Annotated in this window: 55 protein-coding genes and 2 tRNA genes (2 of these 57 cut by a window edge); 30 read left to right on the forward strand and 27 right to left on the reverse strand. The window is 49.5% G+C overall.

The annotated features are described in order from the left end of the window. The 7 genes from LPA26_RS02005 to LPA26_RS02035 all read left to right on the forward strand — a co-directional run. Positions 1-41, forward strand: a tRNA-Gly gene (locus LPA26_RS02005) (it extends 35 nt beyond the left edge of the window). A 79-nt stretch (positions 42-120) separates the two neighbouring features. Further along, a tRNA-Leu gene (locus tag LPA26_RS02010) sits at positions 121-207 on the forward strand. Positions 208-445: 238 nt separating this feature from the next. Then, on the forward strand, positions 446-832 hold the full coding sequence (locus LPA26_RS02015; protein ID WP_229007133.1) for a hypothetical protein: 387 nt from the start codon (positions 446-448) through the stop codon (positions 830-832). A 182-nt stretch (positions 833-1,014) separates the two neighbouring features. Further along, complete coding sequence (locus LPA26_RS02020) at positions 1,015-1,386, forward strand: hypothetical protein (protein ID WP_229007134.1); 372 nt, start codon at positions 1,015-1,017, stop codon at positions 1,384-1,386. Positions 1,387-1,689: 303 nt separating this feature from the next. Continuing rightward, positions 1,690-2,649 (forward strand): YihY/virulence factor BrkB family protein, encoded by a 960-nt coding sequence (locus LPA26_RS02025; protein WP_229007135.1) that lies wholly within the window; start codon positions 1,690-1,692, stop codon positions 2,647-2,649. A gap of 196 nt (positions 2,650-2,845) precedes the next feature. Further along, complete coding sequence (locus LPA26_RS02030) at positions 2,846-3,094, forward strand: helix-turn-helix transcriptional regulator (protein WP_055871406.1); 249 nt, start codon at positions 2,846-2,848, stop codon at positions 3,092-3,094. Positions 3,095-3,456: 362 nt separating this feature from the next. Continuing rightward, on the forward strand, positions 3,457-10,959 hold the full coding sequence (locus LPA26_RS02035) for a tetratricopeptide repeat protein (protein ID WP_229007136.1): 7,503 nt from the start codon (positions 3,457-3,459) through the stop codon (positions 10,957-10,959). Positions 10,960-11,368: 409 nt separating this feature from the next. Here LPA26_RS02035 and LPA26_RS02040 read toward each other — a convergent pair whose 3' ends face one another. From LPA26_RS02040 to aepX, 6 genes are read right to left on the reverse strand one after another with little or no spacing between them, the layout of a single operon-like run. Continuing rightward, a complete protein-coding gene (locus tag LPA26_RS02040) occupies positions 11,369-12,760 on the reverse strand; it encodes a tetratricopeptide repeat protein (RefSeq protein WP_229007137.1) in 1,392 nt (463 codons plus the stop codon). Between the two features lie 9 nt (positions 12,761-12,769). Beyond that, a complete protein-coding gene (locus tag LPA26_RS02045) occupies positions 12,770-13,468 on the reverse strand; it encodes a bifunctional 2-polyprenyl-6-hydroxyphenol methylase/3-demethylubiquinol 3-O-methyltransferase UbiG (RefSeq protein WP_229007138.1) in 699 nt (232 codons plus the stop codon). Next, on the reverse strand, positions 13,465-13,875 hold the full coding sequence (locus tag LPA26_RS02050) for an adenylyltransferase/cytidyltransferase family protein (RefSeq protein WP_229007139.1): 411 nt from the start codon (positions 13,873-13,875) through the stop codon (positions 13,465-13,467). The genes LPA26_RS02045 and LPA26_RS02050 overlap by 4 nt, the downstream gene beginning before the upstream one ends. Then, on the reverse strand, positions 13,872-14,864 hold the full coding sequence (locus LPA26_RS02055) for a hypothetical protein (protein WP_229007140.1): 993 nt from the start codon (positions 14,862-14,864) through the stop codon (positions 13,872-13,874). Before LPA26_RS02055 ends, LPA26_RS02050 begins: the two co-directional genes overlap by 4 nt. Beyond that, complete coding sequence (gene aepY / locus LPA26_RS02060) at positions 14,857-16,017, reverse strand: phosphonopyruvate decarboxylase (protein WP_229007141.1); 1,161 nt, start codon at positions 16,015-16,017, stop codon at positions 14,857-14,859. The genes LPA26_RS02055 and aepY overlap by 8 nt, the downstream gene beginning before the upstream one ends. Before the next feature lie 17 nt (positions 16,018-16,034). After that, positions 16,035-17,333: a phosphoenolpyruvate mutase gene (gene aepX, locus LPA26_RS02065; protein ID WP_229007142.1), complete on the reverse strand. Its 1,299-nt coding sequence runs from the start codon at positions 17,331-17,333 to the stop codon at positions 16,035-16,037. Between the two features lie 510 nt (positions 17,334-17,843). Here aepX and LPA26_RS02070 point away from each other — a divergent pair. The 7 genes from LPA26_RS02070 to LPA26_RS02100 all read left to right on the forward strand — a co-directional run bounded on the left by LPA26_RS02070 (position 17,844) and on the right by LPA26_RS02100 (position 23,072). Beyond that, on the forward strand, positions 17,844-18,641 hold the full coding sequence (locus LPA26_RS02070) for a flagellin (protein WP_055830996.1): 798 nt from the start codon (positions 17,844-17,846) through the stop codon (positions 18,639-18,641). A gap of 70 nt (positions 18,642-18,711) precedes the next feature. Continuing rightward, complete coding sequence (locus tag LPA26_RS02075) at positions 18,712-19,053, forward strand: flagellar protein FlaG (protein WP_088178548.1); 342 nt, start codon at positions 18,712-18,714, stop codon at positions 19,051-19,053. Between the two features lie 34 nt (positions 19,054-19,087). Beyond that, positions 19,088-20,782 carry a flagellar filament capping protein FliD gene (fliD, locus tag LPA26_RS02080; RefSeq protein ID WP_229007143.1) on the forward strand — a complete coding sequence of 565 codons (1,695 nt, stop codon included), beginning with the start codon at positions 19,088-19,090 and terminating at the stop codon, positions 20,780-20,782. Between the two features lie 32 nt (positions 20,783-20,814). After that, positions 20,815-21,315, forward strand: coding sequence for a flagellar export chaperone FliS (gene fliS, locus LPA26_RS02085; protein WP_229007144.1), 501 nt, complete (start codon positions 20,815-20,817; stop codon positions 21,313-21,315). 4 nt (positions 21,316-21,319) lie between these two features. Beyond that, positions 21,320-21,652 (forward strand): flagellar protein FliT, encoded by a 333-nt coding sequence (locus tag LPA26_RS02090; RefSeq protein ID WP_055831004.1) that lies wholly within the window; start codon positions 21,320-21,322, stop codon positions 21,650-21,652. Then, the gene (locus tag LPA26_RS02095) at positions 21,653-22,780 is read left to right on the forward strand and encodes a flagellar hook-length control protein FliK (RefSeq protein WP_229007145.1); all 1,128 of its coding nucleotides are present in this window, start codon (positions 21,653-21,655) and stop codon (positions 22,778-22,780) included. It begins immediately after the preceding gene. Position 22,781: 1 nt separating this feature from the next. Further along, complete coding sequence (locus LPA26_RS02100) at positions 22,782-23,072, forward strand: EscU/YscU/HrcU family type III secretion system export apparatus switch protein (RefSeq protein ID WP_055831444.1); 291 nt, start codon at positions 22,782-22,784, stop codon at positions 23,070-23,072. A gap of 63 nt (positions 23,073-23,135) precedes the next feature. On the opposite strand, the gene fliE is transcribed toward LPA26_RS02100, so the two are convergent. Then, positions 23,136-23,507: a flagellar hook-basal body complex protein FliE gene (fliE, locus tag LPA26_RS02105; protein ID WP_055831008.1), complete on the reverse strand. Its 372-nt coding sequence runs from the start codon at positions 23,505-23,507 to the stop codon at positions 23,136-23,138. Between the two features lie 247 nt (positions 23,508-23,754). Here fliE and fliF point away from each other — a divergent pair, with 247 nt between their 5' ends. From fliF to fliR, 13 genes are all read left to right on the forward strand, one after another. Next, on the forward strand, positions 23,755-25,461 hold the full coding sequence (gene fliF, locus LPA26_RS02110) for a flagellar basal-body MS-ring/collar protein FliF (protein WP_055831010.1): 1,707 nt from the start codon (positions 23,755-23,757) through the stop codon (positions 25,459-25,461). Positions 25,462-25,464: 3 nt separating this feature from the next. Next, positions 25,465-26,463, forward strand: coding sequence for a flagellar motor switch protein FliG (fliG, locus tag LPA26_RS02115; protein ID WP_055831012.1), 999 nt, complete (start codon positions 25,465-25,467; stop codon positions 26,461-26,463). Positions 26,464-26,485: 22 nt separating this feature from the next. Then, the gene (locus LPA26_RS02120) at positions 26,486-27,154 is read left to right on the forward strand and encodes a flagellar assembly protein FliH (protein WP_229007146.1); all 669 of its coding nucleotides are present in this window, start codon (positions 26,486-26,488) and stop codon (positions 27,152-27,154) included. A gap of 195 nt (positions 27,155-27,349) precedes the next feature. Beyond that, positions 27,350-28,750 carry a flagellar protein export ATPase FliI gene (fliI, locus tag LPA26_RS02125; protein WP_055831016.1) on the forward strand — a complete coding sequence of 467 codons (1,401 nt, stop codon included), beginning with the start codon at positions 27,350-27,352 and terminating at the stop codon, positions 28,748-28,750. Between the two features lie 17 nt (positions 28,751-28,767). Further along, on the forward strand, positions 28,768-29,217 hold the full coding sequence (gene fliJ, locus LPA26_RS02130) for a flagellar export protein FliJ (RefSeq protein WP_229007147.1): 450 nt from the start codon (positions 28,768-28,770) through the stop codon (positions 29,215-29,217). An 83-nt stretch (positions 29,218-29,300) separates the two neighbouring features. Further along, positions 29,301-30,689: a flagellar hook-length control protein FliK gene (locus LPA26_RS02135; protein WP_229007148.1), complete on the forward strand. Its 1,389-nt coding sequence runs from the start codon at positions 29,301-29,303 to the stop codon at positions 30,687-30,689. A gap of 177 nt (positions 30,690-30,866) precedes the next feature. Next, a complete protein-coding gene (locus LPA26_RS02140) occupies positions 30,867-31,433 on the forward strand; it encodes a flagellar basal body-associated FliL family protein (protein ID WP_055831021.1) in 567 nt (188 codons plus the stop codon). 50 nt (positions 31,434-31,483) lie between these two features. Then, positions 31,484-32,485, forward strand: a complete 1,002-nt coding sequence (fliM, locus tag LPA26_RS02145) for a flagellar motor switch protein FliM (protein ID WP_055831023.1) — start codon at positions 31,484-31,486, stop codon at positions 32,483-32,485. Continuing rightward, positions 32,485-32,973 (forward strand): flagellar motor switch protein FliN, encoded by a 489-nt coding sequence (gene fliN, locus LPA26_RS02150; protein WP_055831024.1) that lies wholly within the window; start codon positions 32,485-32,487, stop codon positions 32,971-32,973. The genes fliM and fliN overlap by 1 nt, the downstream gene beginning before the upstream one ends. A 42-nt stretch (positions 32,974-33,015) precedes the next feature. After that, on the forward strand, positions 33,016-33,489 hold the full coding sequence (gene fliO, locus LPA26_RS02155; RefSeq protein ID WP_229007149.1) for a flagellar biosynthetic protein FliO: 474 nt from the start codon (positions 33,016-33,018) through the stop codon (positions 33,487-33,489). Positions 33,490-33,597: 108 nt separating this feature from the next. Beyond that, on the forward strand, positions 33,598-34,362 hold the full coding sequence (gene fliP, locus LPA26_RS02160; protein WP_055831026.1) for a flagellar type III secretion system pore protein FliP: 765 nt from the start codon (positions 33,598-33,600) through the stop codon (positions 34,360-34,362). A gap of 36 nt (positions 34,363-34,398) precedes the next feature. After that, a complete protein-coding gene (fliQ, locus tag LPA26_RS02165) occupies positions 34,399-34,668 on the forward strand; it encodes a flagellar biosynthesis protein FliQ (RefSeq protein ID WP_055831028.1) in 270 nt (89 codons plus the stop codon). Positions 34,669-34,707: 39 nt separating this feature from the next. Continuing rightward, complete coding sequence (gene fliR, locus LPA26_RS02170) at positions 34,708-35,475, forward strand: flagellar biosynthetic protein FliR (RefSeq protein WP_229007150.1); 768 nt, start codon at positions 34,708-34,710, stop codon at positions 35,473-35,475. Between the two features lie 87 nt (positions 35,476-35,562). Here fliR and flgL read toward each other — a convergent pair whose 3' ends face one another. The 11 genes from flgL to flgB all read right to left on the reverse strand — a co-directional run bounded on the left by flgL (position 35,563) and on the right by flgB (position 45,818). Beyond that, positions 35,563-36,483 carry a flagellar hook-associated protein FlgL gene (gene flgL, locus LPA26_RS02175; RefSeq protein ID WP_055831031.1) on the reverse strand — a complete coding sequence of 307 codons (921 nt, stop codon included), beginning with the start codon at positions 36,481-36,483 and terminating at the stop codon, positions 35,563-35,565. A 19-nt stretch (positions 36,484-36,502) separates the two neighbouring features. Further along, a complete protein-coding gene (flgK, locus tag LPA26_RS02180) occupies positions 36,503-38,182 on the reverse strand; it encodes a flagellar hook-associated protein FlgK (RefSeq protein WP_055831033.1) in 1,680 nt (559 codons plus the stop codon). A 245-nt stretch (positions 38,183-38,427) separates the two neighbouring features. Next, positions 38,428-39,522 carry a flagellar assembly peptidoglycan hydrolase FlgJ gene (gene flgJ, locus LPA26_RS02185; RefSeq protein ID WP_229007151.1) on the reverse strand — a complete coding sequence of 365 codons (1,095 nt, stop codon included), beginning with the start codon at positions 39,520-39,522 and terminating at the stop codon, positions 38,428-38,430. Positions 39,523-39,533: 11 nt separating this feature from the next. Continuing rightward, positions 39,534-40,667: a flagellar basal body P-ring protein FlgI gene (locus LPA26_RS02190; protein WP_055831037.1), complete on the reverse strand. Its 1,134-nt coding sequence runs from the start codon at positions 40,665-40,667 to the stop codon at positions 39,534-39,536. An 11-nt stretch (positions 40,668-40,678) separates the two neighbouring features. Further along, positions 40,679-41,344 carry a flagellar basal body L-ring protein FlgH gene (locus LPA26_RS02195; RefSeq protein WP_200934481.1) on the reverse strand — a complete coding sequence of 222 codons (666 nt, stop codon included), beginning with the start codon at positions 41,342-41,344 and terminating at the stop codon, positions 40,679-40,681. Positions 41,345-41,366: 22 nt separating this feature from the next. Further along, positions 41,367-42,149 (reverse strand): flagellar basal-body rod protein FlgG, encoded by a 783-nt coding sequence (gene flgG / locus LPA26_RS02200; RefSeq protein ID WP_055871455.1) that lies wholly within the window; start codon positions 42,147-42,149, stop codon positions 41,367-41,369. A 55-nt stretch (positions 42,150-42,204) separates the two neighbouring features. After that, positions 42,205-42,948: a flagellar basal-body rod protein FlgF gene (gene flgF, locus LPA26_RS02205; protein ID WP_055831041.1), complete on the reverse strand. Its 744-nt coding sequence runs from the start codon at positions 42,946-42,948 to the stop codon at positions 42,205-42,207. A gap of 54 nt (positions 42,949-43,002) precedes the next feature. Beyond that, positions 43,003-44,217 carry a flagellar hook protein FlgE gene (flgE, locus tag LPA26_RS02210; RefSeq protein WP_229007152.1) on the reverse strand — a complete coding sequence of 405 codons (1,215 nt, stop codon included), beginning with the start codon at positions 44,215-44,217 and terminating at the stop codon, positions 43,003-43,005. 53 nt (positions 44,218-44,270) lie between these two features. Then, complete coding sequence (locus LPA26_RS02215; RefSeq protein ID WP_229007153.1) at positions 44,271-44,942, reverse strand: flagellar hook assembly protein FlgD; 672 nt, start codon at positions 44,940-44,942, stop codon at positions 44,271-44,273. Between the two features lie 21 nt (positions 44,943-44,963). Beyond that, positions 44,964-45,368 carry a flagellar basal body rod protein FlgC gene (flgC, locus tag LPA26_RS02220; protein WP_055831046.1) on the reverse strand — a complete coding sequence of 135 codons (405 nt, stop codon included), beginning with the start codon at positions 45,366-45,368 and terminating at the stop codon, positions 44,964-44,966. Between the two features lie 18 nt (positions 45,369-45,386). Further along, entirely contained in the window at positions 45,387-45,818 is a 432-nt protein-coding gene (gene flgB / locus LPA26_RS02225; RefSeq protein ID WP_229007154.1) for a flagellar basal body rod protein FlgB, read from the reverse strand. Positions 45,819-46,046: 228 nt separating this feature from the next. Between flgB and flgA the strand changes: the two genes are divergently transcribed. The 3 genes from flgA to LPA26_RS02240 all read left to right on the forward strand — a co-directional run bounded on the left by flgA (position 46,047) and on the right by LPA26_RS02240 (position 47,781). Next, entirely contained in the window at positions 46,047-46,814 is a 768-nt protein-coding gene (gene flgA / locus LPA26_RS02230) for a flagellar basal body P-ring formation chaperone FlgA (RefSeq protein WP_229007155.1), read from the forward strand. 162 nt (positions 46,815-46,976) lie between these two features. Continuing rightward, positions 46,977-47,294, forward strand: coding sequence for a flagellar biosynthesis anti-sigma factor FlgM (flgM, locus tag LPA26_RS02235; protein WP_055831052.1), 318 nt, complete (start codon positions 46,977-46,979; stop codon positions 47,292-47,294). Between the two features lie 4 nt (positions 47,295-47,298). Then, positions 47,299-47,781 (forward strand): flagella synthesis protein FlgN, encoded by a 483-nt coding sequence (locus tag LPA26_RS02240; protein ID WP_229007156.1) that lies wholly within the window; start codon positions 47,299-47,301, stop codon positions 47,779-47,781. A gap of 98 nt (positions 47,782-47,879) precedes the next feature. On the opposite strand, the gene LPA26_RS02245 is transcribed toward LPA26_RS02240, so the two are convergent. The 9 genes from LPA26_RS02245 to LPA26_RS02285 form a co-directional block, all read right to left on the reverse strand. Next, positions 47,880-49,781 (reverse strand): ATP-binding cassette domain-containing protein, encoded by a 1,902-nt coding sequence (locus tag LPA26_RS02245; RefSeq protein ID WP_229008314.1) that lies wholly within the window; start codon positions 49,779-49,781, stop codon positions 47,880-47,882. Positions 49,782-49,907: 126 nt separating this feature from the next. Then, positions 49,908-51,827, reverse strand: coding sequence for a nucleoside-diphosphate sugar epimerase/dehydratase (locus LPA26_RS02250; protein ID WP_229007157.1), 1,920 nt, complete (start codon positions 51,825-51,827; stop codon positions 49,908-49,910). A gap of 21 nt (positions 51,828-51,848) precedes the next feature. Further along, on the reverse strand, positions 51,849-52,424 hold the full coding sequence (locus LPA26_RS02255) for a sugar transferase (RefSeq protein WP_305080452.1): 576 nt from the start codon (positions 52,422-52,424) through the stop codon (positions 51,849-51,851). Then, the gene (locus LPA26_RS02260; protein ID WP_229007158.1) at positions 52,424-53,317 is read right to left on the reverse strand and encodes an NAD-dependent epimerase/dehydratase family protein; all 894 of its coding nucleotides are present in this window, start codon (positions 53,315-53,317) and stop codon (positions 52,424-52,426) included. The genes LPA26_RS02255 and LPA26_RS02260 overlap by 1 nt, the downstream gene beginning before the upstream one ends. A gap of 3 nt (positions 53,318-53,320) precedes the next feature. Beyond that, the gene (wecB, locus tag LPA26_RS02265; protein WP_229007159.1) at positions 53,321-54,454 is read right to left on the reverse strand and encodes a non-hydrolyzing UDP-N-acetylglucosamine 2-epimerase; all 1,134 of its coding nucleotides are present in this window, start codon (positions 54,452-54,454) and stop codon (positions 53,321-53,323) included. Continuing rightward, positions 54,447-55,457: a polysaccharide biosynthesis protein gene (locus LPA26_RS02270; RefSeq protein WP_229007160.1), complete on the reverse strand. Its 1,011-nt coding sequence runs from the start codon at positions 55,455-55,457 to the stop codon at positions 54,447-54,449. Before LPA26_RS02270 ends, wecB begins: the two co-directional genes overlap by 8 nt. Continuing rightward, complete coding sequence (locus LPA26_RS02275; RefSeq protein ID WP_229007161.1) at positions 55,450-56,328, reverse strand: SDR family oxidoreductase; 879 nt, start codon at positions 56,326-56,328, stop codon at positions 55,450-55,452. The genes LPA26_RS02270 and LPA26_RS02275 overlap by 8 nt, the downstream gene beginning before the upstream one ends. 1 nt (position 56,329) lies before the next feature. Then, positions 56,330-57,562: a glycosyltransferase family 4 protein gene (locus LPA26_RS02280; RefSeq protein WP_229007162.1), complete on the reverse strand. Its 1,233-nt coding sequence runs from the start codon at positions 57,560-57,562 to the stop codon at positions 56,330-56,332. Beyond that, positions 57,559-57,671: the final stretch of a hypothetical protein gene (locus LPA26_RS02285; protein ID WP_229007163.1), read on the reverse strand. Its footprint extends 1,321 nt past the window's final position; the window shows 113 of its 1,434 coding nt (coding positions 1,322-1,434); the start codon falls outside the window, past its right edge — the gene reads right to left on this strand; its stop codon occupies positions 57,559-57,561. The genes LPA26_RS02280 and LPA26_RS02285 overlap by 4 nt, the downstream gene beginning before the upstream one ends.

A 57,671-nucleotide genomic window follows, 5' to 3' on the forward strand; every position in this document is an offset into this window, starting at 1 on the left:
CAAGGTTGAGGTCGCGAGTTCGAGACTCGTTTCCCGCTCCAAATTTCTCTCAAGCACGTCACCTAAGAGGGTATGCAAAACCCTTCAAAGTGTTAAAATACGCAGCTTGACAGACCTACCGCCCGGATGGTGAAACTGGTAGACACAAGGGACTTAAAATCCCTCGGCTTAACGGCTGTGCCGGTTCGATTCCGGCTCCGGGCACCACTACACAAAATCAATACCTGTTTATTCGGCTAAGCCAATAAACAGGTCCAGCCTAAACATCCCGCAGCCCTTTTTCCCTGCCCAGGCGTATACTGAGATATGTTGTAGAGAATACATTTCTTGTCAGCCGGATAGACTCAAAGGAACTGCCAGGTCTATCTTGTATCTATTCATATAAATAATAATCTTTGCCATGGTTACGCAGGTTTTTTTTGCAGTAAATCAACTTGGAGTGTTTATGAAACACATACTCATCCTGCTCATGGCCATTCATTTGTCGGCATGCATAACCACGCCTCAGGTGAAGAGTAGCGAAGTGGCACCGGCGCAAAATTACAAGTTCGCAGGCGATAATGAATCCACCAAAATTACCGGTTTGCTGGAAAAGTACGGCAATGACTGGGCCTATCACGGTGCGTTTCTGACGGTTAAAATTGGTAACGAGGAAGTGATCGTGAGAAAGCCTGTCGATAGATATAATTTTTCAGGTGAAGTTGGCGGCAATACTTATCGTGACAAAAAGGTAAGCGCTTCATGCATAGGTTATGCGGTGACGGATAGATGGACGGATGTGCATTGTACTGTCTTCGTCGGCAATGAGCAGACAGTGACGCTGACATTCTAGTGGGTTGTAGTGGTTCCACTTATCTAGTGCCGCTGTAATATCCTTTATCAACCTAAAGTGCGCGTTGTTAATTCAATGTCCACTTTGCATTTAATAGCATGTAAATAGTTTTTCCCTTTTTAATCAAAGAATTAATTTCAATCAAATATGGTTACCTTATAAAAACACATAAGGAGGCAATCATGAATTTCAATACTATTGATGCTGTCAGCAAAATCGGGCATACGACTACAGCGCTTAAATTTAATAAGAAAGATAGTGAAGACTCTGTAGAACAAAACGCTACTGCTAGCAAAACTTTCCTAAGTGAATCTTCCTCTCAAAAAGTGGGTGTGAAAGATCCGTACCAGGAATTAAGCGACTTTATGAAAATGACGGATGCGCAAAAGATGCAATATCTCTGGCTCAAGAAACATGGCATTTCACAAGAGGAGTTTGATGCCATGAGCGGTGAAGATAAACAGAAGCTGGTTGAAAAAATGCAGGAAGAACTGAAAGCTCAGATGAAAAACGCAATTGAGTCACCAGAGAAAACATCGTTATCCTTAGCCTAATCTGCGACTAATCCTGCGCACAAAGTTTGTTCGCTTTCCTAACGTAAAAACAATACGTAAGCCCTTTCTGACAGCAGAATACGTTTTATCTTATGCCTTCGCCACAATGAAATAGTTATCCTGAGTTTGCTGATTTCAATGAGATTGTCTCATTTAGAACGCGGCATCGAACGGTGCCTTCAGGTACCGTTTTCTTTTTGATGAGAGCAATTTCTTATGCTTCCATGAGATCGCTGCATTAGGCTAATTGCTTGTCACACCTTAAAAAAACTAAAAATGAAGAGTGAATAGACTGAGATGACAATGAAAGAAACCTGGGTATTGATTAAAAGCGCTTTTACTTCGTGGAGCGATGACTACGCACAAAGTATGGGTGCTGCTCTGGCGTATTACACCATGTTTTCGATTGCACCTCTATTGCTGATCGTGATTTCTATTTCGGGCTTGATTTTCGGGCAAGAAGCGGCACGTGGCGAAATCATTGGCCAATTGAATAATCTGATGGGCGAGCAGGGTGCAGAAGCGGTGCAGACGCTGCTGCAAAGCACCAGTCAGCCACTTGAAGGCGTCACCGCAACCACTATTGGCATCATATTATTGCTGGTCGGCGCCACCAGTGTCTTTGGTGAGTTGCAAGATTCCCTGGACCGTATTTGGAAAGCACCGGCAAGAGCCAAGAGTGGTGTGTGGAAACTGATTCGCGCCCGATTATTGTCTTTTGGCATGATCATGGGTATTGGCTTTTTACTGATGGTTTCCCTGGTATTCAGTGCAGGCTTATCAGCCATGAGTAAATGGTGGTCACCGGTATTTTCCAGTTGGGTGATGGTGGCTAGCATCTTCAATTTCATATTCAGTTTTTTACTGACCACAGGCATGTTTGCCATGATCTACAAAATCATGCCGCGGGCCAGGATCCGTTGGAACGAAGTGTGGATAGGGGCACTACTAACTGCGGTTTTGTTTACCATAGGTAAATGGTTAATTGGCATTTATATCGGCAGAAGTGCGATATCAAGCGGTTACGGTGCTGCCGGTTCTATTCTGGCATTACTGATCTGGATTTATTACTCTGCACAGATATTCCTGATAGGCGCCGAGTTTACATGGGCTTATTCGCATATTTTTGGTTCACGAAAAGGCAGGGATACACCAGAAGACCTGGCGAGTGCTTTGGTGGAGAATGGCGCTAAAACGCTGGAGTCTGACAGCAAAATTGCGCAAACCGTGCGTACCCAAAAACGTAAGCCCCGGCTTAAATAGGCTTCGCTATATCATTTAACCTTGCATACATATTTAATTTCTACATTATCAATTCTAATATTATATAAAATTGTATAATGATTCCGGTTTCAGCCTCAGTATTGATCCCGATCAATACAATTGCCTGACAGCAACGATAGGCTGAGAAGACTCCAGGTCTTCAAACCGAACTAGAGTTTAAAATGTGGGAAGTAGTGTGATTTACGTTGAATTAAAATCTGTCATTCTAAAAAAACAATTGGTATGGGGTAGAACCATCACCATTACCGAAATTGCCGATGCAAGCGGGATCAGTCGCATGACCCTGCATCGTATGCTCAAAGACCAGACCTACAATGCCAGCACTGATCACCTCAATAAGCTGTGTGCTTACCTGGAATGTACATTATATGACCTGGTTCGCTGGGAGCCGGATAGCCCTAATTTGCAGGAATATGTCGCCTAGCCTTCACTCGTTTCTGTTTCCAAGCAGCCTCTCGAATACAGCTCCTTCGCAAAAGCCTTGTCAAAAACTGCATTGTTTACGGCTTTTTCTCCCAAAGCTTTAATTAAAAGCGCTGATTTATAAAAACCTGCAGAGCCATGGTTTTACCTGAGTTTGAGGCTAGGCAAAGGCTGGTAGGGTGTTTCGGGTAATGTTACCCGTTTGAAACAGTTAAGTTGACTGGTTTTTCCAGCGTTTTTTCTGCAATCCAAATCTACGCAAACTCACAATAATAAGAGAAATTTTTTGGAATTTCTTTTATGCGTTTGTCGTCCGATGTCTCGTCGTCTGCTCACTCCCTGCAAAGGGATTGCAGCTATTGGATGCAACAGCTTGTTGAAGCCTGGAAACAGGGCGACTGGCCTGTGTGCCTGACATTGGCGCAGAAAATCACGACTGACTTCCCCGATGAGGGCCTGGCCTGGAAGTTACTGGGCAGCCTGTATCAGCAGCAAGATCAATTAAGCGCTGCCGTAGAAGCCTTTTCACAGGCAGGAAAATTGCTGAAGAAAGATGCCGAAGTATTCTATAACCTTGCGAATGTACATGCGCAGTTGCAGGAGCATCCACAAGCAATCAAACATTACCGCCAGACGCTCAAACTAAGCCCGGCCTTTAGCCGTGCCTATGCAAACTGGGCGAGCGTACTTAAAAAAACCGGTCAATTGAAAGAGGCCGAAAAACTATTGCGCCGTGGCCTGAATATTCACCAGCAGGATGGCCGTGTCAACTTTGAACTGGCAACCTTGCTGCATGAAGCAGACAAGCCATTGGAAGCGATCCAGTATTACCGCGAAGCGGCCGCTATCGAGCCAGGCAATGCCATCATCTTTTTTAACATGGCGGTCGCGCTGGAGCTATTGGGTAACGAAAGTGAAGCCATTCAGGCCTATGAAACAGCTATTGCACATCAGCCAGACTATGTGGAAGCTTATAGCCATCTGGGCGCGCTATATCTTAAAAAAGCCAATTTTGATGAAGCGGAGCAATGGCTGCTTGCGGGCTACGCTGTCAACTCGCAAGAATTATCCATATTAAAAAATCTGGCCAAGTTGTACCGGGTCACGCAACGCACACGCGAGTATCAGCATTACGTTGACCAGGTCATGCGCATGCAAGACTTTAATGCGGAGCAATTGAATAATGTAGCCGCTGAATTACTTGATCAGTGCCTGTACGCAGAGGCTGAGCGCTATTGCAATAAAGCTTTGGAGCAGGACCCGGGTAACCCTTATATTTATGGCAACCTGGGGTTGATCGAGAATGCACGTTCAGCGTTTGACAAGGCATGCCTCAACTTTGAAAAAGCCCTGGCGTTGTTGCCTGATTCTGAAGTGATACTGAGCAATTACAGTATCAGCCTGCGCCTGTTGGGCCGCTATCCTGAAGCGATTGCCAGCCTGGAAAAAGCCATCGCGCTCAAGCCTGACCATCTGTCAGCTTATATCAACCTGAGCAGTATTTACCTGGATCTGGGCAAAGCTGAACTGGCGATTGAGATACTGGAAAAAGTACTGGTACAGGACCCTGACCATGTTATGGCGCTGAGAAACCTGTTGTTTTCAGATAGCTATGTGAATTACCTGACTGAAGAAAAACATACTGCCTATGTTGCCAGACTTGGGCAGTTAATGATGCAGGAAAAAACGCCGTTCCAGGCATGGAACATCCACAAAAATGACCAGCGCTTACGCGTAGGTATTGTGTCTGCAGATCTGAGACGCCACCCGGTTGGTTATTTCATTGAAAACTGGGTAAAGCATTTTAATCCTGGCCAGCTGGAAGTCTATGGCTACTCTACCGATGGTCGTGAAGATGTACTCACGTACGAATTAAAAGGCTATTGCAACGAATGGCGCTCGCTGGCTGGTTTGACCGATGAACAGGCTGCACGCCTGATTCATAGCGATGGCATTCATGTTTTACTGGATTTGTCCGGCCTGACCGGAGGCACACGCTTACCTGTATTTGCCTGGAAACCGGCGCCGGTACAAGCTGCCTGGCTAGGTTACTGGGGTACCACTGGCTTGCCGGTGATGGATTATGTGATTGCTGACCCTGTCAGTGTCAATGCACAGGTGGCACAACGCTTTACCGAGCAAATTGCCTATCTGCCGCATACCAGATTGTGTTTTACGGCACCGCCATTCGATATTGCCGTCAATGCCTTACCTGCTGAACAATCGGGAGTTGTCACTTTCGGTTGCTATCAAAACTACACCAAGGTCACCGATGCGGTATTAACGCTTTGGGGACGCATTTTTGCGGCGAAGCCAGCAGCCAGGTTACGCTGGCAGTGCAAGACCTTCAACGATGCCGCCGCCAGGGCGGAAACCCTCGAAAGATTAGCGAACGTTGGTATCAATGCCGAACGTTGTGAATTGCTGGGAATGGTGACGCGGGAGGCTTACCTGAAGAGCCATCACGCAGTGGATATGATCCTGGATACTTTCCCCTTCAGTGGCGGTACTACGACTTGTGAAGCCCTGTGGATGGGTGTACCTACACTGACATTGTTGAGCGATACGCTGATCGGTCGCCAGGGTGCCAGCATGCTAACCTGCGCAGGCTTGAGCGACTGGGTGGCGGAAACTTCTGACGAATATGTAGAAAAAGCGGTGACATTCGCCAATGATTTGCCGGCTTTGGCCACCACGCGACTAGGTTTGCGGGCAAAAGTGTTGCAGTCACCATTGATGGATGCTGCACTATTTGCGCAAGATTTTGAAAGGCTGTTATTCAGCTTTTGGCAGCAGGCCACATCCGGTCTGAAGGAAAGTCAGCTACTTGCTCGCGCGCCAGTTCAGGCCGTGTTTAGCGGTGAGCAACCGGTATGGGTGGTCAGTGCCACACGCATGAGCGAAGAAGCCTTCTGGCGCGATGCGGCGCTGGGTAAATCTTTAAAACGCCATATGCGCCAGGATGCGCGACTGGTTGCCAGGATCGCTTGTGAAAACACGCGCGGCCTGTCCGAGATTTTTAATGACGCCATTGCTGCTGCGCCCGATGATGCCTTGCTGGTATTTATCCATGACGATGTCTGGATTGATGAAAATACTTTTGTACAAACAATCTCTGACGGCTTGCAGCAATACGACGTGATTGGGGTGGCCGGTAATGCCCGTATTCAGCCCGGCCAAACCGGCTGGTGCTTTGTCGATACCAAATTTACCTGGGATGACACCGCTTATCTGCGTGGTGCAGTCAGTCATGGCCAGCACGCCTTCGGTCCGGCATCCGCTTATGGCGAGCCTGCCGGTGCTGCGCAATTAATGGATGGCGTTTTCCTGGCCGCTTATAAAAAGCGACTGGTTGAATCACAGGTGAGCTTTGATCCGCAGTTTGACTTTCACTTTTATGACCTGGATTTTTGCCGTACCGCCACCCGTGCCGGATTGCAACTGGGTGTGTGGCCTTTGCGCATGACCCATCAAAGTGGCGGTGCATTTGGTACCCAGCGCTGGCGGGATAAATACCTGCAATATGCGCAAAAATGGGAACCAGCATTGCAAACACCATCCGCAGCGCTGGAAGCCTCCATTGCTGAAGTGTTTGACCAGGCAGCTGCGGAGCAGCAACTGGGCCGGTATGCTGCAGCACGCGCGCTGTACCAGGAAATCCTGCAGATTCATCCCCGGCATGCATTGTCATTACATAACCTGGGCCTGATTGCCTGGGATGAGCAACAGCACACGCAAGCGATTGCTTTATTTGAGCAGGCTCACAGATTGGAGCCCGAGCAATGGCAATTATTGAGTAATTACCTGAATGCGTTACACGGTTCAAATGACCCTCAATTCCAGGAATTACTGGGACAGGCATTGCAACGCGGCCAGCATACGCAAGCACTGAACGCTTTGCTAGCCTCATGGGGATTGGCAGAGCAGGCGACCAGTGTTCAAGCCCTGGAAGCTGAGGAGGCGGATTTACTTGGTCTGTTTGAGCTTGCCAAATACACCGAGATGCAACAGCGTTTGGACAGTGTGTTGCAACAGCACCCGGACTGGCTGAACGGCTGGAAAATGCTGAGCGACGTACGCATGTTGCTGAAGGAAGATGCACGCGAGCCGGCCAAGCGCGCCCTGGCACTCAATGCTAATGACCCGATAGAGCATTGCTATTACGGCCTGGTGCTGAAAGCACAGGGTGATTTGACCGCTGCCGTCCAGGCATTTGAACAAGCCATCGCACTGAAACCGGATTACGCAGCTGCCTACAATAACCTGGGTATTGTGCTGAAAGACCTGGGTGCCGTGGATAAAGCGATCGCCCACTTTAAACAGGCACTGACATTACAACCTGGCGATGCCGGTTGTTTCAGCAACCTGCTGTTTTGCATGAGCCATGCGCAAGGCATTCCCGCAGCAGAATTATTGCAGGCCCACCAGGCCTATGCAGAATTATATGAAGCACCGTTAAAAGCTCACTGGCAGCCACATGACAATGACCGAGACCTGGATAGGACACTGAAGGTAGGCTTTGTGTCTGCGGATTTCAGGGCGCATTCCATTCCCCATTTCCTCAAGCCATTGTTGCTTGGCTTGGCAAGTAACCAGCAACTGGAGTTGCATGCTTATTACAACCATCCAATAAGCGATCAAGTCACCGCAAAAATGCGTGAATATTTTGCCAGCTGGAAAGACGTCACTGAGCAGTCTGATGAGGCTCTGGCAAATACAATCCGCCAGGATGGCATTGATATCCTTATTGATTTATCCGGCCATACCTCAGGTAACCGCCTGCTGACATTTGCCAGGAAACCTGCGCCTATCCAGCTTAGCTGGCTGGGCTATATGAACACCACAGGCCTGGCTGCCATGGATTACTACCTGACTGATGAGGCATTGACGCCGGTTGGTGAGTTTGATGCTCAGTTCACTGAAAAACTGGTGCAGTTACCGGTAAATGCGCCATTTATGCCAGATACAAGCATGTCTGAGGTTAAGCCATTGCCTGCGTTAAGCAATGGTTATATCACCTTTGGCTGCTTTAACCGCCCGAACAAAATCACGCAGGCCACCGTACAGTTATGGGCACAGCTAATGCAAGTTGTGCCAGATAGCCGCATGATCCTGGGGGGGATATCCTCTTCAGAGAATGGCAGTCATCTGGTGAGCTGGTTTCGGCAGGCAGGTATTGCGGGTGACCGCCTGCAACTGGTTGCGCGCAGTCACATGGCTGACTATTTACAGCAATACCATCGTGTAGATATTTGCCTGGATACCTTTCCGTCGAATGGGCTCACCACTACCGCCCATGCCTTATGGATGGGTGTACCTACGCTTTGCCAGGTAGGTGATCGCCTCAACAGCCGCGGTGCAATGGCATTGATGCAGCATGCGGGCTTAAACAACTGGATTGCTACAGATGCACAGGCCTGGATAGCTCAAGGGGCCACTTTATGTGCTGATCTTGCAGCGCTGGCAGAAGTACGTAACGGCATGCGTGAGCGCTTGCAACAGTCATTGTTGTCACAGCCTGCCAAATTGTCAGCCACCCTGGCTGATGCATTACGCATTATGTGGCAACGCTGGTGCCAATGCCAGCCTGCACAATCTTTTAACATGCACTTGCTTGCAGAAGAGAGCGACGCCCTGGCGTCACCTGCAACCCAACTGACCGCAACCAAACAAATGACCTTAAAAGGACCCACCATGGAAACTTTAGCGATGCAATCTGCCCCTGCGGAAACAGCTTTAGACTCACAAAACGCTCACCAACAGACACTGGAACAAACCGTTGAAGAAGTCTTGCAACTGGCGATACAGCACCAGGAAAAAGGGGAGTTGACTGAGGCAGCAGCGCTGTATCAGGAGATTCTGGGGATTGCCCCGAAACATGATGTGGCTTATTACGGGCTGGGGCTTATTGCTTTGCAGGAATCCGCCAAAGCAGCGTTGCCGTTACTCGAGCAGGCTGTGATCCTGGCACCACAAACGCAGGATTACTGGACTGCCTATGTGCACGCCTTAATGCAAACCACAAATCAGAAAGAAGTGACTGAGGTCATCGCTTTCGCCAGACAGCATGGTTTGTCCGAAGCAGCAATCCAGCAACTGAACCAGGCCTGCCAGGAATTTTATGCGCAGGCTGCGCCGGTGACTGTTGCACCTGTTGCCACAGGCAACCAGAAACCAGCAACTGTCGGTGGTTATATTTACCGCGCGCAAGACAACTTTTACCAGCGTGCGCAGGCGGAAGCCTTTGGCTACGAGGATGCCGGTAATGCCGAGCAACGGTTGTATGACATCATCCGCCAGGCCCGCGACAAAAGTGTATTTTCGGATGAATTGGCTTCCAAAGCCACTGACTGGCCCAGCTATTACCACCTGACTTCACAACGCGCCAACCTGTTGCGTCCTTTTGCAGAGAAAATAGCTAACGGCAAGGTACTTGAGCTGGGTGCCGGTTGTGGTGCGATCACACGTTTCCTGGGTGAGCTGGGCGGGGAAGTGGTCGTGGTGGAGGGCAGTCCTAACCGCGCCCGTATCATCGGCCAACGCTGCGCTGAGTTAAAGAACGTCAATGTATTCTGCGATTTGATCCAGTCTTATGAGACGGATGAAAAATTTGATGTCGTCACTTTGATTGGCGTGCTGGAATACGCACAAGTGTATGTCAAGGAACCTAATCCGCTGCTGACTTTACTGCAAAAAGCCAAGTCTTTCCTGAAAAAAGACGGCATGCTGATTGTGGCGATTGAGAACCAGCTGGGCCTGAAGTATTTCAACGGCGCGCCTGAAGACCATATGGGTCAGGCGATGTATGGAATTAATGATTCCTACAGTACTACCAGCCCGATCACCTTCGGCCGCGTCGAGCTCGATGCATTGATCCGCAGCGCCGGTTTTGAAACGACAGAACTGTATGTGCCACTGCCTGATTACAAAACACCGGTCACTGTGATTTATCCTGAAGGGTTTAACACTGCGCATAAAGCAGCAGGCTGGGATATCGGTGCTTTGGCTGCCGGTTCAGTCGTGCATGACAGACAATCGCCACGTCATCCTACCTTCTCGCTGGAAAATGCATGGAAAGTCCTTGCGCGCAATAACCTGGTAGAAGACATGGCCAACTCGTTTATGTTCGTGGCTTATCCAACGCAGCAAACCGGCAAACAGCATCCTGAGGTACTGGCAGCCCATTATGGTTGCCAGCGCCAGGCAGTGTTCAGCAAGGAAACCCAATTCGTGCAGGCTGACAAGGGATTGGTAACACGCACGCGTAATACCGGTGAGACTATCAAACTGCTGACAGCAGACTGGGAACAATCTCCTTACCACGGCGGTACTTTATGGATGGATAAACTGACCCAATTGGTGAACCGTCCTGGATGGCGTGTAGAGCATCTTGCTGCCTGGGCTGAAGTATGGGTAAAAGCGCTTGCTGCCAATGCGACACAGGGTGGACATACCCTTCCGGAGTTTGCCGGTGCTACCGATTTACTGCCATCGAAATACTTTGATGCCACCCCGACTAATTTCGTGGTGGATACACAAGGGCAGGGCCATTTCTTTGATCTGGAATGGGACTTTTCCATTCCTTTACCAGTCTCGTTCGTGGCATTGCGTGGCCTGTTCCTGACGTTGCATCGCATCCGTGGCTGCGCCAAGCCGCATGCGAATACGCCATCTAATATTGGAGGCTTGTCACTGGCTATCCTGGAGACACTGGGGTATACCTACCAGGATCATGAGTTGCAGGCGTTTATCAGTGTATTCAACCGTTTGCAGAACCTGATCCAGGGCTTGCCGGAACAACATGTGAATGGCTTGACGGCGGAATTCTCCCGCGCTGTATTGCCGGTGCGTCAGCTGTTTACTTAATGAACGTGGTTTGATGAAGCCTGCCATTGCGAAGTGGCAGGCTTTTTTATGGTTGCTGGATATGAAGCTCAGCAGACTAGCAAACTGTATGCTTAGTTTGCTTACAACAAAGAACAGTAGCTTTGAGGGTTTAATCGGTATTTCTTTGGTTATTCACCTATGTATTTCGCCCTTAGGCGAGTTACTTATTCTTTGGGCAGGCAAAGAAAAGTAACTCGCCTAGAGGCGAAAAGCAACGCTCAAATCATTCAAAGAATTATCAATTAAAACCTCACGGCAAGTGCAGAATTGACACTGTATTGATATCAGGCCAAGCATACACCTAGCCTGAATTGCCCCTGGCAGGGCGCGATTGTTGCTGCAGAAGCCTGCCGTTGTGCAGGCTCAGAGCATCAATTGCTACCGGAAACTAAAACATCGTTTCCATACACTTGCGTATATGAGGAATAGATGCCGCCGAATTAGGCGCATGCTTGCTCAGTTTCACCAGCGTCTGCAACGCCTTATCCGCCTTCTGCTGCAAACAATACACTTCCGTCAGATTGCTCAGCGGAATCGCAGGGTTTTCCTGCGCGAAATGCACCGCTTTTTCCAGCAGCATCTCGGCATCTTCAAATTGCCCCTGGCTGACCAGCAAGGTACCCAGGTCGTTGTAGGGTTCCCAGCAGGTACTGCCTTTTTTGATCAGCTCCAGCATTATCTGGGTAGACAGTTGCATATCGCCTTCTGCAGCCAGCTGTTCTGCATGCTGGTAAGTCGTACGGTCAATTTCTACCTGGGCTATCAGTGGCGGTGTCGGTAATGGCTGGCCTTGCAAGGCTGCGACCATATTGTCGACAATCAGTCTGGCGCTTTCACCAAGATGGGCAAATTGCTGTTTTTTATTCGTATCAATCTCGGTCTGGTATTGCTGCGGATTCTCCAGCACATTCAATACGGTGTCGCGCAGGTTGGCGCGTGTGGTTTTGGTGACATAATCATATGGCACGCAAGCCGGTCTTGGTGGGTTGGTGTCAGGAATCACCCAGTCAATCACCGCTACGCCGGGCACGTCCAGCAGCAAAGCTTCGGTCAGCACACTGGATTCGTCAGATACCATGACATCGGCCAGCCCCAGGCAATACATAATGCTGATCTCGCGATCAATCACATAGACATTGTCGGCGCAGCCTCTGTGCAGGGCATCCATCTCGTCAATATTATTCAGCACCCAGCGGTATTTTTCTGACCAGGGCGCCTGTTTCAGCAGGAGGTTGACCGGCAAATCTTTTAATGCCTGTACAAAGTCATCCTGCTTGCCGTGGTTTTCCCAGGAAGGAGCATACAACACAGAGCGCTCGTATTTCAGGCCCAGTTGCTCGCGCAAGGCTTTCGCCTGTTGCTTGAATTCATCCTGGTTGCGGTAGACCAGGTCGGCCTTGGGCCAGCCCAGGTCAAATACGCCTAATTTAGGCCTGGCCTTGGCAAATACTGCCTGGGTTTGCCAGCGGTCTACCCAGTTGGCGCCGGGTACGATGCCCATATCAAAGGCATCCCACGGTTCGTGATGCCAGAAATGCGGCCAGATATCATGGCGCTGTGCCAGATCGTGCAGCAATATGATGGAAAAGCCGGCATTGGGCTTGCAAGCATGCTCGCAATAGACACCGATTTCAGCATACTGCCTGGAATCCATGCTCCATTGAATCGGGAAACCTCTGCCTGCCGCTTCATCCGCGATAGGTGCTAATGCCTGTCGCTCGCAATTATCGGTATAAAAAAAAGTAATCGCAGGCAGGGTGCTAAGTGTGGATGTCGTCATGATCAGTCGTTATCCATGTAAATGTTTGGAGAAAATCACACTGAAGCGAAATTCGCTTTGCGTATAGTTGGGCACGCAGCTTTCGAAGGCCTGGTGTGGCCATTGCGGCAACTGATTGATAAACCATTCCGGAGTGTAATAAGTGTGGTGCAAACCACGGTATTTCTCTTCGTATTCAGCCTCAGTCAGCGCTTCACGGCGAGCCAGCTCACAGGCCTCCCTAGTGGCCGCATTCGGGACATCCAGTATGGCAATCCCATGCCTGGCTTTTTTCCACATGGCTTGTAATACCTGTGCGGCGGTAGCTTCATCGAAATAGTGAAAAACGCTATTGGCAATGACAAAATCGTAGCCTGTTTCGGTATCGAGAGACTGGGCACCTTGTACCAGGAATTCACCGTCTGGCATGGCTTTTTGTGCAGCTTCTATCAAGCCTGCGGCATAATCCAGGCCGGCGACTTCCAGTGCCATCTGCTCGCGCAACGAAAACAGGAAAGCGCCGGCACCGCAACCTACTTCAAATACGGAGTTGCCCGGTTTCAGGCCCAGCTTTTCACTGATACGGCGGGTATATTCCTGCCAGTCGGCCAGGTTGATCTTGCCGGCACCGCTATCAAAGCCATCCAGCGAGATCAAGGTCTCTAGCGTGATTGTATGTTGCGGTTGCAGGGTACGTTTTTCCCAGATTTGTTGCCATAAATTGCTCATGAGTTAGCTTCCATTTTTTGACTGACGGCTTTGAGCACACGGGCACGCAACTGCGTGCTGCTGATACCTTCTGTGCGTGGCAGAATATGTAATTTTTCAGCCGCGATCGGGTTGCTGTTGTCGTGACCGTGTACCAGTAGATCGATATTGTGCTGCGCTAAAAACGCTTCATCCAGCAGCCAGGGGCTGGGCACAACTTCATCGACATCTCGCATTGCCAGTAACACTTCTGCGCGAGCGGCATAATCCAGCTCAGGCTCATAGCCTTTCTTGCTGCGGATTTCTTCGTCGGTGGTCAAGGCTACTACTACGTGCCCTAGCTGTTTCGCCTGTTTCAGCAGGCGGACATGCCCGTGATGGATCAGGGTGGCGGACATATCAACCATGATGCGTTTTGGTGCGTTCACGCCAGTACCTCCAGCATATTTAAGATCTCACCCGTTGCCGCTGAACCGAGGTGCGCTTCACCCAGGTGGCAGACCACGCTACCACGGCTGATGCCGCGTGGTGCATACAACACGGCACGTGGGTCACGCGAGCCTATCCTGGCATCTACCCAGGTGCACAATGCAGGCTGGTGACTCGCCGGATGGGTGGCATAGCTTGAAAATTTTTGCAGCATGGCCGTTTTATTAATAAATACGGCCTCGCGTAAATCATTATGCTTGGGCAACACTTCATATAATGAAGCAATTGCATGGTAAGGGCCGGTCATGCGCCGCTCCAGATGCGTATGCAGGTTCAGGTAAAACCCGTCTACGCTATTGGTCGGCAACTGGTTAAATGCAATGAATGCAGCACCGGTCAGGCCAAACAGTCCTTTGCAGGAACTATAGGCAATCACATCCGCCTGGTCGTGGTCGGCTTCCAGGCCGATAGAGGCGGTCGCATCCAGGAAAAGTTGTGCATCTACGCGGTTTGCCAGCACACGTAATTCATTCATGGGTAGTTTCAGGCCTATGCTGGTTTCGGTGTAGCAGGCGACGACCCAGTCATATTGTCCAGCAATATCTGCAATATCCAGCCAGTTGACCACGGTAACCGTACGCACATGGCCCAGACGCTGGGCTGCTTCGGCAAAACTTGCCAGGCGTTGGGCATAGTAGCCGCTGTCTATCACCAGCACTTTGCCGAACAGGAAATTCAGTGAGGCGATTTCCAGCGCCAGGCTGGCAGAGCCTTGCAGGCGGGCGATCTGGGCATGACCTGTCATGCTTTTTAATGCATCGAGGACAGCCTGTTCTACCTGCTGGTAATCTGTATCGCCACGGCCAAAACACGGACGCAAGCCGAGCAGGTTTTCTTCCAGCAAACTGGCTGGCCCAGCAGTAAATAAGGCTTTGGCACTATTTTTCTGCGTGATATGCGCCAATAGAGTTGGCGACTGGTCAGGCATACGCGACCTCTTCCAAAAATTGCATAAAGTCTTGTTTGTTCTGTGCCGGTGTACGGGTAGGGCGACCTAAATCAGCACGTGCTCCACGTCGGCACAGCACCTCGATAAAGCAGCTTTGGCCCAGGCTCAAGGCATACTGCAATGCCTCACTGAGCTGGCTGTTCGAACTGACCCGGATGACCCACTGGTAACCGGCTGCTTTGGCTATGCTGGAAAGATTTAATTGTGCGGCCACGGTAGGCTGGCCGCCAACAGAATCATGCGCACCATTGTTAAAGACGATATGTACCAGGTTGTGTTGTTGTGCGCTCAATGTCAGGCTGCCCATATGCATCAGCAGGGCGCCATCACCATCCAGGCAAACCACTTGCCGGTCCGGCTGTGCCAACGCAATGCCGCAGGCAATTTGTGAAGCATGCCCCATGCCGCCTACGGTCAAAAAATCTCGTGCATGACCGCTATTGTTTGCATGCCTGAATTCAAACAGCTCGCGCGATGCCATGCCAGTCGTGGAAACCACGGCGACATCATTGGAAAGCAGGCTGACGATACGCGTCAGCATATCCTCACGGCTAGGCAGTAAAGCATCTTTGCCCGCTGGTTTGTTGGCCGATTTTGGTTTGTAAGGCGCAAAGCTTTGTTTGCGCACCACCAAAGCCACCGGGCCTGACCGGCGTTTTGCCAGGGATAGCAGCCGGCGGGTTTGTGTCAATGCGCAACTAAGATCAGTCTGGAAAATTTCAAACGGAATACCCATGATTTCCAATTGCTCAAGCGTGATCTGGCCTTGCTTGACGTGCTGCGGTTCATCATGGATCTGCGTACCATCCTGCTGCATTTCACCACGCCAGCCAATCACCATCAGCATGGGGATACCATAAATCTGCGGGTCAGCCAGGGAAGCGACAGGGTTCACCACATTGCCTAGACCGGAATTCTGCATATAGACCAGTGCCGGACTGCCAGTGGCAAGGTAATGCCCCATGGCCAGACCAGTAGCACCCCCTTCATTGGCGGCAATCACATGTTTCTGTTCAGGCAGGCGATCAGAAAAGCAGGCGCATAACTCCTTTAATAAGGAATCAGGCACACCGGTAAAAAACTGCACGCCTGCCAGTTGCAGCGCCTCAAGAAATGCACCAGCTTCTATCATGGTGGATGCTCCTTTTATTATTTGGTACCAGGGATCAGTGACAACACGTCGTTGATCGACATCAGTTCGGATTCGACTTCTGCGGTCCGCCCATTTTTGAGAATTTCCATGGCCGTACGCTGCATGGCCGGATAAGCTGCACGCATCATGTGGTTGGCATAGATCACCAGGTTGAATCCACGGGCGGCCAGTTCTTCTTCGGTCACCGTGCAGTAACTGGTAGGTACACACACCAATGGTGTCGTCGGGAATTCGGATTTAAAGATTTTGGCAAACTCGAATACTTCGTCCGGCGATTTCTGGCGGCTGTGTATCATGATGCCGTCCACGCCTGCACCGACATAAGCTTGTGCACGTTTGACGGCGTCTTCCATGCCTTTTTCCAGGATCAGGCTTTCGATACGTGCAATCACCATAAAGTCATCACTGACACGGGCGGCACGGCCGGCGGCGATCTTGTCGCAGAAGGGTTGAATGTCATCCTGCAATTGCGTAACCTCATTGCCAAACAGAGAATTCTTTTTTAAGCCTATCTTGTCTTCAATGATGGTGGCGGAAATACCAAGGCGTTCCATGCTGCGCACATTAAGTTCAAAGTGCTCCAGCTTGCCGCCGGTATCAGCGTCCATCACCAATGGTTTGGTCGTGACATCGAAAATATCGTTGATATTGGATAAACGGCTGTTGATCTCCAGTGCTTCAATATCCGGTTTGCCGCGCGCAGTGGAGTCTGTCAGTGAACTGGACCAGAAACCATCGAACTGGCAGTTCTTGCCATTGCGTTGGGCGATCGCATGCTCTGCAATGAGGGCCGAGATAGGGTTATGTGCTTCAATAAAACGCGAAATCGGTTTGGCAGCCAGCAATCTTTTTAAGGTACGGCGGCGGATATCCGGCGTGGTCCCCAGCGTCTGTATCTGGCCCAGCATCTCGTTGGATGAGATGCCGCGGGTATAAGGAATCTCGATCAGATGGCCGCCATATTCAGCCAGTGCTGCGCGGGCGCGTTCACGATAAGGCAGTAATGGACCATCCAGCCAGTCATCACCATGCACCATGATGTCAGGCTTGTGTTTCAGCAGGTTGGGTGCGTAGTCCCATTCGTCCTGTGGCACGACATTGACCACACCGCGAATATTCTCAACGATAGATTTACGTTGATCATAAGTCAGGTAGGGCAAGCGTTTGTGATCTGCCACAGCCGCATCCGACAATAAACCAATCGTGACATCGCCGTACTTTCTTGCCTGCTCGATGATATTGATATGTCCGTGATGCAGAATATCTACCGTCATACCTACATAAACTGATGCCATGCAACACTCCTATATATGCCTTGTTCACATCCGCCAGAAAGGCGAGCTGAACATCTGTAGGAATTATGAAGTGCAGGGCATGAAATTAATTGTGTGAAAAACGCCTTAAAGTACCTTTAAATCCTTATCTATATATAAGGTTGCTTTTCAGGCAGATATCGCATCAGCTAGTTAAATAAATTAAGAGGTGATTCACGGCTAACTCCGCAAATGAGTTTGGGCGGGCCTTATTTAAAATAGGTCAAATTGAATTTATAACCATTAAATTTAAACAAGGATTAAAGAACTCCGAAGAGCCGTCGTTAACAGAAACAAGTGCTCGACCGATGTAAAGATGTAAAAAAAGAAATTTTAAATGCAACATTAAAGAAATTTCGGAAGCGGTCGATAACATAAACAACAACGATGAATTAGCAAGATTTAGTAAGTAGTAAGCGAATCAACGTTGAAGTAATAGTAATACGACGATTTGACACTTAACTGGATATACGACTCTCAAGGAGAAATAACATGGCTGCTGTAATTAACACAAACATTGCATCTTTAAACGCACAACGTAACCTGAGTGCTTCACAATCAAGCATGAATCAATCGATTCAACGTTTGTCTTCAGGTCTGCGCATTAACAGTTCTAAAGATGACGCTGCTGGCTTGGCAATTGCTACACGTATGGACGCACAAATCCGCGGTATGGATGTAGCGGTTCGTAACTCTAACGACGCGATTTCTTTCCTGCAAACTGCTGAAGGTGGTTTGAGCAAAGGTACTGACGCTTTACAACGTATGCGTGAACTGGCTGTACAGGCTGCTAACGGTTCTTATAGCTCTGGTGACCGTGCAAACCTGAATGCTGAATTCTCACAACTGTCTTCAGAATTGACCCGCTTGAGCACTGCCACCAAGTTCAACGGTGAGCCAGCTTTAGGTCAGGGCTATCAGTTCCAGGTAGGTGCAGATGCATCTGACACTATCAGCGTTAGCTCTGTAGCTGCGGTAAGTATGTCTGGTTCCCTGTCTACAGCAGCTTCTGCTTCTGCTGCACTGACAGCGATCGATGCGGCACTGGATACAGTGAACACCAACCGTGCGACATTGGGTGCTTACCAAAACCGTTTTGAATCTGTGATCAGCAACCTGCAAATTTCGTCTGAGAACATGTCTGCTGCCAAGTCTCGTATCATGGATGCCGACTTTGCTTCAGAAACAGCGAAGATGACACGTGCACAGATCCTGCAACAAGCTGGTACAGCAATGTTGGCTCAGGCGAACCAGTTGCCTAACCAAGTGATGACACTGTTAAGAGGTTAATTCCCTAACCAGTTGAATCCCATCCACAGAGACCCGTCTCTGTGGATTTAGGTTAAGCAGAAGGAGCATTATCATGAGTCAATCTATAGATGGAGTAGGCGGACGTCCGGTAAGCGGACTGGCTGCTGTAAACAGTCTTAAGTTGGTGAAGTATGGAAGTGGTGAGCAAAAACCTGCTGAGGTGTTAGACAAGGCAACCTTGACAGGTGCAGTCAACAAACTGAATGAGTATGTTGCCCCTGCATTGCAGACCATTGAGTTTTCAATTGATGATGAGTCTGATCGCATTGTGGTGAAAGTAGTGGATACCGAAACGCAAAAGGTATTACGCCAGATCCCGAATGAAGAAGTGCTTGCGATTAGTAAAACCCTGGATAAGTTGCGTGGCCTGGTGATCAGGCAAACGGTCTAGGGTAACTTTGTTTAAAGTGTCTGGAGAATAAAAGATGGCTTCAATTACATCCACAACCGGGGCATCCGGCTTAGCAATCGATTCGATTGTGACAGGATTGATGACGATTGAGAAACAGCCATTGACTCAAATCCAGACCCAGATTACATCCTATAACAGCAAGCTTTCTGCCTACGGTAAACTGAATAGTGGTTTAAGTGCTTTTCAGGCAGCAGTGGATAAACTGGCTACTGCAGCCAAATTCACAGCACAATCAGTCAAAGTTTCTGATGGCAGCAGTATCGTAGCCACGGCTGACGGTACAGCGGCAAATGGAAACTACAATATTTCCGTTACGCAACTGGCGGCTTCGCAAAAAATTGCTACCTCTGCCTATGCCAATGCCACAGACATCATCGGCACCGGTACCCTGAATATTTCGTTCGGCACTTTTACCGCTGCGGATAGCGGAAACGGTACTCCGGCAAGTTTTAGTGCCAATGCGGATAAACAGGCGATCAGTATTACGATAGATAGCACCAACAATACGCTGGCTGGTATCCGGGATGCAATCAATGCAAAAAATGCGTCTGTATCTGCCTCGATTGTAAATGACGGCAGTGGCAACCGTCTGGTCATCACTTCAAAAGATACCGGCGCAGTGAACAGCCTGAAAATCGATGTGACCGACAGCGATGGCAACAGCACGGATGGCACAGGGTTATCTGCGCTGGCCTATGATCCTATGGGTGCAGTCGGGACCGGTAAAAACATGACCCAGCTTGTAGCGGCACAAAATGCATTGTTAACCGTGGATGGATTAAGCATCAGCAAATCAAGCAATACCCTGAATGACGTTATCCAGGGGGTGACTTTAAACCTGAAATCTATCACTGCAACCAGTGCAACCCTGGAAGTAGCGACAGATACAGACACCATCCAGGCATCAGTACAGAATTTTGTCGATGCCTACAATAAATTAAATACCACTTTGCGTGACCTGACCAAGTTTGTGGAAGGCGGTTCTACTTCCAATGGTCCGTTATTGGGTGACTCCACCACCCGTGACATCATGGTGAAGCTGAAGTCTATGCTGGCTCGCCCTTCAACGACGGCAACTACCTTCCGTACATTGGGCGATATCGGTGTGAAATCGGATTACAAAGATGGCACGTTAACTCTGGATACCGCGAAACTGACAAGCGCATTAAGCACGAATCTGGGTGATGTAGCCAAGTTATTCGCACCCTCTGCAAAAACTTCAGATCCTCAGGTGACTTATGTCAGCAGCTCCGCCAAAACACAGACTGGTACTTATGCCATCAATGTGACCAGCCTGGGTAGCAGTACACAGGATGCCAGCGGCATGATTAATGGTGTGACTGCCTATGGTAGTGGTGCCAGTTTGATTGGTGCGGCTGACAACGCTGCACAAGGTTTGAAAGTCGCTATCAATGGTTCTGCCACCGGTGCACGTGGAACAGTCACATTTAACAAAGGCCTGGCCGGAGAATTAAGCAGCATGATAGGCAGCTGGCTGGACAGCACTGGTTCAGTAACCACCAAAACCGAAGGTATCCAGACATCGATTAAAGCATTGAACAAACGATCATCGGATTTGAGCGCCAAGCTGCCAGCCATTGAAGCCCGTTACAGGGCGCAATATGCAAAACTGGATGCATTGCTGTCTGGCATGCAAAGCACAAGCTCATATCTTAGCCAGCAAATTGCTGCATTGAATAAAAGCTAACAGCATCAAGAATTAGGAATCAGGAGAATTTTATGTTTGGGACAAAACAATCAGGTATCAATGCTTATGCAAAAGTTGGCTTGGAAACAGGCGTGGTGGATGCCAGCCCATTAAAGCTGACTGTGATGCTTTATGAAGGCGCTATTACTGCGTGCATTCATGCCCAGCAAGCAATCCAGCAAGGCAATATCGAGAAAAAAGGCCAATGCCTGACCAAGGCCGTGACCATTATCGATAATGGCTTACGCTCAAGCCTGGACAAACGTGCCGGTGGCCAGATTGCCAGCAACCTGGACCAGTTGTACCAATATATGACCCGTAGCCTGATGCAGGCCAGCCTGCACCTCGATGCGAAAAAAGTAAATGAAATACAGCAACTGTTGATGGAGTTGAAAACTGCGTGGGAATCCCTGGAAAAATCCGGTGTACAAAAGACAGCCCAGGCTGGCGCACCTTTCAATGCAATGGTTTCCCAAAAGGCACAGTCCATTCCTGCCGTAAACACTAATCGTTTGGTTGTTGCCGGAGTATAAGCGTATGTCAAAAGCACTGATTGATACCTATGAATCTTCTGCGAAAATCATGGAGCAGATGCTGATCGCCGCCAGGCAAAGTGCCTGGGAGAAAGTCACCGAGCTCGAGCAATCTTATATGCTCAAAATTGAGGTGATTAAAACCCTGGAACAAAATCTGAGGTTGCAGTCCGAGACATTAAGCCCGGAAGAGCATGGCCGCAAACAGAAACTGGTGCAGAAGATCCTGGCTGACGATGGTGAGATACGTAATTTGCTGTACCCCGTCATGCACAGGATTACCGATATGATTTTTGATGCGCAGCTACATGCGCGCATACCGCCGGACGCCATATAGATGATTCCTATTCCGCAAGTTCTCGCTAATCGTTTCGTTGCACAAGAAACAGAGGGCTTGCGTGCCGTCTCCTCTATCATGCCGGTCGAAGGGGCACAATCCGAAGCACCTTTATGGAGCCGCTTGCGCCCGGGAATGCAGTTCTCCGGGATGATCCTGCAAAAAGAATCCAATGCCGCCAATGGCTCCGAATTAGCCAATTTCAAAGTCCAGGTTCAACTCCCTAACCAGCAACCGGCTGTGGTACAGATGCAACTACCAGCACATCTTGCCCAGCAGCAAGCCCTGCAAATGCAATACTTGGGTCAGGCAGCTACTGGGAAAGATGCACAAAGCGTATATCCTCAGGTGCGGTGGGGAATACAGACACAGAATAAAAGTGCTGATCAGCCTGCCACCAGCTTGGTGACGGCCGGGTCGCTGACCGCGTCGCAGTCAGATGCAACGGACAATTTGCCTCAGTTATTAGGGGCCATGGCCGGCCAGACTGCCAGCCAGGTAGATTTAAGTAACCCTGCCCAGCAATTACAACGCTGGCTAAGCTCACCCATGTTTCAACAACAGGCGAGTGCATTGCAGGCGCAAGCCATTGTCAGCCATAGCCCGCAAAAGCCACAAGTGCTGGCACAAGACTTGAAGCATGCACTGGATAGCTCAGGCCTGTTTTACGAATCCCACTTGAAAGATGCCGCGCTAGGCAGCCGCCCATGGCATCAGTTATTGCAGGAACCACAAAACAAACCAAATTTTGTGCCGCCGGAAATGGTGGCGCAACAGCTCCAGGTGCTGGAACAGCAACGACTGGCCTGGCATGGCGAAGTCTGGCCAGGGCAAAGCATGCAATGGGAAATCAGCGAGCGTGAGTCTTCTGCCCATTCGTCGGATGACCCGACCTTGAACGCCATTCAAAGTAACCTGAAATTACAACTGCCGCGCCTGGGCGAAGTCTCAGTGCGTATCACCATGGTGAATGGCCGTTTTTCAATTCGTGTACAACCGCAGGAGGCCAACATACTGGCGACTATGCAATCGACGCGTAGTCAGCTAGCCATGAATCTTCAGTCCGCCGGGCTAACGCTGGAATCATTACAGATTACCAGCGAGACACATGAAGCAGTCAGCCAATAATATGCAGCCGGATAAACACTACACCCAATCTGCAGTGGCGCTGGCTTATGAAGCAGGCGACCTCGCGCCACGCGTAGTGGCAAAAGGTAAGGGATTATTGGCGGAACGGATTATCGCAATTGCAAAAGAGCACGATGTCTATGTGCATGAATCGCAGGCATTGTTGGGATTACTGATGCAGGTGGAGCTGGATGCGCATATTCCACCGCAGTTATACCAGGCGATTGCCGAGATTCTGGCGTGGTTATATCAGTTAGAGCAGGGTGAAGTGCGGGAAGCGCCGCTGGTGTAAAGGGTTGGTGCTCAATATGCTGGTGGAACTGTCGCTATTGGGCAGTTATAACAACGATTTCAGTTACACCTGCATATTCATCATGTCTTGATAAGCGCTTACCAGCTTGTTGCGCACCTGCACGGTAGCCTGGAATGCAATGTTGGCTTTTTGCCCGGAAATCATGACATCAGACAGGCTGACGTTGTCATTTCCCATGGCAAAATCCTGTCCCAGTTTTTCGGACTGAAGTTGCATATTGTTAACCGAATCCAAAGAGGATTTCAGGGCGTCGCTAAAGCTGACCTGGCTGGTCGGGCTGGCCGCAGTGGGTTTCTGTACTGTATTAAGTGCCTGGGTTGCGCTGGCACCCAACCCTTCGGGTTTCTGCGCAGCTGCTCGCAATTGCGCCAGCATGGACGAGATGCGTTGAGCATCAATACCGCCTACGCTCATGTTGGACTCCTTTCATTATCGGGTTCTTAACCCACTTGTGTCGATGGTGTCACTTTAGCATTGCGCTATTGGAGTCGCTCTCAAAAATAGGCGATATTAAGCCGTCTTATTTGCCAATTTGAATTTGCAGGTGAGGCGCATAATGTGTCCCATGTATGAATACCAATGTAATGGTGTTCTGTTTAGATTTAAGACATGCCTGCTGCAGTACCTATGTCTGGTGCAGGTGATCAACATGGAGATTTAAATGGCTGCTGCTGATGCCACGCTTGCTTCAACAATAGAGTCCACCACTGCGACACCGGATATATTCGGTAAGATGGGCCAGAAATTGCTGCTAGTAGCTGGAATTGCCGCCGTGGTTGCGGTGATGGTAGTGTTTTGGCTATGGAGCCAGAAACCGGATTACCGTGTCCTGTTCTCCAATTTTGCCGATAAAGATGGCGGTGCCATCGTTGCTGAACTCGACAAGCTCAATATCCCATACAAATTTTCTGAAGGTGGCAGTGCCATCATGATCCCTGCCGACCAAGTGCACCAAGTGCGTTTGAAACTGGCAGCACAAGGTCTGCCAAAAGGCGGCAATATCGGCTTTGAACTGCTGGAAAACCAGAAATTCGGTGTGTCACAGTTTGTTGAACAAGTGAATTTCCAGCGTGGCCTGGAAGGTGAACTGGAGCGTAGCATCCAGTCTATTTCTGCTGTCCAGGCAGCACGTATTCATTTGGCTATTCCTAAACCAAGCGTGTTCGTGCGTGAGCAACAGTATCCGACAGCTTCCGTATTATTAAACCTGCACAATGGCCGCCGTCTGGATGGCCAGCAAGTGGCTGCTGTGGTGCATCTGGTGGCCAGCAGTGTGCCCAACCTCTCGGCAGACCATGTGACCGTGGTAGACCAGAATGGCAACCTGTTATCCGACAATGCGAATAAATTAAAGCAAAACGGCCTGGACCCTGAGCAAATGGCTTATGTGGAAAACATGCAAAGCAATATTGCCCGCCGTGTAGAGTCCATCATCACGCCGATTGTGGGCGCGAAAAATGTACACGCTGAAGCCAGTGCTGAAATTGATTTCTCAAACACTGAGCAAGCCAACGAGTCTTACAAACCAAACAGCAAACCGGAAGACATGGCGGTGCGTAGCGCACAAAACCATGAGTCACAAAATAGCAGTGGCAGTAATGGTGCCGTGCCAGGTGCGGTGTCTAATCAGCCACCTGGTGAATCTACTGCCCCTGTGAATGCACCAGCCGCACAGGGCGGGGATGAAAATGCGCCGGCTGCAGCTCCACCAGCACCGCCACAAAACACCCAAAAAGACACTACTACCAATTATGAGCTGGATAAAACCATCAGTTATGTCCAGCAGGCTAAAGGCGGTGTCAAACGCCTGCACGTAGCGGTCGTGGTTAACCATATCCCGGTAGTGGATAGCACCGGTAAAACAACGTACCGCGCCCTGAATACTGCCGAGAAACAGCAAGTGAGTGACCTGGCGATGCAGGCGATGGGTTTCAACCGTGAAAGGGGTGACACTATCTCTGTGGTCAATACGCCATTTATCAGCGAAGCACAGGAAAAACTGGCTGAGCCACCATTGTGGAAAGACCCGATGGCAATCGAGTATGGCAAGGATGCCTTGCGTTTCCTGGCTGGTGTGATAGTCCTGTTGATGATCTACAAGAAATTGCTCAAGCCTCTGGCCAACAAGCTGACTGGTGCTGATAAAAAACAACTGGAACTGGTGCAGGGTGCTGCGGCGTTGCCTGGTGCTGAAGGTGCTTCAGAAGAAGACGCGCTGGTGACATTGAGTGGTGATTCACCAGCATTGCCAGGCGCTGCCAGTACCAGTGCATTGAATGCAACTCTGGAGGCAGCAAAGCTGGTCGCGAAAGAAAATCCGCGCATGGTAGCTAATGTGGTTTCTAACTGGACTTCCGCGGAGAAATAGCAAATGGCTGCTGATGGTTTAACAAAAAGTGCAATTTTGATGCTGGCTCTGGGCGAAGACGAAGCTGCCGAGGTCATGAAACATCTGACGCCTAAAGAAGTACAGCGTTTGGGCATCGTCATGGCTTCCATGAAACCGGTGCCTAAAGAAGAAGTGGAAGAGGTGCTGGAGAAATTCATGCTCGACTTCGCCGGCAGCAGCGACTTTGGCCTGGATTCTGACAGCTATATCCGCTCTGTGCTGGTAAAAGCGTTTGGTGATGACAAGGCTTCCAATTTATTAAACCGTATCCCGCAATCACAGGATGCCGCAGGTATCGAAAGCCTGAAGTGGATGGATGCATTCAGCGTGGCTGATTTCATCAAGAACGAGCATCCACAGATCATTGCTACCATTTTGTCGCACCTGGAAGCGGAACAGTCTGCAGAGATTCTCGGCCATTTCACGGAGCGCTTACGCCAGGACGTCATTTTGCGAATTGCTACACTGGATAGTGTCAAACCAACCGCCTTGCGCGAGCTGAACGAAGGCATGCTGAAAATGCTGGCCGGTAACGATAACCTCAAGCGCCAGACCATCGGGGGTGTGAAAACTGCCGCTGAAATCATGAACTTCCTTAGCGGTGAAAATGAAGCCAAATTGATGGATGGCCTGAAAAGTTATGACGATGGCATGGCGCAGCAGATCATGGACCAGATGTTTGTATTCGATAACATCATCGATATCGACGACCGAGGCATACAGGTATTGCTGCGCGAAGTGCAATCCGATGTGCTGATCGTGGCACTGAAAGGGACTTCCGAAGAGATGCGCGAGAAATTCTTCCGCAATATGTCTTCGCGTGCGGCTGACATGATGCGTGAAGACCTGGAAAGCCGCGGCCCGGTCAAATTGTCTGAAGTTGAAACACAACAAAAAGTCATTCTGCAAACCGTTAGACGCTTGTCCGATGAAGGCCAGATCATGCTGGCTGGCAAAGGCGACAGCGAGCAGTACGTATAAAGCATTTTAAGGAAACACTGACATGGTAGCTTCTGCAACGCCTAAAGAACAAATGACCGCTTATCAACGTTGGGAAATGGCCAGCTTTGATGATGTCGCTTCTACCGAGCGGGTCAGGCGCGATCGCGTACAGGCAGAAGAAAATGCCCGTACCGTCAGCCATATTCTCAAGCAAGTCAGGCAGGAAGCGTATGAAGAAGGCTTTAAAATAGGGTATGGCGATGGCATCAAGCAATCGCAGGCCGAGATTGAGGCAGAACGTACGCAGTTGCTGCAACTATCCGGTAATTTCCAGCAGGCTTTGTCGATGCAGGATGTGGCGATCGCGGAATCTGTACTGACCCTGGCGTTGGAACTGTCAAAAGCCATGCTGAAAAACAAACTGCAGGCTGACCCGCAAAGCATTATTCCGGTAGTGCTGGATGCGATGCAATACCTGCCACAAGTGAAACAGCCTGCACGCGTGATTGTGCATCACGAAGATGCCAAAATATTGCGCGCCAGCATTGGCGATCAGATGAAAGATCAAGGCTGGCAATTAGTAGAAGATAGCCAGATAGAACGTGGTGGCTGCCTGGTGGAAACTGCAGAAAACCAGATTGATGCGACTAATGAAATGCGCTGGAAACGACTGGTACAAGGTTTGTCCCGTTATGATGACTGGAATAAACCTGCTTCATTGACGGATTAAAACAGCGTCTTTCAATCCAGAATAGATGGTATGAATAACGTACACGACGCTGACATCGATTCCAAACCCTTTTCCGGGCAAGATCAAAGCTCAGAATCAGAATCCCCAGGATCACAGACACCAGAATTACCTTCAATACTGTCTGAGGCGTCCGGCTCTACTGACCCCGATTCCGCTAGTCCTGCTCCCAAAGACATGCAAGACAATATACATACCCAACGGTGGCAGAGTTATCTAAAAGATTGCCGCGAAATCATCAACCTGGTTGAACCGCTGGAAGTAGCTGGCCGTATTATTAAAGTCACTGGTCTGGTAATGGTCGCTACCGGTATCAAAATGCCGATTGGCGGCGCCTGTTTTATCCCTTTGCAGGATGGTGGCCGGGTAGAAGCAGAAGTGGTCGGTTTTGATGGCGAAAACCTGCTGTTGATGCCGCAAACTGCGGTGGATGGCGTCACGCCGGGTGCCAAGGTATTCAGTATGGAAGTCATGGAAACATTGCCTAAACCGCAATTCGGCCGCCCGCCACGCCGCCGGGCCCAGGACAGGGCGCGCCATTTTCCGGTGGGGGATGGCTTGCTTGGACGGGTAGTGGATGCGGCGGGTATTCCGCTGGATGGCCTGGGGCCTATTTCCAACGATGTCACGGCACCGTTGAATGGACGTGTGATCAACCCGCTGATGCGTGCCCCGATTGAAGCGACCATGGATGTAGGCGTGCGTGCCATTAATGCCATGCTGACCGTGGGCCGCGGACAACGCCTGGGCCTTTTTGCCGGTTCCGGCGTTGGTAAAAGCGTGTTGCTGGGCATGATGGCGCGTTACACCACTGCGGATGTGATTGTGGTGGGCCTGATTGGTGAGCGGGGACGTGAGGTTCAAGAATTTATCGAACAGATTTTAGGGCCTGAAGGCCTGGCACGTTCAGTCGTCGTTGCGGCGCCAGCCGATGTCTCCGCGTTGATGCGTTTGCAGGGGGCAAGTTATGCCACCACGATTGCCGAGGGCTTTCGCAAGCAGGGTAAACATGTATTGCTGATTATGGATTCATTGACGCGTTATGCCATGGCACAACGTGAAATCGCACTGGCGATTGGCGAGCCACCGGCTACCAAAGGTTACCCACCTTCCGTTTTTGCCAAATTACCGGCGCTGGTAGAGCGCACCGGTAACGGCGCACGTGGTGAAGGTTCGATTACCGCTTTTTACACTGTGTTGACTGAAGGCGATGACCAGCAAGACCCGATTGCCGATTCTGCACGTGCCATTCTCGATGGACACATCGTGCTCAACCGTACGCTGGCCGAAAGCGGTCATTACCCGGCAATTGATATCGAACAATCGATCAGCCGAGCCATGCATAACATTACCAGCAGCGAGCATCAGCAACAGGCACGCTTGCTCAAGCAATTGTATTCCCGTTATTTGCGTAACCAGGACTTGATCGCCGTCGGTGCTTACCAGCCGGGTTCTGACCCGATGCTGGATGTCGCGATTAAGAAGCGCGACCAAATCAATGCCTTTCTACAGCAGGATATTCACGAATGTGCGGATATGCAATTCAGCTTGCAGCATTTGTCACAAGTGCTTTCTTAAAGTGAATTAAAAACAGGATGGCTAATAAACAATCTACCCAGACATTGACCCTGCTGAGTCAGCTGGCCGGTGATGAAGTGGAGCTTGCCATGAAGGCATTGGCACAGGCGATGAAACAGCTGGAGCAGGGCCAGCAGCAAAAGTCATTGCTGAGTCAATATCAGCAGGAATACCAGCAGCAATGGCAAATTGTCGTGCAAAAAGGACTCAAAGCGGATTTATACCGCAACTTTCAGGGCTTTTTCTCGCAATTGGAAACCGCTGTTAACAGTCAGAATGCTCAAATAGAACAATTGCAGGCAGTTGTTCTGCAGCGACAACAGGTACTGCAGGAAAAACAGCGTAAACAAAAGTCGTATGAAGTGCTGATCACGCGGGCCCGGACCTTAAACGAAAAGATCGAGCGCAAGCGTGACCAGAAACTGATGGATGAGTTTGCCAGCCGTGCGAAGCGGACCACTATGTAAAGCATCAGGCCGTGCGAAACACTCTATTCAAAGCGTAGGGCCGTGCGAAACGCTACTAGCATTTAAAGTATCAGGAGGGTCACATGACATTTTTAAATTCCGCAGGATTACTGAATATGGGTAATGCTGAAGCCGTGAAGACGGCAGCCAGCAATGCACCGCAGGATTTCCAGGCTAACCAGTCTGATGAATTTGCCCAGGCGTTACGTAAACAATTGCAGCAAGCTAACAAACCTGCCAATACTATTGTCCCGCCTGCAGATAAAAATAAGCCATCGGTGAAAGAGCCTGCAAAAGCAGAGTCAGCGCAGACTAATAACGTCAAAAACGAAGCTGCGGCCAAAGAACCTGCACCAAAAGACCAGCCAAAAACAAACTCTGCCACTGCTAAAGATAAAAGCGCAGATGACAGTAAAACGGACAAAGGCAAAGAGATTGACGACCAGGCAGCTACCGCTGGAGAAGCCTCCGGCATAGATGAAACTGCGCTGGACCGCAAAAGAAGATTAATCACTAACCTGCAAGCAACCGACCCGAATGACCCTAGTATTACGCCATGGATGGAAACCATGACCGCCATGATTGCCATGCGCAATCCATCAGGCCAGAGCGGTACAGATGACAAGGCAGGTCTGAATATTGACGGTGCCGGATTGGCGTTGCCAAAAGGTGAGTTTGTAGTTGACCCGAATGCAACAGCCTTGCCTGAAGAAGCGCGGGCTGATAAAACACTCGCAGCCAATATTCCGGTCAGTGCACAACCCGCAAATCAGACAGCTGCGGTAGATACAAAAACGCCATTAGTGACTGATGGCCAAACACCGGTCACCGATAAACCGGCCAATTTCTCCGAAACATTGGGCATTGCAAAATCAACAGCAGATGCGGTTAGCGAAACTGTAATCACCGATAAAGCCGTGGCCCAGGCCATGAGTGCCGATATTCAGATTGAAAATGCCAATACGGTAACTGTACCAGCCGCACAGGCCTTGCCTAATAGCTCATGGTTAAATACAGCAGGCATTTCACAGAATGCCAACGTCATTATGTCGCAAGTCTCTACGCCATTTGGCAATGAGCGCTGGCAAACGGCGATGAACCAGCATGTAATGAATATGGTAGGCAGTGGCGACGATGTAGCCAGTTTGACTTTGTCTCCGCCTGATCTTGGTCCAATTCAGGTGGTTTTGAAAGTCGATAACCAATCAGTGAATACCAGTTTTATTACCGATAACCCCTTAGTTCGCCAGGCACTTGAAGATGGCATGCAAGACTTGCGTGACCGCATGGAGTCGCAAGGCCTGCAATTAGGGCAGACTTTTGTCGGTAACGGTCATCAGGCCGAGCAGCATTTTGAGCAACAATCCGCAAAAGGTAATGCTAAAGTGACTGCTGAAACCGAGACTGTTGCAGCAACCCAGACTGCCGTTAAAACCACCGTCTCACGTGGCCTGGTAGATACCTTCGCCTGACTATAGCGCCAGCCTGATGGCTGGTGCTGCATAAAATCTGATTAAGCACCGAATTCACCCTTTTATTCAGCAATCTCCCAGCCCTTGCCATGGGCATAATGTTACCAACTCTGATGCTTTTTGGTCATAAGCTGTTTTGACCATACTATTTAAAGCTTAATTGAAAGGTTTTGTGCAATGGCTCAAGAACCCGCTAAAGCGGAAGCTGCAGTAGCAGCACCCAAATCCAAAAAGAAATTAATTGTCATCCTGGCGATCATTCTGGCACTGGCTGTCGTTGGCGGTGGTGCGGCATTTTTCCTGATGCAGAAAAAGGAAGATGCACATGCTAAAGCCAAACCAGCCAAAGAAGGCGAAGCTGCGGCTGAAGCCGAAGAGGGCGAGCATGAGGAAGAAGCCGAGGCCGAAGGCCATGCTGACCCTAAAACTGCATTGACCTACGTGCAGTTTGAAACCTTTACCGTTAACCTGTTGCCAGACCCGGATGAGAAGTTTTTGCAGCTTGACCTGACAGTAGAAGTAAAAGGCGCCGAGCTCGCCGAAAAATTTAAAACCCAGATGCCTGTATTGCGTAACCGTATCCTGTTGCTTTTGACCAGCAAAAAGGCCAGTGATATTTCAACACCGGAAGGTAAAACACAATTAAGCGAAGAATTACTGACAGAGTTGAAAAAGCCGTTAACCGCTAACGGCAAGCCGGTAAAAGTCACGCAGGTATTGTTTACCTCTTTTGTGATCCAGTAAGTTCAGGCCACGTTTTAAGTTTAAAGACCAGTTGTTTATAGCGAGTAACCATGTCAGCTGACAAGTTTCTATCACAGGATGAAATTGACGCGCTCCTCAAAGGTGTTGAGGGCGATGACGATGGTGATGCGTCGGATAAGGATGATTCCAGTGTCCGCAATTACAACCTGGCAACACAGGAACGTATCGTGCGTGGCCGGATGGCGACGCTGGAAATTATCAACGAACGTTTCGCGCGCCTGCTGCGCGTGGAACTGTTCAACTTTTTGCGCCGTACGGTTGAAGTATCAGTCGGCCCGGTCCGTATCATCAAGTACACCGACTTTATCCGTAACCTGGTCGTGCCGACCAATTTAAACCTGATTCATATGAATCCATTGCGTGGTACAGGCGTGATGGTGCTGGACCCGACTCTGGTGTTCCTGGTGGTAGACAATATGTTTGGTGGCGATGGCCGCTTTCATACCCGGGTGGAAGGCCGCGACTTCACGCAGACAGAGCAACGTATTATCCAGCGCATTCTGGCGTTGATGTTTGATTCATATGCCAAAGCCTGGGCCCCTGTGTATCCGGTCGAGTTTGAATACCTGCGCTCGGAAATGAATACCCAGTTTGCCAATATTGCGACACCAAATGAAGTCGTCGTTGCGATTACCTTTAATATCGAGCTGGGCCCGAACAGTGGGGAAATGCATTTCTGCGTTCCCTATGCCATGGTCGAACCGATTAAAGATTTGCTGACATCACCGTTGCAAGGTGAAAACCTGGGTGGTGACAAGCGCTGGGTCAAATTGATGACACAACAGATCCAGGCTGCCGAAGTGGAGATTGTGGCTAACCTGGCTAACCGCAGATTGACGGTAGCCGATTTGCTGGAGCTAAAACAGGGGGATGTTATCCCTATTAATATCAGTGACACTATCGAAGGTCAGATTGACAATATCCCGGTAATGGAATGCCGTTACGGGGTATTTAACGGGCAATATGCCCTCAAAGTTGAGAAATTAATACGTGCTGACGGAAGTCAGGAGCAATTGCAAGGAGAGTCATAATGGCGATGGATCCCGCTACTGGCAACAGTGCAGATGATGAAATGGAAGCAGCGATGGCTGCAATGGGCGTGTCAGATACAGGTGATGTACAAACCATCGCCGAAGATGATTGGGGTGCGGCATTGGCTGAGCAGACGCAAGCCGAGTCTTCTGCACTGCAAGAGCCAGTCAGCAAGACAGCAGTATTTAACGAGTTTAGTGCCAACAATAAGCTGGAGGGGACACAGAATGATATTGATTTCATCCTGGATATCCCGGTACAACTGACCGTAGAGTTGGGCCGTACCAAAATTTCTATCAAGAATCTGCTGCAATTGGCTCAGGGCTCTGTGGTGGAGCTGGATGGCATGGCCGGTGAACCGATGGATGTACTCGTCAACGGTTGCCTGATTGCGCAAGGTGAAGTTGTGGTGGTGAATGACAAATTTGGTATCCGCCTGACTGATATTATTACCCCGGCCGAACGTATCCGTAAACTGAATCGTTAAGTAGTGACGACATCAATTTAAAACTGATATAGAGCATAAAAAGTGATCAAGCTTGTGAAGTTATTGCCAGTCTATATAGTCAGCCTGTTGTGGTCTGCCATTGCATTTTCCGCTGAAACGGTTAAAACGGCAGCGCCGCCATCAGCCAGCGACAGCCTGGGCCGCATGGTGTTTGGTACCGTGATTGTTTTACTGGTGATTGCGGTCATTGCCTGGGTGTTAAGACGTGTGTTACCAGGACAGGGTTTGGCACAAACTGGCGTGATTAAACAAGTCGGTGGCGTGCAGCTAGGCCCCAGGGAACGTGTCGTGGTGCTGGAAGTGGCCGGACGCTGGTTAGTGGTTGGCGTGAGCGCTGGACAAATGACTGCGCTGGGCGAAGTGGCACCTGCCACACCAGAGCCTGTTTCGACAAATAATTCTTCAAATGGTGGCATTGATCCACAAGCATCTTTTGCCGTACGCTTACAGCAAGCGATGCAACAAACAGTCAAATCCTTCAAAAACAAGCCTTGAGTCGTTTATTTCCGGCCTTTGATTTCCAAAAGCCCAGCGTACACTATCTCCATCTTTAAAAAGCATGCCCGGCGATAACGGCATGCCTAAGTTCTGGATACGATGACGATGCGTGTAATCTCTGTTTTAAAATTTCTTTTGTTCCCTCTGTTACTTGGGCTAATTTACCTTTGGCCAGCGTATTCCTGGGCAGCTGAAGGATTATCAATAGGCTCGGTGACCCCTGCAGCCGGTGGCGGTCAGGATTACACACTCAGCCTGCAAACCCTGATTCTACTGACATCGCTGACGTTTATTCCGGCAGCGATCCTGATGATGACCGGCTTTACCCGTATTGTGATTGTGCTGTCTTTATTGCGTCAGGCATTAGGCACACAATCAGCGCCATCCAACCAGGTATTGATTGGCCTGGCGCTGTTCATTACTTTTTTCGTCATGGGTCCGGTATTCGACAGGATTTATGTGGATGCCTACCAGCCTTTGTCTGAGAGCAAAATCACTATGCAGGAAGCCCTTGATCGCGGCGCACTGCCACTCAAAGGTTTTATGCTCAAGCAGACGCGTGAAAATGATCTTGCCATGTTTGCCAATATGGCACACACACAGGCTATCAACACCCCGGAAGAAGTGCCATTGCGCATTCTGGTGCCGGCCTTTATGACCAGTGAATTGAAAACTGCTTTCCAGATTGGCTTTGCTATTTACATCCCGTTCCTGATTATTGACATGGTGGTCGCCAGTATCCTGATGGCAATGGGCATGATGATGGTATCACCGGCGATTGTCTCGCTGCCGTTTAAGCTGATGCTGTTTGTGCTGGTCGATGGCTGGCAGCTTATCCTGGGGTCGTTGGCCCAAAGTTTTGTCATGTAATGACCCATAAAGATTGTGCTTTTAAAGGAGTAACCCATGAGTCCTGAACAGGTTCTTACCATAGGCAGCGAAGCCATGCAGACTACATTGATGGTGGCAGCACCCATCTTGGGCACCGCGCTGGCGATTGGCCTGGTGGTCAGTATTTTCCAGGCGGCCACGCAGATTAACGAGCAAACATTGTCTTTTATCCCGAAACTGGTGGGTGTGATGGCGATGTTGCTGTTAGCTGGACACTGGATGCTGATGACCTTGGTGGATTATATGCACCGGGTATTCACCATGATTCCGCAACTGGTCAATTAAGCTGACCGTTCATACTATTGATTCTGCTCGCTACGTGTCATGCTAACCATCCATGCTTCTGATCTGCAACAGTGGATAGTGCAACTGCTTTGGCCCTTGACCCGTGTGTTAGGCTGTATCGCTGTCGTCCCTTTATTCAGCCATCCCTCCATCCCCAACCGCATCAAACTCGGCATAGGCTTCGTCATTACACTGGCGATTGTGCCGTCAGTACAAGTACCTGTTATTGAAGTAATGTCCTGGCAGGGTATGCTATCTTTGCTGGCACAGGTACTGATAGGTATCAGCATGGGATTCGTCATGCGTATCATGTTCACCGCTGTGGAAATGGCGGGCTTCATGATGGGGATGAGCATGGGCCTGGGCTTTGCCAGCTTCTTTGACCCGCAATCTGAAGGGCAGACTATTGCCGTCGCGCAATTCCTCACTATGCTGACTTTGCTGGTTTTTATGAGCCTGGATGGGCACTTGATTGTAGTGGCGGTGATGTTGCAGAGTTTTGAAACCATGCCTATTTTGCTGGATCACTGGCAACTGAATGGGCAGGCAATTGCCGAACTGGGCGGGCACATTTTTTCCCAGGGCTTATTGCTTTCGCTACCGGTGGTAGCCAGCCTGCTGATTACCAACATGGCATTGGGTATTTTAACCAAAGCGGCACCACAGTTTAATATCTTCGGTATCGGCTTCCCGGTCACTATTTCAGTTGGGATGGTGATGACATTACTAAGCCTGCCGTCATTGATCAGCCCGGTCAATCGCTGGCTGATAGATGCACAGCAATTGATGTTGCAGGTGATTAGATAAAGTGCTGTATGAAAATTTAAAGGCATAAAAAAAAGACCCTGTCGGGTCTTTTTTTATTTTATGCTGCAAGTGCTTATTTAAGCAGTGCTAAATAAACTGGAATAAAGACAATTGTGAAGTTTGCACGTAGGATTTCTGCGCTGCTTCCAGGATAGTACTACGCTTGGCCAGGTCAGATAAGGCTTCAGTGTAATCCAGGTCCTGTAATTTGGAGATCGAGGCGGTATATTGCAGTTCCATATCACTGCCTGTGACATCCAGGGTATCCAGTTCATTCAGTTTGCTACCCAGGTCAGCACGTACATTCAACACCTGGTCCAGTACACCTTGTACTTTGGTCATGGTGTCAGCCAACCCGTTACTGAAGTTGGTCTGAGTCGTCGCATCAGTGATGGGTGTCTTCAACAGGCTGATCATGTCCTGCAAAGTTCCAAACAGGTCATTCCCATTGGCCTGGAATAATTCAGTACCACTGTACGTCACCGGCATCTGGCGTTGGACATCCACTTGCAGAGCGCGCTTTTCAGTATCCCCCTGGAAGTCGATATTGCCTGTCACCGTATTCAGTACATAAGGCACAGTACCGGTCTGGTGACCTGAATACATATAGTTTCCCTGCGCATCCTTGGTATTGACCAGGCCGATCAGGCTATCAAGGCGGCCTTGTAACTCACTCGCAATATTGGCGCGTTGCTGGTCGTTATATGAGCCATTCCCTGCGGAAACCAGGGAGGATTGCACGTCCAATATCACATTGGTGATGCTGGTCATATTGGTTTCATAGGTTTCCAGCGATGTTTTCGCCACATTACGCGTGCTGGCGTAAATGCTGTTCAGGTTCTGTGCATTGGTCAACTCAAGAATACGGGCAGAGGCAACAGGATCATCTGCCGGGGTACGCACGCGTTTACCGGAGGAAATCTGCTCATTCAGTTTGCTCAGGTCATTCTGCAAATCCATCAGGCGGTTGGTGCCACTCTGGTAAATGCTGTTGGTGCTAATTCTCATGATTCATCATCCTTGCTAATTACTGACCCAATTGCAGCAGTACATCGAACAACTGGCTGGCGATTTGCATCATTTTGCCGGCGGCCTGATAGGCTTGCTGATACCGTAATAAATTGGCGGCTTCCTCATCGATATTGACACCGGATTCCGATTGCATCGCCGTGGTTGCATTTTCAAGGGCAGAAGCATCTGCCTTGCTGGTCACCATCATCTCGTTGGTTTTGGTACCCACCGCGCTGACCATCAGGGCGAAAGCCTGGGCATATGAACGATTACCGTTGCTTCCCAGCATGCGTACATTGGCGGAATCCGCCAGTTTGCCTAAGCGCAGGCCATTGCCGTTGTCACCGGCACCTTTGAAAGCGATCACATTGCCGTTGGCATCAATACGCTCAGCCAGCGCCAGTTTTTCTACATCATCAAACGCCAGCGTGATCTTGCTCGCCGCACCCTGGGTGGGGCGTATCATATATTCATCACCTTCGACCGGGGTGCTCGTGTTGACATTGAATTCAATGCCATCCACCGTGATGGGCAGGGTAGCAGTGCTGGTCACCACTTTATCGCTGTTACGGATAATGTTGTACTGGCCACCGGTATATTTCAGCGTGTAGTCACTGCTGGTGACCTGCTGCGATTGCCCAGGCACGAAAGTGGCAGTCGCCTGCTTGGTTTTATCTATATTACTGGTGCTGCTGGTAGCGACAGGTTGCGGTACATTAAATAAAGCAACCCCGGCGTTACCATTCAGGTCATAACCCTGTTGCTGCATTTCATTGAATTGGGTGGCCAGCGTGACGGCCAGTTGCCCTATCTGGTTCTGGACGGAATCCAGGGTTTCATTTCTGAATGTCAGTAGCCCCCCCAGAGAGCCACCACCCAGGGATGAACCATCTATAATTTTCGGCGCACTTCTATCGCCATAAGCAATCTCAAGGCGATTAGGCGCGGTAGGGTTGGCCTGCGTATAAAGCTGATAAGTGTCATCACCGACCACTAACGGCATACCATTGCCTATGAAAACATCATAGTTGCCATTGCTCTGCTTGACGACGTTTGTCTTGACTTGCTCGCTGAGCTTGGACAATAGCAGGTCGCGCTGGTCAAGCAGGTCATTAGGAGGGTTGCCCGTGGTGCTGGTTGCCTTTTCGATGACCTGATTCAATTGCGAAATCTGTGTTGCGTAGCTGTTGATGCTGGTCACACTGGCCGACACCTGGGTATTCAGGCTCTGGCGTATATCGTCCAGACGAGAGTTCATTGCCGAAAAACGGTTCAGCAATGAGTTTGCAGAAGAGATCACTGTCTGCCTGGTCGCTACATCGGTCGGATTAGCAGCTGCCGCACTGATGGCACTGAAAAACTTGGTCATGACCGGGCTCAGACCGGCATTGGCGTCCGAGAGCAAGCCGTTGATTTCATTGATGCTGTTGTAATAGGCAGAGCTGGCGTTGCTGGTTGACGTGGTCGTCAGCAACTGTTTAGCCAGCGTCTCGTTGTAGACACGGTTGATACCGGTGATATCCGTGCCCTGGCCGACAAAGCCATAGCCAAAGTTTTGCGCCTGTGATGCCGCCTGCACGATCACCTGTCGGGTGTATCCCGGGGTAGACGCGTTAGCAATGTTGTGGCCAGTGGTGGCAATCCCGATCTGGGCTGCGTTTAATGCACTTTTGCCGATATTCAATATGTTGGACATAATGTTGGAGTCCTCATGTGCCTGCACCCTGCAGAGTGTTCGACACGTATGTAAAGTTACAGTTATTTAGCCTAACGGCAGTTTTTTCTAATTCTTTAGTAAACAGGGAATAAATGTCTGTGCGAGAGAACTGCTGCGTTGCCCGATACTCGAAACCTAGCTGTATAACTTATGCTAGATATTTCAGCGTTCCGTGCTTCTTGCACTACATCTCGATCAATCAATGATCCCGTGTTCCCTTCATACTAACTTTGCAGATGCTTGATCACCTGAGTCAGTTTTTTGCCGTATTGCGGATCTGTGGCGTAACCCGCACGTTGTAGTTCATGCGCGTAAGCGCTGGCATCGTGCGTGTTATTCATGGCTTTTTCGTAGCGCGGATTTTGTGAAATCAGTTTTGCATAGTCTTTGAAGGCATCGCTGTAACTGTCATAGGCGCGGAATTTTTCTACGCGGGTTTCCTTGACGCCATTGATGTACTCGGTAGTGACACTGTTCGCCACTTTGCCTTTCCAGCTGGCATCCGCTTTGATACCGAACAGGTTATGACTATTCACACCGTTAGTGGTCTTGATTTCGTGTTTTCCCCAGCCACTTTCCAGTGCGGCCTGGCCGATCATGAATTTAGCCGGGATACCGGAATCACTACTGGCAGCCTGGGCATGCGGTAACATGCGCTGGATAAATTGCTGGGTTTTGCTGGCGACTTCGCTCATGGCCGACGCTAACGGTGCAGCTTGCGGCAATGTGAAGTTTTTCGCATTTTCCTGCGTTTCTTCCATCAATGGTGGCAGTTCAGGAATGCCGCGCGCCCAGGCGGTATCATTATCGGTACTGGCAGTTTCAGGTTTGGTAGCTTCCCATTGCTGGTAGGCATCACGGATTTTTTGTGCGGCTTGCATCAATACAGCTTTGCCCGAAGCCGTGCCACTAGAGGCCAGATTACTCAAAGATGGATTGCTGGAAGAAAGCCCATTCACCAGATCATTTTTGGTGCCATGCAGTTGTGTTTTGGTTTTTTCAGTGTCTTCGGCCGGCTTGGGGCTGAACTTGCTCAATTGCCTGACCAGTACTTCAGTCAGGCCCATGCCTTTCTGGCTGAGTTGCGTGGTGAGCTGCTGGTCCAGCATGCCCATAAACATTTTGCTCTGTTCATTATCGGTGATGCCATCTTGCGGCACAGTATCGCGCATGCTTTTCAGCATCATGTTCATCAGCACGCCTTCAAACTGGCGGGCGACAGCGCGAATGGCTTCCGGTGAGTCACTTTTGGCGTTTTTCAGGCCATTCAGTGCGCTGCCATCTATTGCAAGACTGTTAGGATCGACACGTGGTTGCATGGCAATCTCGCTTAGATAACCTCAAGCTCGGCGTTCAGCGCGCCAGCGGCTTTCATCGCCTGCAAAATCGCCAGCAGGTCTTGCGGTGTGGTGCCAATTGCATTCAGCGCTTTGACCACATCAGCCAGGTTGGCGCCATTATTCAATTTGAGTACTTTGCCAGGTTCCTTATTGATATTGATCTCGGAAATGGCAGTGGATACGGTCTGGCCATTCGAGAACGGGCCAGGCTGTGAAATCACTGGTGAAGTATTGACGACCACAGACAGGTTGCCATGAGAAACAGCGCAGCTATCCAGCGTCACTGCCTTATTCATGACCACGGATCCGGTACGTGCATTCATGATGATCTTGGCTGGTGTTGCGGCCAGTGCCACGTTGATAGTTTCCAGGTTAGCCAGGAAAGAGACACGGCTCATGGTTTCCGGTGGGCGCACCTGGATCACACGGCCGCTTTCAGCCTGTGCAGTCATCGGCCCAAATTTCTTGTTGATGGCTTCCACCACATTATTGGCAGTGGAGAAATCACTTTCCTTCAGTTCGAGTTTGACCAGATCCTGATTCAGCAACGTGTTAGGCAGGGCACGTTCAACCGTGGCACCATCTGAAATACGGCCCACGCTCAGGTGATTGATCTGTGCCGAGCTGCCATTCGCTGCAGCACCCACGCCGCCAACGACCAGGTTACCCTGGCCCATGGCATAAATCTGCCCATCAGCACCTTTTAATGGTGTCATCAGCAATGTACCGCCACGCAAACTCTTGGCATTCCCCATGGAGGACACAGTGACGTCCAGCGTTTGGCCTGGTTGGGCGAAAGCGGGCAGGGAGCTGGTCACCATCACGGCGGCGACGTTTTTCAGTTGCAGGTTGGTACCAGGAGGCAAAGTGATACCCATCTGGTTCATCATGCTGATAATACTTTGTACGGTAAATGGCGTTTGCGTAGTCATATCACCGGTGCCATCCAGGCCTACCACCAAACCATAACCGATCAACTGGTTGGCGCGTACGCCCTGAATGTTGCTGATGTCCTTGATACGCTCTGCATGCGCTAAAGGCGCTGAAAGCACCAAACCCGATACCAGTATCAGGTTAAGTAGCTGCGTGGCAGTGCGGGTGAATGTGTTAAACAGGCTTGGCATGTTCAACTCTCCTATAACGGGATCATGCTAAGGAAGAAGCGGGAGAAGATGGAGAACGCTTCGGCAGCATCAATCTTGCTGCTGGAGCGATACTCAACACGTGTGTCCGCCACTTTGGTAGAAAGTACTTCATTACCGATGGTAATGGTGTCCGGGTTAACCACACCGGAAAACCTGACATATTCGGTACCTTTGTCAAAGCCGATTTGTTTTTCGCCGCTGATGACCAGGTAGCCATTAGGTAACACATCGACCACAGTCGCGGTGACAGAGCCGCTGAAAGTGTTGCTGGCATCAGCACTGGCTTTATCTTTAAAGGATAATGCAGAGCCTGCATTAAAGGCTGATTTAGGCACGTTATGCCCAAACAGGCCGGTAATGGAAGCGCCCACTGAACCATCTTTGCTCTGGCCGTTGTCAGACGCTTTGTTGGCGGTAGTATTTTCTGTAATACGCACAGTCAGGATATCACCCACATAACGTGGCCTGCGGTCTTCAAACAATGGGCGATAGCCTGCGGTATTGAAGATAGCGCCTTCGGTACGCGCATCAGGACGAGCCAAAGTGGAGCGTGGTGTTTCAGGTTTTTGTACGATGGTAGAAGGCGTCACTGAGCAACCGCCAAGCAGCTGGGCGATTGCCAGGCAAAACAATAAGCTGATAAACGTTTTATGCATGATGCCAACCTTCAAACAAAATTTACATCTGTGATAGTTTTTGCAACATCTGGTCAGAGGTTGTAATGGCCTTGCTGTTAATTTCGTAAGCACGCTGGGTTTGGATCATGCTTACCAGTTCTTCGACAACGTTGACGTTGGATGTTTCAAGGTAGTTCTGTTGTAACAACCCTGCACCGTTGGAGCCTGGAGTATTAGTATTAGGGTTACCTGAAGCGGTGGTTTCCACATACAGGTTTTCACCTTTGGATTGCAGGCCGGTCGGGTTGATAAAGGTTGCCAGCTGGATTTGGCCGATCTGTGTTGATGCAGTGGAGTCTGCAGTCGTGATCGACACGACGCCATCACGGCCAATGGACAATGATTGTGCATTGGCAGGAATGGTGATTGCCGGTTGTACCGGGAAGCCACTGGAGGTGACCAGTTGGCCTTGCGCATCCATCTGGAAAGAACCATCACGTGTGTAAGCCGTGCTGCCATCCGGCATCAGGATCTGGAAGAAGCCGTTACCTTGAATGGCGACATCTTTACTGTTATCTGTTTGCTGCAGGTTACCCTGGGTGAAAATACGCTCGGTGGCTACGGGTTTTACACCTGTACCCAGTTGCAATCCGCTAGGCAGCTGGGTTTGCTGCGAGGACTGTGCGCCAGGCTGACGAATGTTCTGGTAGAGCAAATCTTCGAATACTGCACGTGATTTCTTGAAGCCACTGGTGCTGACGTTAGCCAGGTTGTGTGAAATAACGTCCATTTGCGTTTGTTGCGCATCCAGACCGGTTTTGGAAATCCATAATGAGCGTATCATCGTTTACTCCTTTGGGTGAAAACCCTTGTTCATACCGTCAATAATATGACAGACCTTAGCCATTCAAACTGAAGAGTTGATCGGCTTTTCCAGCGTTGTTTTGCGCGTTTTCCAGCATCTTCATTTGCATTTCAAAACCGCGTGCCAGGCTGATCATATTGACCATGGTTTCGACTACATTGACATTGCTACTTTCGAGCGCGCCGCCTGCCACGGTCACATTGGCGTCAGCAGGTGCTGGCCGGCCATTTTCCGTGACAAATACACCATCGTCAGCACGCTTCATGCTGGCAGGTGGGGGGTTAGTCAGCTTGATCCTGCCGATAATGGTGCTGGGGCTAGGCGTGGTTAAATTGCTCACCGTTGAAATGGTGCCGTCTTTGCCAATAGCGATCGCCGAGTCCGGCGGGATGCTAATCGGGCCACCATCACCCATCACATTGAGGCCAGTAGAAGTTTGCAGCTGGCCGTTTTCATTGATTTTCAATGCGCCGTTGCGGGTATAGCCTTCAGAGCCATCGGCACGCTGCACTGCGATCCAGCCTTCGCCGGTGACGGCTACATCCAGGTCACGGCCGGTCTGCTGGATGGCACCGGATTTGTAATCGGTACCTACCGTCGCATCGACGACAAAAGCGCGGGTAGGCAAACCATCACCAAGTACCGGTACCGCGCGGAAACTGTCTACCTGCGCCTTGAAACCGGTAGTGGTCGCGTTTGCCAGGTTATGGGCAGTCGTGGCCTGTTGCTCCAGAATATGTTTTGCCCCTGTCATTGCAGTGTAAATCAGGCGATCCATACCAGCTCCTTAGTCATTCAATAGTCAAGATTCAGCTTAAAGTCAGTGCGCTACTTATCTCAGGTTGACCAGGGTTTGTAATACTTGGTCCTGGGTCTTGATCGTTTGGGCGTTGGCCTGGTAAATACGTTGTGCAGTGATCATATTTACTAACTCGCCGGTCAGGTCAACGTTTGAGTCTTCCAGGGCAGAAGATTGCAATACACCCATGGTGCTGCTGCCTGGCGAGCCAATCAGTTCAGCTCCAGATTCGTTAGTTGCCTGCCACTGGTTGCCGCCCAGGGATACCAGTCCGTTAGGGTTGGCAAAGTTGGCCAGCACAACGCGGCCCAGTTGTTTGGTTTCGTTATTGGTATAACGGCCTAGGATCACACCGTCATCACCCACTGTGAAGCTGGCAATACGGCCGGAGGTATAACCATCCTGCGTCTGTTTGTTCACGCTGAAGGTTGCGCCATATTGCGTACTGTTGGAATAATCCATCGCGACAGTCACAGGACCGGAACCGGTGGTTGGTGTGAAAGTGATGTTGCCAACTGTTGAAGTAGCAGTGTCATACACGCCGGTACCGGAGAAGTTCATTTGTGGAACTGGTGCTGGGGTAATGTTGGTCCCATCCGCAGTGGTGTAAAGGCTCCATGTGTTCGCGGCTGTTTTTACAAAATAGCTTTGGATGTTATGTGCATTACCCAGATCGTCATATACCTTGATCGCGGTAGCGTTGGTATAGCTGAGCGGATCTTGTGGATCGAAAGGCCTGACTGTCTGGTCGATGACAGGGCTTTCCGAGTTCAGGTTATATTGACCGCTGATTTCGGTAGTCGTGACCGGTTTCAAATCACTGGTATCAATCTGCAACTCAACAGGAGAAGACCCGTTAAGGGCATCAGCAGGATTACCCATCAGGCGTTTGCCATCGCTAGTGACGATATAGCCATTCTTATCCATCTGGAACTGGCCGTTACGGGTATATGTCACAGCGCCGTTGTTGCTCAGGCGGAAGAAACCACCGCCGTTAATGGCGATATCCAGGGTATTGTTGGTAGCGGTGATATTGCCTTGGGTAAATTGCTGGTTTACGTCCGCCAGTTTAGTACCAATACCGATTTGCGCTGCGCCACTGCCTATCAGTGAAGCCGCGAACATATCCGAAAACTCGGCACGTGATTGCTTGAAACCAACGGTGTTGGCGTTAGATACGTTGTTACCAATCACCTCCAATTGTTTGGAAGCTGCGTTCAAGCCACTTAAACCCTGTTGAAAACTCATGATGTGATCTCCTGGAGAAAGACTAAATTCTTCAAATAAAATTAATAGACAAATTAGAATATTTCGACGACGTCAGAGACTGCGACTGCCGTGTTGTTACTCAAGTTAAGCTTGATGCCGCTGGTGCTGTTGGACACGCTTTGAACTTGCGCCAGGCTGAGTGCAGAGCTGGTGGTTGTGGTATCGCCAATCTTGGCGGTGATTTCATAGGTGTAATTGCCGCTAGGGGCCACTATGCCTTCATTGTTTTTGCCGTCCCAACTTAAGGCATTCACGCCCACTTCCTGTTTGCCAAAGCTGAGGGTGCGTACAATTTGTCCGGCACCATCTTTGATATTCACTGACACGGTATCTGCACCGTTAGGGACGTTGACACCAAAATAGCCACCGGCGTCAGCATGGGTCAGGTTATTGCCTGACACCAGAACGCTATGGCCTATCATGCTGGTAGCCTGGTAGGATTGGCCCAGTTGCACGCTACTGATCAGGCTGCTCATGGTTTCATTTAGTTTGTTGATACCAGTTACGGTGTTCAGTTGCGCCATCTGGCTGGTCACCTGCGCGTTATCCATCGGGTTCAATGGATCCTGGTTTTTCATCTGCGTCACCAGCAGTGTCATAAAGCGGTCTTGCGCTTCATCAACGTTGCTGCCTTTAGAACTGTTTTTCTTGTTGACCGCATCAAGAATGTCCTGCGATACCTGGTTTGTATTGACGGTTGTCATGTTAAAAATCCTTATATAAGGTTATTGACCGATATTGAGTGTCTTGAGCAGCATGGATTTGGCAGCATTCATGGTTTCCACGTTGTTCTGGTAAGCGCGTGAAGCTGAAATCATGTTCACCATTTCTTCCGTGACATTGACGTTAGGCATGGTGAGATAGCCATCGCTGTTTGCCATCGGGTTTTTGGGGTCGTAGACCATTTTGCCTGGCTTGGTATCTTCAATCACACGGTCAACTTGTACCGTGCTGGAGTTGGTGGCAGCATCCTGCACCGCTTTAAATACCACCTGTTTGGCCTGGTAAGGCTTGCCGTCTGAGCTTACGACGCTATCCGCGTTGGCCAGGTTACTGGCGACGGTATTCAGCCGCAGAGATTGTGCACTCATCGCAGAACCGGAAATCTTGAATACATTAAATAAAGACATATGCTTGCTCCTTTATTCTTACTGGCCCGTAATGGCCGACAGCATTTTTTTAATCTGGCCAGACATCATGGTCAGGCTGGCTTCATAACGGATGCCGTTATCTACGTAAGCATTACGTTCCACATCCATATCGACTGTGTTGCCATCCACTGAGCCTTGCAGCACAGAGCGGAACAGCACGTCGCTGGAACCGGTCAGCCCATTCCCTGCGCTACCCTTCATGTGTGCGCCATTGGTTTGTTGTAAAAGCCCGGCCGGTTGTTGGGAAGTGCCTGTGCCTGTATTAGGTTGCAGGGCTGCTTGCATGGCGGACTTGAAATCCAGGTCACGTGCCTTGTATTGCGGGGTATCGGCATTGGCAATATTCGAAGCAAGCAATTCCTGGCGCTGATTGCGCACGCGCAGCGCTGTCTGGTGAAAACTAAACGCAGCATCCAGTTTATTGATCATCGTCTTTTCCTTTCCCGGGCATTCCCCGACAGAAATCTCAAGGTCTTTTAAAGTTTTGCCATCTGACGTCGTTAACCCTGATAAGCGGGCCTGCTTTCACGCACACATGACTTTTACTAGCTGTGCTTAGTGTACGCGGCGAAGACAATAATCATTCTTGGATTAAGAGGGTGAAATACCCTTTATTTCATCAATCATTTACATCTGTCGTGCGTAGAATGAGACTCCATGAAACCTCGTCTGCTTACCATTTTTGCTGCAGTGATTCCAGGCCTGATCTGGCTTTTTGCTTGCCACGTGCAAGCCGCCGATCGTGTGCCGAATGCTGCGGTTGCCACTAACCAGCGGCTGGCATTGCCGGCTGCGAGTGATATGCACTCGCGTGTTTATCAGACGGTGATGCAGTATGTGCAAGGTCAGACGCAGGGCTATCCAGGTAAAGTGAATATTGAAATCCAGCCATTGGATAACCGTATCCGTATCGCGGACTGTGACCTGATGGAAGGATTTAACGTGCAGGGCGCACGCTTGTGGGGTAAAACGCACATTGGGGTGCGCTGTTTGCAATCAGCAACCAAGCCGTGGACGCTATATGTACAAGCGGATGTGCAAGTATGGGGCGAATATGCGGTGATTGGTTTACCGGTCAGCCAGGGATCACCCGTGCAAGCGTCAGATATCGTGATGCAAACCGGTGATATAACCAAGTTACCTGCAGGGATTATTACTGATGTCTCTATGCTGGAAGGTAAAAAAGCATCATTGAATATGCCGTTGGGTACAGTGCTCAGACCAGAGTTGCTCAAAGCAATGCCAGTCATCATGCAGGGACAAATGGTTCAGTTAAACAGCCGTGGTGAAGGATTTGTGATCTCTGCAGATGGAACCGCCATGCAAACTGCCAACGTTGGTCAGGTGGTAGATGTGAAGGTAAGTAATGGTCAGATCATTAAAGGTGTCGCGCAAGCTTCAGGGAAAGTAGATGTACGTTTTTAGTCTGCGCCACAACTTTTAAAGCTAAAAATGCTTGTTGATCATAAACTTGAGATAAAAAGTATATTCAGCACTAAAGTTCGCTTAAACTATGCCGATAGTACTGTTAACAATTGAGGGTTTTCGACACCCTTACATCCAGACAAACAGAAGCAGAGGTGCGGCATGAATATTTCAGACTCTATTAAAAAACTTGGTACCGTTGATAAACCAGTGCTCGATAAAAGCACTAATAGCAAAAGTAGCGAAAAAACTACCAGCGCTTCCGGCAACCCCAGCACAGATAATGTGACGTTGTCTGCAGCTTCGGTGCAGTTGCAATCACTGGAAGCCGGTTTGGCAAACGGTGAAGTTTTCGACACTAATAAAGTTGATGAAATCAAAGCGGCTATTGCCCGTGGCGATTTCTCGGTAGACACCGCCAAAGTGGCGGATGGTTTGCTGCAAACAGTTAAAGATTTAATAAAACCGAATAAAGGATGATGCTATGAGTCATGCAGATCGAACTTCAGTTCCGGCCATTAGTTTTGAGGCAGATGCCACCCTGGTGGCCGAGTTGGTTAACGATTTGCATAACGAGCAAACGGCATTGATCTCTGCCGACCTGGATATCATTGAGCAAATGGTAGACAAGCGGGTAGGGCTCCTGCAAGCCTTGGGTGAAGCAGCCAACCAACGCTACTCAGCACTCGCGGCGGCAGGGTTTGAAGCCAATGAGAACGGGATGTCCAAATGGCTGGAGTTGCTTTCAAGCCCTGCCATCGATGATGCCTGGGTAAATTTCCAGCGGCAATTGGCGCAAGCGAAAGAGCTCAATCGCCTGAATGGTGTGCTGATCAATAAACATTTTCAACGCAACCAGGAAAAACTGGATGCCCTGCAAGGTAAAGCCGCAAATAACACACAGCTTTACGGCAAAAACGGTCAGGCGCATGGTGGCAATAGTTCACGCGCAAGCTTCTCTGTTTAAGCTTTGGATTTATAAAAAAGCCGAATCGGTATGATTCGGCTTTTTTATTGTCGAGATGGCAGTGTAATTAAATGAAGCCAAGGTTAAATAGAATTGGATTAACGCGCACTTTCCAGTATTTCCCAACGCTCCAGCTTTTGCATGACTAATGTTTCAATTTCGCTCAGTCTTTCCTGTAGTGTTTTCGCTAGCTCTGGTGTCTGTTTATAAATATCAGGCTGCGCTAATTGTGTTTGAATGTCTGATTGCTCTTGCTCTAACAATTCAATCTCTTCAGGTAAGGTCTCGAGCTCGCGTTGCTCCTTGAAGCTCAAGCTTTTGCGTGTCGTTTCCTTAGGCATGGCTGCTGATGCTGGCGCGGCCGATGCTTTTTGTGTGGCAGCGGGTTTTTGATTGCGATCCTGGCTAAATCTTAACCAGTCATCATATCCACCACCAAATTCCGTCAATTTCCCTTGTCCTTCAAACGCAATCACTTGGGTGACAGTGTTTTCCAGAAAGGCCCGGTCATGGCTAACCAGGAAAAGGGTACCTGTGTAATCCTGTAACAGGTTCTCCAGTAGTTCAAGCGTGTCGATATCCAGGTCATTTGTCGGCTCATCCAGTACAAGGACATTGGCGGGGCGGGCAAACAGGCGCGCCAATAGTAAACGGTTGCGTTCGCCACCGGAAAGTGATTTCACCGGTGATCGTGAGCGTTGTGGCGGGAACAGGAAGTCTTCCAGGTAGCTGATGACATGTTTACGCTCATTACCAATTTCGACAAAGTCCGAGCCTGGGCTAATGGTATCGGCCAATGTCGCTTCTTCATCCAGCTGCTCGCGCATCTGGTCAAAATAAGCAACATTCACTTTTGTGCCACGCTGAATGTCGCCACTATCCGCTTCAATGTCACCCAGGATAAGCTTCAACAGCGTGGATTTGCCAATGCCGTTCGGGCCGAGCAAACCAATTTTATCGCCACGTAAAATACGGGTGCTGAACCCTTTGATCAATGTTTTATCACCATATGACTTGTATACCTGATCAAGCTCTGCTACCAGTTTACCGCTGCGTTCACCCGCATCCAGGTTGAGTTTGACGTCGCCTTGACGCTCACGCCTGGCAGCACGGTCCAGGCGTAGTGCTTCCAGTCTTCTGACACGTCCTTCATTACGCGTGCGGCGTGCTTTAATGCCCTGGCGGATCCAGACCTCTTCCTGTGCCAGAAATTTATCGAATTTGGCAGCATGCGTTTCTTCTACCGCGAGCAGCTCTTCTTTTTTAATTTGGTATTGTGTAAAGTTGCCCACAAAGTCTGTCAGGTTGCCACGGTCAAGTTCAGTAATGCGGGTGGCCAGCTTGTCCAGGAAACGGCGGTCATGGGTAATAAACAACACACTGCCATTAAATCCCAATAACAAATCCTCCAGCCACTCGATGGCTTCCAGGTCCAGGTGGTTGGTCGGCTCATCCAGCAATAAGACTTCAGGCTCGGCCACGAGCGCACGCCCAAGTGCTACGCGTTTACGCCAGCCACCAGAGAGTGTGGAGACCAGGACATCCGCATCCAGCTTTAAGCGGCTGAGCACGGTTTCGACACGCGATTGCGCTACCCAGCCATTTTGCGCATCCATTTCATGCTGTAATGCCTGCATGTGTTCCATCAGCGCCTCAATATTGGCATCCGGCATGCCCATATCATGGGTGACCTGGTGGTAGTCAATGATGGTTTGTTGCAGGCTGCCCAAGCCTTCTGCCACCGCTTCAAATACGGAGTGAGTGTCATCCAGTTCAGGTTCTTGTGGCACATAGACCACGCGCACGCCTGGTGCCCGCCATACGGTGCCCTCATCCAGTTTGATGGTGCCAGCAATGGCTTTCAGTAAACTGGATTTACCTGCCCCATTGCGGCCAATCAAACCGACGCGTTCGCCTGGGTCTAACTGAAATGAGGCTTGGGCAAGCAAGGCATGATGACCGAATGCCAGGCTGGCATTATCAAGCGTAATATGAGGCATAAAGGGCGTTAGGGCAGAGATTGTTGAATGGGTTGATATTGTAAACGACATCAAACCATCGCCTGTGCTTAATGCGTAAATAAAAAGGCCAGACTGGCCTTTTTCAGGGTGAGTAAAGGCCGCCTATCAATGAATCTGCTGAGAAGGGGAAGGGAGGGTATCCAGAGACAGGGTATCGCCCCGTAAGGAGATGCTTGGTGGCGGGCGTGTGTCAGGCTGGTATTCTTCGACCCAGCGCTGCAGGTCTTGTTTGATCTGCGATTCAGCTAAATGCGGACTTTTGGTCAACCATTCCAGCAGGCTGGCTAACCAAACGCTATCTGCAGTACGCGCCTGTGCAATACGCAATTTTTCGTGACTGGTAGGCAGCGTGTTTTCATCATCGGCAAGCAGCTCCTCATAGAGTTTTTCGCCAGGACGCAGGCCGGTAAATTCAATCCGGATATCGTGCTCTTGCAAGCCGGACAACTTAATCATGTCGCGTGCCAGATCAATGATTTTGACCGGCGTGCCCATGTCCAGCACAAATACTTCGCCGCCGTTCCCCATGGTAGCGGCTTGCAAGACAAGTTGTGCAGCTTCCGGGATAGACATAAAGTAACGCGTGATTTCCGGGTGGGTAATGGTAATCGGCCCGCCATACGCAATCTGTTCGCGGAATTTTGGGATGACGCTACCACTGCTGCCCAGCACATTGCCAAAGCGCACGGTAATAAAACGCGTTACGGCTTTCTCCTTATGCTGTAATCCCTGGCAAATCAGCTCTGCCAGGCGTTTGCTGGCGCCCATGACATTGGTCGGATTCACGGCTTTGTCCGTTGAAACCAGTACAAAGGTCGGTACATGGGCCGCTTGGCAGGCTGAAGCTATCTGGTAAGTACCATAAGCATTATTTTGCAGCGCTTCGACCACATTAAAATGCTCCATCATAGGCACATGTTTGTAAGCGCCTGCATGCAGCACCACATCAGGCTGGTGATTCTGCAAAACCCGCTGGATGCGCACGCGATTTTTAACATCAGCTACGACATACACTAACTCGGTATCAGTCGTACATTGGCTGAATTCCTGTTGCAGCGTATACAGGGCATATTCGGAAATATCCAGGCAAATCAGCTGCGATGGATGAAAGCTTAAAATCTGGCGGCAAAGCTCAGAGCCAATCGACCCCGCCGCGCCTGATACCAACACCACTTTATTTGCCAGCATGGTACTCAAGCCATGTGTATCCAGCTGCACCACATCTCGGCCGAGTAAATCCTCCACATCAATCTTGCGGATCTGCGACAAACTCACGCGGCCACTGATCAGGTCTGACATGGCCGGTAACGTCAACACTTCCATGCCTTCCACTTGTCGCGCTGCCTCTACCGCCAGGCGTCGTTTCTCATGGCGGCTACCCGGCATCGCAATCATGCAATGCAAGGAGCCATAGCGTTCTGCAATCTGAGGAATATCCTCCAAACCACCTTCGACCTTGGTGTGCATGATCTCGCGCCCCACCAGCTTCTTGTTCGGGTCTATCATGGCTACCACACGCCATTCCGGGCTTTTGCTTAACTCCTTGATCAGATTAAGCGAACTGTCTTCCACGCCAATGACGATGACGGGCTTGCCTTGCGCGGCGACATTGTTAAATAAACGTCTTTCTTTCCAGGAACGATACAGAAAACGACTGCCACCCATCATGATCACCAGCAACATCGGATGAATAAATAGCACTGACCTTGGAATAATGATGGCGGGATGTGCCACCAAAGCAAAACTGGCTGTGAGCAGGGCACCAAATGCAATTGCACGCACGATACGCTTTAAATCCGGCAGGCTGGCAAATCGCCATAGGCCGCGGTAAAGTCCAAACGCTTTAAAGCAAATGCTGTAAGAAATAAAAATGGCTGGCAAGCCCTCTAAAAAATAGCCCTTATATTCACCGGGGACTTCAAAGTTAAAACGAAATAAAAATGCGATCCACCACGCCAGCGCCAGCGCCAGCCCGTCATGCATGAAGGCTAGTGCGGATAAAAAACGAACAGGAAGTTTGAGCATTTAAACGTTTGTTAAGAGAGATTAATGCGTGATGTTATCACGTCTTAATACTTTGACTATGGTCATGATGATGATTTTAAAATCTAGCCACAGGGATTGATGATTAAGATAATAGGTATCCAGCGCTACCTTGCTCGGGATTGGAATCTCGTCTCGCCCATTGATTTGCGCCCAGCCGGTAATTCCAGGTTTCAAGCTGTGAACATTATTTTCAGTGCGTAAAGTGATCAGGTCATCCTGATTAAACAGGGCAGGGCGTGGCCCCACAATGGACATGTCACCTTTCAGCACACTCCATAACTGCGGCAATTCATCCAAGCTGGTTTTCCTGATAAAGCTACCCACCGGCGTCAGGAATGCATCCGGGTTCACTTGCTGATTCATTAAATGCGTGGCGATCTGTGGTGTCCCGATCCGCATGGAGCGAAATTTCGGCATCAGGAAAATCTGGTTGTTCCTGCCTACTCGTTGGCTCCAATACAAAGCAGGTCCGGTTGAACTGAGTTTAACCAAGAGGTAGGTGACAATAATAAACGGAAGTAACACTATTATTCCCGTGATAGTTAAAACAATATCTAGCAGTCTCTTCAACATCATTATTCTTTTAATGTCCGCAAAATACCTTCATGAAAACTTATTTTCGGTTGCCATCCGAGTTGAGTTTTTGCTTTTGAAATATCCACTTGTAATGAACCCATTAATCGCAATGCCAAGCCGGATTTGCCGATGAGTTTAAACAGCAACGTTAGAAACCAAACAGGCAAGGGGATAAGCAAAGATTTTTGCTTGTTCACCTGCCGGATAGTTTTAATCAATGCGGCAGTAGAAACATCTTCCCCATCTGAAACCAGAAAAGTTTGACTAGCGGCCTTGGGGTGCCAGCTACATAACACAATAAAATCGGTCAGATTATCCAGGCTGATAAAGCTTCTTTTGTTATGAACGGCCGCAAATGGCAAAGGCAGGGGTAACATGCAGAGTTTAATTAATTGCCTGAAGTTTGCTTTAACGCCAGGCCCGTAAATGAGGGGAGGGCGAATAATCACTAATTCGATTTGGTGTGCTGTACAAAATTCCTTGAGCGCGATTTCAGCCTCAAGCTTGGTCTTACCATAAGCATCCAGTGGCGCGGGAATATCTGCTTCAGTAAAAGGCTGGCTGGAGGCCTCACCATTCACTTTAACTGAGCTTAAAAACAGAAATCGCTTGATCTTGAGGCGTCTCGCTAATTCAGCCACTTTAAGCGTGTACTCAATATTCACGGCAGCATACGCTTGGTAAATATCTTCTTCAGTTTCATGCATGACATGCGCGCGCCCGGCCAAGTGAATCAGAGTGTCCACCTGACCATAAGTCTCCGGGTAAGACTCAGCCTTGAGCAGGTCTTCAGTCGCCTCGCGACTTAGGTTAAACGCGTCATGTTGTCCAATCAATGTCTTCTGTAAAAACTTGCCGACAAATCCGCTGGCACCGGTGATCAAGAGTTTCATGCGTCAGGCTTGCGGTTTTGACCACACGGTTCTATTGATATAGTCGACATAACTCAATACGACTTTCAACACTTGCGTGGACACGAACTGGTTTTCGTAATCGACCACTGGATGGGAGGTTCGATGACCGACATCGTAATGGTTAACGGTGACATTGATGGCATCGAGTACCCGTTCTTTTTTTAGGCCGCTCATGATCAATGTGCCGACATCCATCCCTTCGGGACGTTCGTGCGCATTTCTAATCGTGATGGCTGGCAAATTGAGCAGGGAGGCTTCTTCGGTAATCGTGCCGCTGTCCGAAATCACACACAATGCCTCCATTTGCAATTTGATGTAATCACAGAAACCAAATGGTTTCATAAACTGGATGTGAGGGTGAATCGTTTGTTCGCCTAGGGCATCCAGACGTTTTTGAGTTCTGGGATGGGTGGAAACAATCACTGGCAGGTTATATGTTTCAGCCACGGCATTGAGTGTTTCAAGCAAGTCAGTCAGATTTTCTGTGCTATCCACATTCTCTTCACGATGGGCACTGACGATAAAAAACCGATTTGATGACAGTCCCATCTTGCTAAGTACATCAGAACTTGTAATCTTGGGCATGTAATAATCAAGCACTTCACGCATATGCGAGCCGGTTTTAATAATGGTTTCCGGTGGTATCCCTTCTGCCAGAAGGTACCTGCGCGCATGTTCGGTGAGCACAAGATTAATATCACTCAGATGATCCAGTACTTTGCGGTTCAATTCTTCCGGCACGCGTTGATCAAAGCAGCGATTACCCGCTTCCATATGAAAAACCGGTATTTTCCGTCGTTTCGCAGCAATCACTGCCAGGCAAGAGTTGGTGTCTCCATATAACATCACTGCATCTGGCTGTTCCAATGCAAACACTTCATCTGCTTTCTCGATCACACGTGCAATCGTTTGCGCCGCGTTTTCACCTACCGCTTCCAGAAAGTAGTCAGGTTTGCGGATGCTTAAGTCATCAAAAAATACCTGGTTGAGTTCATAGTCGTAGTTCTGACCGGTATGCACCAGAATATGCTTGGTATGCTGGTCAAACGCGGCAATCACCCGGCTCATCTTGATGAGCTCCGGACGCGTACCAACAATGGTCATTACCTTAAGCATTCAATTCTTCCTGTATGTAATCCAGTTTAAGCAACAGGGCTTTGACCTGCTCAATATTTAATCTTTGCGTGTTATGCGAGGTGTAGTCGTCGAACTTTGCAATCTTTTCTTCGCCCTCGCTAAAGTACTTGGCATAATTCAGGTCACGGTTATCCGCAGGGATACGGTAATAGCCTCCCATATCCTGCGCATGCGCCATCTCTTCTCTTGAGATCAATGACTCATACAGTTTCTCTCCGTGACGCGTGCCAATCAGGCGGATCTCCCCGCTCTGATTGAATACTTCTTTTAATGCAACGGCCAGGTCTTGCACTGTAGATGCCGGGGCCTTCTGCACAAAAATATCCCCTTGCGTGCCGTGTTCAAATGCATACAACACCAGGTCTACCGAGTCTTCCAATGACATCAGGAATCGCGTCATATTCGGATCCGTAATCGTCAAAGGCTGACCGGATTTTAGCTGCGAAACGAATAGTGGAATCACTGAACCACGCGAGGCCATGACATTGCCGTAGCGTGTTGAGCAAAACACCGTACTATTTTCTGGTTGCAGTCGGGCCTTGGCAACAACCAGTTTCTCAGCCATCGCTTTGGAAATACCCATCGCATTGATTGGATAGACTGCCTTGTCAGTACTTAACACCACAACTCGGCTTACGTTATTGGCGATCGCAGCGTTCATGACATTCTCAGTACCCAGTACATTGGTTTTTACCGCTTCCATCGGGTAAAACTCACAAGAAGGCACCTGTTTTAAAGCCGCGGCATGAAATACGTAATCTACTCCCTGCATGGCCTGGGAAATACTGTGGTAATCACGGACATCGCCAATATAGAATTTGAGTTTGCTGTTATTCAGCGCAATGCGCATGTCTTCCTGTTTTTTTTCATCCCGGCTGAAGATGCGGATCTCGCGTACATCTGTAGACAAGAATCTCTTCAGAACAGTGTTACCAAAAGAGCCGGTACCACCGGTGATCATGAGCACTTTATTATCAAACACGATGATTTCCTAAAGATTGATAGTATTGATGTAATTGTTTTATGAGGACTGGCCAGGAAGGTGCCACATATCCTGTAGCCAGTTTGAATTTGTCAGCGTTTAATGAACGGTCAATGACGATGGTGTTATCTTCAATAAGGGCCGTTTTTTGATCGTATTGCAGTGCAATCAGCGACAGTAACTCAAATTTTGAAACAGGACTTGAAGCGACATGAAAGACACCGCTGAGTTGGGTATTGGGAATAATATAGTCATGAATGATTCCAGCCAAAGTGATGGTGGGCAAGCCGGAAAAAATGGCTTTAGTGTAGCCTTTACAGGTTTCCTTCTGCGATAGGAACCAGTCAACCAGGCTGTGCTTGCTTTGTAACTCATGGCCGACAATAGAAGTCCTGACCGTGACAGTATGCGCATAGTCCAGCTCGCCAATAAACTTTGACTTGCCGTACAGATCAGTGGCATCAGAAATGTCATTTTCAGCGTAATTTCCTTTGTTTCCAGAAAAAACACAATCAGTGCTGATTTGCAGCAACCTGGCGCCGCCCAAAGCACATAGCCTTGCCAGCTGATGAGGCAGCAAAGCATTCACTGGCAGAGTGATGAGCGGATCATCGACTTCAGCTAATTGTTTGACCAGCCCGATACAGTTGATGACATAGTCAGGTTTTACCTGCGCTAGAATGGTTACCAATGTATGGTGGTTAAGCACATCCACATCACTGATGATGCTGGCGTGATCTTTTTCAGAAAAGAAACGCAGGCTACTTTTATTACGGACCGTACCCCAAACCTCATGCGTATTTTTTTCAGAAAAAAAACGGTACATGGCACTACCCAACATGCCACTGATCCCGAGTATTAAAACTCTCAAGTTAACGCCCCTGTTTTTGTTGAATCGCTGCTTGTAGGTAACTGATAAGCGAATTCATGACTAAATGATGCTGAAAGTGCATTTTAAAATAGTTTTGCCCATTTAGCCCCATTTGTTCTAAATCATTCTGCTGTGTTTCATACAATTTCATTACAGCTTCCACCAGCAAGGCAGCATTTTCAGCCGGAACGGTTAATCCGGCCTGCGCTTCCCGGATCACTCGCGCACCTTCACCATCCAGGCAGGCGATCACAGGTTTGCCAGAGGCCAGGTACGCCTGAACCTTGCTTGGAATGGTTAATTCAAAAATCGGCTGTTTGGCGAGCGTGACCAGCAGGGCAGAGGCTTGCCTCAGTAAATGTGGCATCGCTTCTACCGGATGATGCCCGGCAAGCACGATGTTATTCAGATTTCTGCTGCTGATTTGCGCCTTTAGCCATTCCAGCTTACTGCCACGACCAAGCACGACAAACTTGATCTGGGTATTCGAATTGAGTTTCTCAGCAGCCTCTACAATAGTCTCGATCGCTTGTGCAGAGCCGATATTTCCTGCAAACATGACATTGAAGCCCGTCTCCAATGCCTTGATGGATGCCTGATGTTGAGCCGCTGGGTTCAGGAACGTATCATCGACAGAATTCGGTAAATACTTCACCGGTGTGTCCGGTGTGCTCAGTCGTTTGATTTGCGGGATAAATGCCTCGGACTGCACCAACAACAAATCAGTATGCCTATAAGCAAACGATACTGCTTTCTCAAGCAATCTTAAGGCAAGCTTTGATTCAATATGCCCGGTGGCCGACACACTTTGCGGCCACAGGTCCTGTACCCATAACACTACCGGTATTTTTTTCAACCAGCCGATAAATGAAGCGGGGATCACCTGGAAAATAGGCGAGGGCGCATAAACGAAAATTACATCAAATTGTCGTTTGCGCAGTAAAAACGGGCCAAACAACAGGCCGGAAACAATAAACGAAAGATAGTTGAGGACAAGTTTATATTTATTGTTCTGGCCTCTGGCCACCATAGGCAGTCTATGGACGGGAATATCATTCCATAGCTCTTGCATAGTCTTCACACCGCTGTAGCCCTGATAAAAAACCCCTTCCGGATAGTTGGGTTTTCCCGTGAGTACCTCTACCTCATGCCCTGACTGCTTCAAATCGCGTGCTACTTCATTGATTCTGAAGCTTTCAGGCCAGAAGTATTGGGAGACGATCAATACTTTCATTTTGAGTGAGGCGAGGGTTTGGTCGAGATGAATTTATTGGCAAGAAATATGATCAGTATATTCAATACTAATGAACCGAACAGTAAATAGGATTGTTTGGGCACATAGC

Source organism: Methylophilus sp. Leaf408, from assembly GCF_916856905.1.
In the GTDB taxonomy this organism is placed as follows: domain Bacteria; phylum Pseudomonadota; class Gammaproteobacteria; order Burkholderiales; family Methylophilaceae; genus Methylophilus.

Bases quoted from the DNA above. Each gene is read 5' to 3' on its own strand.
- flgF (WP_055831041.1), bottom strand. From the start codon at position 42,948: ATGGATCGCCTGATTTACACTGCAATGACAGGGGCAAAACATATTCTG.
- LPA26_RS02020 (WP_229007134.1), top strand. From the start codon at position 1,015: ATGAATTTCAATACTATTGATGCTGTCAGCAAAATCGGGCATACGACT.
- fliQ (WP_055831028.1), top strand. From the start codon at position 34,399: ATGAGTCCTGAACAGGTTCTTACCATAGGCAGCGAAGCCATGCAGACT.
- flgA (WP_229007155.1), top strand. From the start codon at position 46,047: ATGAAACCTCGTCTGCTTACCATTTTTGCTGCAGTGATTCCAGGCCTG.
- LPA26_RS02055 (WP_229007140.1), bottom strand. From the start codon at position 14,864: ATGCCTGACCAGTCGCCAACTCTATTGGCGCATATCACGCAGAAAAAT.
- LPA26_RS02250 (WP_229007157.1), bottom strand. From the start codon at position 51,827: ATGCTCAAACTTCCTGTTCGTTTTTTATCCGCACTAGCCTTCATGCAT.
- aepY (WP_229007141.1), bottom strand. From the start codon at position 16,017: ATGATAGAAGCTGGTGCATTTCTTGAGGCGCTGCAACTGGCAGGCGTG.
- LPA26_RS02025 (WP_229007135.1), top strand. From the start codon at position 1,690: ATGAAAGAAACCTGGGTATTGATTAAAAGCGCTTTTACTTCGTGGAGC.
- LPA26_RS02040 (WP_229007137.1), bottom strand. From the start codon at position 12,760: ATGACGACATCCACACTTAGCACCCTGCCTGCGATTACTTTTTTTTAT.
- flgJ (WP_229007151.1), bottom strand. From the start codon at position 39,522: ATGCAACCACGTGTCGATCCTAACAGTCTTGCAATAGATGGCAGCGCA.
- LPA26_RS02045 (WP_229007138.1), bottom strand. From the start codon at position 13,468: ATGAGCAATTTATGGCAACAAATCTGGGAAAAACGTACCCTGCAACCG.
- flgE (WP_229007152.1), bottom strand. From the start codon at position 44,217: ATGAGTTTTCAACAGGGTTTAAGTGGCTTGAACGCAGCTTCCAAACAA.
- fliN (WP_055831024.1), top strand. From the start codon at position 32,485: ATGGCGATGGATCCCGCTACTGGCAACAGTGCAGATGATGAAATGGAA.
- LPA26_RS02140 (WP_055831021.1), top strand. From the start codon at position 30,867: ATGGCTCAAGAACCCGCTAAAGCGGAAGCTGCAGTAGCAGCACCCAAA.
- LPA26_RS02245 (WP_229008314.1), bottom strand. From the start codon at position 49,781: ATGCCTCATATTACGCTTGATAATGCCAGCCTGGCATTCGGTCATCAT.
- LPA26_RS02255 (WP_305080452.1), bottom strand. From the start codon at position 52,424: ATGATGTTGAAGAGACTGCTAGATATTGTTTTAACTATCACGGGAATA.
- LPA26_RS02015 (WP_229007133.1), top strand. From the start codon at position 446: ATGAAACACATACTCATCCTGCTCATGGCCATTCATTTGTCGGCATGC.
- LPA26_RS02240 (WP_229007156.1), top strand. From the start codon at position 47,299: ATGAGTCATGCAGATCGAACTTCAGTTCCGGCCATTAGTTTTGAGGCA.
- flgC (WP_055831046.1), bottom strand. From the start codon at position 45,368: ATGTCTTTATTTAATGTATTCAAGATTTCCGGTTCTGCGATGAGTGCA.
- fliM (WP_055831023.1), top strand. From the start codon at position 31,484: ATGTCAGCTGACAAGTTTCTATCACAGGATGAAATTGACGCGCTCCTC.
- LPA26_RS02100 (WP_055831444.1), top strand. From the start codon at position 22,782: ATGCAGCCGGATAAACACTACACCCAATCTGCAGTGGCGCTGGCTTAT.
- LPA26_RS02095 (WP_229007145.1), top strand. From the start codon at position 21,653: ATGATTCCTATTCCGCAAGTTCTCGCTAATCGTTTCGTTGCACAAGAA.
- flgG (WP_055871455.1), bottom strand. From the start codon at position 42,149: ATGATACGCTCATTATGGATTTCCAAAACCGGTCTGGATGCGCAACAA.
- fliR (WP_229007150.1), top strand. From the start codon at position 34,708: ATGCTAACCATCCATGCTTCTGATCTGCAACAGTGGATAGTGCAACTG.
- fliD (WP_229007143.1), top strand. From the start codon at position 19,088: ATGGCTTCAATTACATCCACAACCGGGGCATCCGGCTTAGCAATCGAT.
- flgM (WP_055831052.1), top strand. From the start codon at position 46,977: ATGAATATTTCAGACTCTATTAAAAAACTTGGTACCGTTGATAAACCA.
- flgK (WP_055831033.1), bottom strand. From the start codon at position 38,182: ATGTCCAACATATTGAATATCGGCAAAAGTGCATTAAACGCAGCCCAG.
- aepX (WP_229007142.1), bottom strand. From the start codon at position 17,333: ATGGCATCAGTTTATGTAGGTATGACGGTAGATATTCTGCATCACGGA.
- fliE (WP_055831008.1), bottom strand. From the start codon at position 23,507: ATGAGCGTAGGCGGTATTGATGCTCAACGCATCTCGTCCATGCTGGCG.
- fliP (WP_055831026.1), top strand. From the start codon at position 33,598: ATGCGTGTAATCTCTGTTTTAAAATTTCTTTTGTTCCCTCTGTTACTT.
- flgB (WP_229007154.1), bottom strand. From the start codon at position 45,818: ATGATCAATAAACTGGATGCTGCGTTTAGTTTTCACCAGACAGCGCTG.
- LPA26_RS02090 (WP_055831004.1), top strand. From the start codon at position 21,320: ATGTCAAAAGCACTGATTGATACCTATGAATCTTCTGCGAAAATCATG.
- fliJ (WP_229007147.1), top strand. From the start codon at position 28,768: ATGGCTAATAAACAATCTACCCAGACATTGACCCTGCTGAGTCAGCTG.
- wecB (WP_229007159.1), bottom strand. From the start codon at position 54,454: ATGCTTAAGGTAATGACCATTGTTGGTACGCGTCCGGAGCTCATCAAG.
- fliG (WP_055831012.1), top strand. From the start codon at position 25,465: ATGGCTGCTGATGGTTTAACAAAAAGTGCAATTTTGATGCTGGCTCTG.
- LPA26_RS02260 (WP_229007158.1), bottom strand. From the start codon at position 53,317: ATGAAACTCTTGATCACCGGTGCCAGCGGATTTGTCGGCAAGTTTTTA.
- LPA26_RS02190 (WP_055831037.1), bottom strand. From the start codon at position 40,667: ATGCCAAGCCTGTTTAACACATTCACCCGCACTGCCACGCAGCTACTT.
- LPA26_RS02195 (WP_200934481.1), bottom strand. From the start codon at position 41,344: ATGCATAAAACGTTTATCAGCTTATTGTTTTGCCTGGCAATCGCCCAG.
- LPA26_RS02280 (WP_229007162.1), bottom strand. From the start codon at position 57,562: ATGAAAGTATTGATCGTCTCCCAATACTTCTGGCCTGAAAGCTTCAGA.
- flgL (WP_055831031.1), bottom strand. From the start codon at position 36,483: ATGAGAATTAGCACCAACAGCATTTACCAGAGTGGCACCAACCGCCTG.
- fliF (WP_055831010.1), top strand. From the start codon at position 23,755: ATGGCTGCTGCTGATGCCACGCTTGCTTCAACAATAGAGTCCACCACT.
- LPA26_RS02215 (WP_229007153.1), bottom strand. From the start codon at position 44,942: ATGACAACCGTCAATACAAACCAGGTATCGCAGGACATTCTTGATGCG.
- LPA26_RS02035 (WP_229007136.1), top strand. From the start codon at position 3,457: ATGCAACAGCTTGTTGAAGCCTGGAAACAGGGCGACTGGCCTGTGTGC.
- LPA26_RS02120 (WP_229007146.1), top strand. From the start codon at position 26,486: ATGGTAGCTTCTGCAACGCCTAAAGAACAAATGACCGCTTATCAACGT.
- LPA26_RS02135 (WP_229007148.1), top strand. From the start codon at position 29,301: ATGACATTTTTAAATTCCGCAGGATTACTGAATATGGGTAATGCTGAA.
- LPA26_RS02070 (WP_055830996.1), top strand. From the start codon at position 17,844: ATGGCTGCTGTAATTAACACAAACATTGCATCTTTAAACGCACAACGT.
- fliS (WP_229007144.1), top strand. From the start codon at position 20,815: ATGTTTGGGACAAAACAATCAGGTATCAATGCTTATGCAAAAGTTGGC.
- fliI (WP_055831016.1), top strand. From the start codon at position 27,350: ATGCAAGACAATATACATACCCAACGGTGGCAGAGTTATCTAAAAGAT.